Raw genomic sequence first — 57,671 nt, 5'->3', positions numbered from 1 at the left:
TTCAAAGTTGTTTCAGCATGAGATACCGCAATATCATAGAATTTTTTATCTCCAGTCATTTTAGACACCTGTGTCAAAAACTCCAGATTCATCATATTATCGATTATAACCGGATACTGCCATGATCCGTGATCCCAAGAACGGATCGTTTTGGTAATGGGACTATAGCGAGATGCTAAGGAATTCGCACCGGTGCTGAGTACTGGTCCATACTTTTGCGTATCGCCCGTGAGACGAAGTGCATTTCCGAAACTACAGAATAACATAAACCCTAAATCATGTGTGCCCTTGTTGTTCTTTTCTTTTTCTAGATAGGTCAATTTCTCGGTTGCTTTCTTTAATAACCCTTCATCTTTGGTGCCTTCATATAAATACAACAATGTCCCTGGATAAAACCCCGAACACCACCAGCTCGACGAAGAAAATACCTCTTTGCCATTTTCGAAAGTTTTTGGAAACTTTTCTGTCGGAGTTTCGTTCGCCAGGACTTTTATTTGCTTTGCTGCAGCATCTAGCTGCTGCTGAATAAACGCTTTGGATAGATTCGGTTTTGCCGTTTGCGCCTGAACGACAGTCGAAGTACCCAAAATGGCCAATAATAACACGGAAAGTTGTTTTAATTTCATTATTTTCTATTCTTTTATTTTTATTTGGTCAGCGCATTAGCGCTTTAATTCTATACCTAAATAATCCGCTCTTTTTCTTTATTTCAATTGATCGAGGAATATTAAGCAATTGGCTCAAGGAGCTTGAATATTCAGTTTCAACGTAATTTCTTTAACTTACTTTTATCAATGTACATTAATCAAAGCGATTGCTCCCTTATCAAGCTTCAGATCAATTGTTCCATCTCTCCTTATATCAAACGTACCTTTTCCCTGTATCTTTACCTCTGGTATTCCGATATCGGATTTTAAACGTAGACGACCTCCATATTGACTTTTGATCCGGATGTTGGCCGTTTTTCCATTTTTCCGCTCTGCTGATACGAGATTTCCACCATCTGTCAAAAAATTGGTAAAGGAAACATCCTTCCATTTATGAGGAATAGCAGGAAACACGCGTAATACACCATTCCAATACTGCATACACAATTCTTGAATACTGGCCATCGCTGCCAGTGGGGTTTCTATCACCGGACCGCTTTCAGCATATAGTGTATTGGCTTTAATATATTTCTGCAATAGCACATCCAGCGAAGCCAAAGCCGAGTCTCCTCTTCCCATCATGGCATACATAGAGGCAGCCCCCGTAAATGAATAGCCCTGCAACAATTGCTTTTTGCTCTGCCAATGTGCAATAGAGCGCTCAATAAGAGCTTGATTATTTACCTGATCCCAGTTTATATCGTAAAAAGGATAAATCATCATTAGGTGCGAATAGTGACGATGCGACTCGCCATACGGTAGATCTTTTGCGATCATAAAGCCATCGACATCTTGTGGATAATCAATCAAGTTGGCCAATACGTCTGTCCAGACAGCATGAAGTTTATCCTTGCCGCCTCTTTCTTGATCCAGCTCAATAAGCGTCTTGAGCCCCCATTTGAAAATAGAAAGATCATAATTTGTATCATAAGCATACCCTTTTGAATATTCTGGTGAATAGGTTTTCACACCGATATGGTATTTTCCTGCTTGATTCTTTTCCAATAAGTGCAAATGATAATTTATCGCTTCCTTCAGTAGCGGAAATAAGCGATCATATACTTCCTGCGACAGGGTCGCTCGATAATATTGATAATAACTATGCAACAGCCATACGAGATTACCTAGCTCCTTTTCACCATCGGAAGCCGCATCCAATGAAACATTTTTTGCCAGAAGAACAGGACTCCATAAGCTTGGCCCCGAGGAGCGACCTACAGCCAAACTGTTATAGCGATAAGGCTCGGGAACATTTTGTCTTAAATTATCTTTATTCCGATCAATCATCTGGATCAACGAGTTTGCAATACCGAGCTGGTTCGCTTTGAAAACAGGGGAATAAGCAAGTTGCATATTAAGATTAAGCCAGTACGCTGGCCACGGAGTTGGACTTGTCCAGGGCCCCTGTAAATCCATAGCGGGTTTATCTGACCTTGTTGCACTGGCAAGCTTATACAGTTGCATATCATAAAACTGCTGGTAAACCGTATCTGGCAGCTCCAGTGTAGATGCTGCAAAATAGTCTGTCCACCACTTGCGATGGGACGCCAGTCCCTTCGTTAACTTTTGTTCTTTAAAATTCTGAACATAATTGATCGCCTTTTTGACATAAGCGGTTCCCTGCTGGTTATAATCTACGGTAATTAAATAGGTGTCCACTTCTTTGCCGGATCTGCCACAATAAGCCGTCACATACCCTCCCCCGGCTAGAAGTGGCTGATCAAAATATTTTATTTCGCCTTGGGTGCCAAAACTTCCTTTTGGATTTGTCGGATAGTTTTTCGGTTTTTGCGTATAGCTGAATCCCATCCTTGGGCTGATGGCTTCGTCGGGTTTCCATGTAAGATGGTAATTCCCGTTAAAATCTTTTTTAAATACCTCTAGCAAAATAATGTTGTCATTTGATAAGGTGGTCGTCCGAATTCTCACCATCCCTTGGTCTGTGCCGACTTTCGCCTCAGCATAGGCATCTTTTAAATGAATTTCTCCTTGTGCCTGCACAATCGGGCGTTCAAATTCTATTTCAAAATGACCTAACGACATACGCGCCTGATCAAACAATTTATCGGCCGAATTCGCTCGATGATCATAAATATCAGTTCTTCCAATATCCACACGCATCGAATTCTTACCGGCTAAGTAAGTCATCGTTCCCAGGAGACCATTTCCAGTAAACACTCCTTCATAAATCGTATGGCCCAACACTGGAATTCTAAATTGAGCTGATCCTCCAAATGGCTGGCATAGGATGCAAACGAGTAAAAACAGTATTCTTAGATTCATCATTAGGATTTAATGCTATCAGAGCGACCATAAAGATGCTGGATTATTCTCCTGAAATCAAGCCTCTTTTACGAAAACGATTGAGGAAAATCGAGATCAAGTCCTTTTCTGTCTACCACATCGAATAGCTACCTCTCTGAAATGTAACAATTTAGTAGATAAAACAACACAGCATAGGCAATAATGAGGTAGCTATATATGAAAGAAATGAATTCAACAGTATTCTTTTGTTATTTTTTAACAAAACACAAATAAACAATACGTAAAATTTTAGTTATCAGTTTACATTTATCAGTTTTTTATCTATTTTTAAGATTAAATATCCAATGCCGTTATTTTTAACAGCCTAATAGTGGATCAATTATAAAACAACTAATCCAACCAAAATGAAAGAACAGAATTCATCAAGGCGTGATTTCATAAAAAAATCCGTGGTCGGTGCTGCGGCATTTTCTATTGTACCACGCTTTGTACTCGGAGGACAGGGCTATCTTGCTCCGAGCGACCATCTAACCAAAGGTGTAATTGGTGTCGGCAATATGGGCCGTGGACACTTTGGCTACGCCGGAACTAAAACAGTAGCCATTTGTGATGTGGACAAAACCCATCTAGCGGCAGCACAAGCAGACTTAGGCGGTGGTGTGAAGGAATACCATGACTTTAGGGAGTTGATTAAATCTCCGGAAGTAGATATTGTGCATATTGCTACTCCGCCACATTGGCATGGACTAATGTCCATTGAAGCGGCAAAAGCAGGAAAAGATATCTGGTGTGAAAAACCAATGACACGTACTATCGGTGAGGGTAAAAAAGTGAAAGAAGCCATTGCACAACATGGCAATATCTTCCGTTTAAATACCTGGTTTCGTTTCAAGGATGATTTTTATGGAATGAATGTTCCAGTAAGCAAAATCAAAAAATTAGTTGATACTGGCATGTTAGGTTGGCCTTTGAAAGTTACAATAAGCAAACATACCGGATTTGACTGGAAGTTCTATTGGGTAGGAAAGGAAAATTTACCAGAGGAGAAAGTACCGGCTGAACTTGACTACGATTTTTGGTTAGGTCCGGCGCCATATAAGCCTTACAATAAACACCGCGTGCATACCACTTTTAGAGGATATTGGGATTATGATGGTGGCGGTCTAGGAGATATGGGGCAACATTATATGGATCCTGTTCAATACTTCTTAGGTAAAGACAACGAAAGCCCGATTACCGTCGACGTTGATGCTCCGCAGCAACATCCGGATGCCGTGGGCACATGGAGACGAATTACATTTACCTATGCCGATGGTTGTCAGATCATTTTAGACGGTGAAGCGAAAGATGAAAAGGCAGCCTATATTGAAGGTCCAAAAGGTAAATTATATCGAGGATTCCAATCAGATATACCGGATTTGGAAAGAAAACTTGCACAGTACCCTGAACCTGCACCACAGATTACTGACTTCTTGGAATCCGTTCGCACAAGAGAAAAGTTTGCACTGAATGAGATCAATGGACACCGTTCTTGTACCTTGGTCAATATGGGATTAGCAGCATTGCGACTGAACAGATCACTAAAATATGACTCTCAAAATGAGCTATTTATTAATGACGACGCCGCAAATAGATTAATTCACCAACCAATGAGAGGCCCTTGGTCTATTTAAAAAGATATCCCAATGAAAAGAATATTCAATTCGCTGACCGTATTGCTTCTTATATCTAGTGCAACCTACGCTCAGCAACCACAAAATAGAACGACTGCAACTAAAATAGCAGACGTATTGGCACAACAGCCGGCTGAAGAAAAAGAAAAGTTTTTACTTGCCATGCATGAGCTGGAAGGTTTTTCTTCTGATGACGTCGTTACGTTCCTCAAAGGACTTAAAGCACCAGGTAGCAACAATGCTCCGATAGAATTTGCGGCAAACAGCTATTCGTTCTATGTTAATCAGCCTGGTAAAGAACAACAAAAAAGAGTTTTCGTTGAAGGATTGGCAAAATCCATAGCGCAATTGAGTGAACCAACAAATCAGGTCTTTGCCCTACGCCTGTTACGTCAATGCGCCGATAATACAGCTATACCAGCTGTCGCTACTTGTTTGACAAACGATTATCTCGCCGATGCAGCAGCGAGAACCCTAGTTTCTATTCGTACCCCTGAATCGACAGCAGCCTTAGAAAAAGCTTTAGCAGCATCCACAACAGAGAAAACTGCCATTGCCCTGGTTACAGCACTCGGAGATCTAAAAGATAAAAATGCTGAAAGTGCCATTTTAGGATTAACGCAAAAATATAATTCGGATGGCTTCCAACGAACAGCATTGATCGCGCTGAGCAAAATCGGGGGCACAGCTTCTGAATCGCTATTCCAGGAAAAACTAAATGCCGCCGGCTATAGCTATGACAAATTGGATGCAGTAGGACTTGGTATCGACTATGCTCAAGCATTGATCGACAATAAACACGACCAAGATGCGGTTAAGTTCCTAAACAAGTTTTTCCAGGAATCACAAAAAGCAAAATCGATCAACGGCCAAATTGCATCGCTTAAATTATTGACAACCATCGACCCAGCGAAACAACAAAAGAACTTGTTAGCAGCTGTTAAGAGCGATAATGGTGCTTACCGTAACATTGCATTACAATTACTCGGAAAATACGGAAAAGGCGCCGACGCAAAAAGCTTGCTTGCTTTAGCAAGCAAGGGTACTCCTGAAGTGCAAGAAAGTGTATTGAACTACTTAGCCCACAATGGTTCGGCAAGCAGCTTAAAACTAATCCAGGCATTAGTAAATAAAACACAGTCTCCCGTAACTAAATTAGCTGGATTAAGTGCACTAAATACACTATCTCAGGGTAAAGAAACCAATACCTTAATCCAGGCGCTCAACGCTGATCAACAATTTAACAATTCGGTAAAAGCATTGATCCTTTCATCGAAAGATGCAAATGTCGTTACTGATGTCAACAATGCACTTGCCACTGTAGACGACGACAAAAAGATTCAATTGCTGGATATTTTAAGTAAACGTTCCAACAATGCATCATCCAAAGCTGTATTAGCCATAAAGAGTGCAAACCCTGCTGTCGAAGAAGCGATCAACAAAGCACTCCCAAATGTAGCCCAGGAATCGGACTTAGAAGAACTATTCGGTAGGTTAAACAATACAACAGACAATAAATCTGCCGTGCTATTGCAACGTGCCATTGTCAATGTGGTTCAGTCAAGCACAAATTCAAAGGGATTAACAGAACAACTAGCAGCTAATATATCGAAGTCTGCAGCGCCTAATACCGCTAAGTATTTCCCTATTTTTGCTGGGCTTGGTGACGCCCAGTCATTGAAAGCTGTAACTGCATACCTTAACAACAATAATACAGGTCTACGGTCCGCAGCAATTGAGTCTTTGGCTAGCTGGTCTACCTCCAACGCACTGCCAGAATTGGTATCTCTTTCCCGAACAGAAAAAGACGATAATCTTTTCAATACGGTATACAGAGGATTAATTAAATCAATTTCTTCTTCTTCGAATACGCCTGAACAGAAAACTTTGTTATTAAGAGATGCATTCAACGTTGCCAAAACCACAGATCAGAAAAAAGCAGCATTATCTGCGTTACAACCTACAGGAACATACCAGTCTTTAGTTTTTGCCGCTGATTTAATGAGCGACGCGCAACTTGGCGGAACTGCGGCCAATGTAGCGATGAACATTGCAATGGACAACAAGTTCTATGGCAAAAAGGTTAGAGAGGTTCTTGAACAGGTGATCGGTAAATTGTCGGGTAGTGAAAGTGGATACCTTAAGGAAGCTGTTATTCGCTATCTCGCTGAAATGCCGATCAAAGAAGGTTATGTTTCGATGTTCAATGGTAAAGACCTAAGTGGCTGGAAAGGTTTGGTAGCAGATCCGATCAAACGCAGTAAAATGAACGAGAAAACTTTAGCAGCAGAACAAGCTAAAGCCGACGATATCATGCGCAAAGGTTGGACAGCATCCAATGGTGAAATTGCCTTCAGTGGTAAAGGCGATAATCTGGCGACCGTAAAGAAATATGGCGATTTTGAAATGCTGGTAGACTGGAAATTGGAAAACTATGGCGGTATAGAAGGTGATGCCGGTATCTACTTGAGAGGTACTCCCCAAGTACAAATTTGGGATATTGCGAATACAAGAGTCGGCGCCCAAGTTGGCTCTGGCGGATTATATAACAACCAGAAAAATGAAAGCAAACCGTTGAAGGTTGCCGACAATGCTACTGGCGAATGGAATACATTTAAAATCAAAATGGTAGACGATAAAGTCACAGTTTGGTTAAATGGACAGTTAGTAACCGATAATATTCCTCTTGAAAACTATTGGGATAGAAACCAATCAATTTTCCCTACCGAACAAATTGAGTTACAAGCGCATGGTTCAGTTGTTTATTATAGAGATCTTTTTATCAAGGAATTCCCAAGAAAACAAATCTTTAAATTGAGCGATCAAGAGAAAAAAGAAGGTTTTGAAGTACTTTTTGATGGAACAAACCTCGACAAGTGGACAGAAAACCAAGCTTATGTTGTCAACGACGAAGGTTATATCTGGGTGTATCCAAATGCAAAATTTGGTGGAAACCTTTACACAAAAGAAGAATATGCAGACTTCATTTATCGCTTCGACTTCAAATTAACGCCTGGTGCCAACAATGGTGTGGGAATACGCGCTCCTCTGGAGGGAGATGCCGCATATGAGGCCATGGAAATCCAGGTACTTGATGATGGTGCAGATGTTTATAAAGACTTAAAGCAATACCAATATCACGGTTCAATTTATGGAGTTGTTCCTGCCAAAAAAGGTCATTTAAAACCCGTAGGTGAATGGAACTCCGAGGAAATCGTGGTGAAAGGAAATCGCATCAAAGTTACACTGAATGGCGCGGTTATCGTGGATGCGGATATCGCCGAGGCAAGCAAAAATGGAACCCTGGATGGCAAACAACATCCTGGGCTTAAACGAACCTTTGGTCATATCGGGTTTCTAGGACACGGTACCGAAGTATTCTTTAAAGATATTCGAGTAAAAAAACTCAAATAGTCTAAACTTATACGTAGAGAGGGGATAAGGAATCTTATCCCCTTTTTGCTAATTAGCCCACTTGCTTGTCAAGTGAGAAAAATAACCAAATGATTCCAAAACTTTTGCTAAATTAAAGCCCTGAGGATTCTATTTCAAAATTTGACGTTTTATGACTAAAGCCGTAAACTTACTGATTAACAAAAAATTGGAGAGTAAACCTGAAAAGAAAAATCTGTTCAACAAAATCTCCATTATAAAATTAATAGCCGAATTAGGATCTGTATCGGTAAATGACATTGTAAAAAAACTCTATTTAAGCCTGCCTACGGTAAATAGCCTTATTGCAGAATTGCTGGAAGATGATTTTATCCGTCAATTTGACAAAGGAGAATCTATTGGTGGACGTAAACCCAATTTATATAAGCTATGTGATGGATTGTTTCAGGTGCTATCGATTGAACTCCAACGTTTCTCCATCACACTGAGCATAATGGACAACAACCAGAACATTATTGCTGAAACTGTTGAGCTGGATAATGAATTATCTCGAAATGGAGAAAATCTAGCCGCTATCACACAAATCGTTGATCAATATCTTATCGATAAATCAGTTGATACTGAGAACCTAACAGGGATTATTATTGGCATGCCAGGACTAATCAATGCTGAAGAAGGTACTAACGAGACTTTTTTACATGACGACAATCAATCCATAACAAACTATTTTGAGCGCATATATAAAAAACCGGTCTTCATTCTGAATGACGTCAAAGGCGCAGCTTATGCTGAATTGAAATTTGGATTGGCAAAAAACACAAAAAACAGTTTAATTATCCTAATGGATTGGGGGATAGGTTTAGGAATCGTGTCCAATGGCGAAGTCTACCTAGGCCGTGATGGCTACTCCGGCGAAGTAGGACATATGCCCTTTATCGACAACGGTGAACTTTGCTATTGTGGGAAAAGAGGCTGTTTGGAAACCGTAGCTTCCGGAATTGCTTTGGTCAACAATGCTAAACAGGAAATCCAAAAAGGAGAGCTGACTAAATTAAATGAATTACAACCCGATGAATTACAACATTTAACACCGACACATATTATTGAAGCGGCAAACAAGGGTGATCAATTTGCAATAAATCAGATTTCAAAACTAGGAACAAACCTAGGAAAAGCATTTGCATCTTTAATACAGCTACTCAATCCCGAATTGATCGTGTTGGGTGGAAAAATTGCAAAAGCAAATGAATTGATCACGATTCCGATACAACAAGCCATAAATTCCTATACCATGGCCATTTTGAAGGAACATTGTGACATCAAAGTGTCAAGTCTAAATCTCGACAGCAATACCGTGGGTCTGACAAATTATTTTATCACGAAGTACCTATCGGTTGAATTGCTTCATAAATCCAAAATCTAAAACTGCCCTGTACTCAACAAGACAAGAGTACAGGCTCTTTCTGTCTTAATACCGTGCTCCATAGCGAACTGTTCCAATTCTGCATTCTCCGCACCAGGATTAAATATTATTCGTTTTGGCTTCGTCGCTAATATATAATCGTAATATTCTTTCTGATTAGGCTCACTAAGATACATTGTCACAGTATCAATATCTGTATGGATATCACCTTTCTTTTCAATAGGAACTCCGGCGGCTTCCCCTCCACTCAAGCCAATATTAACGATAGCATGCCCATGTTTATGCAACATATTTGCAGCTTTATTCGAATAACGTGAAGGATTGGTACTAGCACCTAAAATCAATGTTTTTTTCATCCCTTTTTATATCTTTTGTGTTTACCTGTTGCATGCATACTCAGGGCATGTAGATTATCTTCTTTGCCTTCTCGTTACAATAGGATAAAGAAGATAATCTAAATTCTCAAAGTAGCATCGCTCAAAAATTACTCATCGATGATAAAATCACCATGGTTGCTATACGCATTTTTACGCAATACTGGCATTCCCATGATTTTATAAAGCTCGTCCAATTTGACCAAGCTTCCATTTGTCATATTAGAAAGTAAAACAATAACTATGTTTCTCTTTAAATCTCTTACATAAATATGTCTAAAACCGTGCCACCAACCTGTATGGTATACGATATGATCATTACTATGCTCAAACGTACGCCAACCATAACCATAGCTAAAAATTCCCTTTTTGGCATCCGGATATCCTCGGTATGCCGAATCCAATGTTGACTGCTTTAACAATCGTCCATCTCTCAAAGCAAGATCAAAACGATAAAGGTCACGCACCGTACTATAAATTCCTTTGTCACCAAGCGGTCCATCCTGAAAATTTTGCACGACCGATCTTCGCCATACCTTGTCATGCCCAATAACGTTAGTCGGAATTTTATCATACACTGCCTTAGAAAGTGCAGCTGTATTTGTCATTCCGGCAACATTAAATACGCTATCTTTCATATACGTAGCGTAATCTTGCTTTGATATCTTTTCAATAATGGCCCCTAAGACCATAAAGTTGGAGTTATTGTAAAAGAAACGCCCTCCTGGCGCACCATAGCGATTGGGTTTAAATTCAGTCAGCATTTTCATCACATCCTGATTCGTCATTCCTTTCTTACGATCAGGCCAATGTTCCTCGGAAAAATAAACATAATTAGGTAATCCCGAACGGTGTGTCAATAACATTTTTATGGTAATACCAGGATAAGGAAAATCCGGATAGAAGTCATTGATCGTTTGATCGAGACGTAACTTTCCTGCCTCTACTAACTTTAAAATTCCGACAGCTGTAAGCGGTTTAGAAACGGAAGCGAGTTCAAATTTGTCATCAATTTTTAGACTATCCCGTTTTAAGTAATTTGCCCAGCCGAATGTATTCTGATATAAGATTTTACCATCTTTCGCAACAAGAACATTCCCATTGAATGCAGCTTTTGAATGAAGATTTTTCATAAAAGCATCGATCTTCTGATCTGCATTATTTGGATTATAGACGAGCCTTGTGCTATCCACTTTTGCCTGCGCTATCGCTGCTTCCTTCTGTTTTTTCTCTTTTGAACTACAAGCCACTGTAGATACAAACAAAAGAGCGACCATTCCCTTTAAAAAAAATAATTTCACTATACTAAGTCTCCCGGATTTTTGTGTTTTCTGTATTGTATATCAATAAATACCCCCTATTTCCTGTGTCCTAAATAATATCAAATTATTGAAGCTCGTAATAGAAGGACCAGCATACTGATAATAATGCTAAAATGAAGATTTTAGTATAAAAAAACGAATTTTTCCCTACAATAATTGTTATTCATCGTATATGTTACCTTTTTTACGCACAGCGTCTCTTTCACTATAGAGTTGAACAACCTGTACTTCCTTCAACCAAACGGATAACGATAGAAATTATCGGTAAAAAAAGCTTTCCTGTGGAATGAGCTTAATCAATTAAGGCCATAAAAAAAGCCACTTTATTACTAAAGTGGCTTTTAATTCCTCTATTAAAGGATTATGCTAATAATCTTACTGGATTTTCAACCAAAGATTTCAATGTTTGCAAAAATGCAGCTCCAGTTGCGCCATCAACCACGCGGTGATCACAACCCAAAGTCACTTTCATTACATTACCAGGAACTACAGCTCCGTTTTTAACTACAGGAACTGCTTGAATAGCACCAACAGAAAGAATAGCTCCATCTGGTGAGTTGATAATGGATGTAAATTCGTCTATTCCAAACATACCTAAGTTGGAAACTGTAAATGTAGATCCTTCCCAATCCGCAGGCTGTAATTTTTTAGCTTTCGCCTTTTGGGCGAAGTCTTTCACCTCTGCAGAGATATGTGACAATGATTTACCATCTGCAAAACGCACAACAGGAACTAATAAACCATCTTCAACAGCCATTGCAACACCAATGTTGGTATGCTCATTGAAACGGATTTTATCGCCTTGCCATGAAGAGTTTACAGCAGGATGTTTTTTCAAAGCAACAGCAACAGCTTTTACAACGATATCATTGAAAGAAACTTTTACTGGAGCAACCTCATTGATCTGCGCACGAGCAGCCATTGCATTGTCCATGTCAATTGATACAGTCAAATAGAAGTGTGGAGCTGTAAACAATGACTCTGCTAGACGACGCGCAATAGTTTTACGCATTTGGTTAACTGGTTTTTCAGTATAGCGCTCTTCACCAACAAATGTAGGCAAAGTGATTGCTTTTGCTTCTGTTGCAGGAGCAGCTACAGCTTTTGTCTCCGCAGGTTGTGCAGCAACAGGAACAAACGATTCAACATCTTTCTTCACAATACGGCCACCATCTGCAGAACCTTTGATATCACTTAAATTGATACCTTTTTCTTGTGCAATTTTACGTGCTAAAGGAGAAGCTTTCACACGAGAATCATCACTTGAAGACGATGCTACCGGTGCAGCAGTTACAGCAGCAGCTGAATCAGCTTTAGGAGCTTCAGCAGTTTCCGCCTTTGCAGGTGCAGATTTTTGATTTAACAAAGGTGTGATATCAGTTCCAGCAGGACCAACAATCGCGATGATGTCGTTTACCTTTGCAGCTTGTCCAGCTTCGAGACCAACATATAACAAGGTGCCATCAGCATAAGCTGTAACCTCCATAGTCGCTTTATCAGTTTCTACATCAGCAATAGCATCGTCAGATTTTATCGTATCACCAACTTTGAAGTTCCATTGCGCAATGACCCCCTCTTTCATGGTATCACTTAACAAAGGCATTGTAATAACAGTACATCCCAATTCTTCAGGAGTTACAGTACTAGCCGAAGATTCTGGACCAGAAACTTCTTCTGCTTTTTTTTCTTCGGTTTTTTCTGGTGCTTTTTCAGCAGCAGGTGCATCACCACTCAACAATGCTTGAAAATCTTCACCCGGTTCTCCTAAAACAGCAATAACAGCATCAATAGCTACTGCTTCGCCTTCTTTGGGACCAATATATAAAAGAGTTCCTTCTTGGTAAGACTCAAAGTCCATCGTAGCTTTATCTGTTTCAATCTCAGCTACTAAATCACCAGAATTTACTTTATCACCAACTTTTTTGTGCCATTTCGCGATGACCCCTTCGGTCATTGTATCGCTCATTTTCGGCATTCTTACTACTTCAGCCATTCTTTATTATATTATCAAGTTAAAGAGTATTAATCTAAAATAAATGGATAGTCTTGTTGTACATATACATCTTTGTACAATTCATCTGCAGTTGGATAAGGAGATTCCTCTGCAAATTTCACCGACTCCTCAACGACCTTTTTCACATCAGCCTCAACTTCTGCAAACCAAGCGTCATCTGCATAGTTGTTTTCTAAAATAGCATGTTTAGTCGACAACAATGGGTCACGGTCTTTATACGCTTCTAGTTCTTCTTTCGTACGATATTTAGCTGGATCAGACATTGAGTGTCCTTTGTAACGGTATGTACGAATTTCTAGGAATGTTGGACCTTCACCTGCACGAGCACGTTGAACAGCTTCGTCCATCGCATTGTGTACAGCAACAACATCCATTCCATCAACCGGAGCAGAAGGCATATCGAAACCTAAGCCCATTTTGTAAATATCCTGCATGTTCGTTGTACGTTGTACAGAAGTACCCATTGCATAACCGTTGTTTTCACACACGAAGATAACAGGGAGTTTCCACAACATCGCCATGTTCAATGTCTCATTGAATGCACCTTGACGCACAGCTCCATCACCCATATAACAGATATTTACATTATCTGTACCAAGATATTTTTCAGCAAATGCGATACCAGCACCTAAAGGAATCTGACCACCAACAATACCATGGCCACCCATGAATTTGTGTTCTTTGGAGAAGAAGTGCATAGAACCTCCCTTACCTTTTGAACAACCCGTGATCTTTCCATATAATTCAGCCATACAAGCATTTGCAGAAACGCCTTTAGCCAAAGCGTGGGCGTGATCACGATAAGCAGTGATTAAAGAATCTTCCGGTTTGATTACTGACATCGTTCCAGCGACTACAGCCTCTTGTCCTATGTACAAGTGACAGAAACCACGAATCTTTTGCTGTCCGTAAAGTTGACCTGCTTTTTCTTCAAACTTACGCATAAGTAACATAGACTTATACCACTCCAAATATGTCTCTTTTGTTATAGGTGTTGAACTCATTTCAAAGTTTTGATTTTCTTACTATTCTAGACTACAAATCTAATAATTTTGGACGAATTTCCTTGCCCAAAAATCAATTTTATTTATACTTTAAGACACTTCTAAGACATTTGATTTAAAGTATATAGCATTTGATTACAAATAAATGAACGGCACAATCAAATAAATCAAAAACTTATGAAAATAAAAAAGCCAAAGGACTTAATAATCATTTGGCTTAATCTATTTTATGCAAACTGTTTGCTATCGAAGTTTTTGTATCAGCTCACTTTCAGTTACCTTTACCTGTTCCCCGCTTTCCATGTCCTTTAATGACAATTGCCCTGAAGTAGCCTCTTCGTCACCCACTAATAATACGTAGGGGATTCCTTTCCCATCCGCATAACCCATTTGTTTCTTCAATTTTACAGGAGAAGCATAGAGTTCCGAAGCGATATTTTCCTTCCGAAGCTTATTGAGTAAATTCAGGGTGTAACTTTCCAGTTGTTTATCAAAATTTATAATCAGGAGTTTGGTAGAATCGGCCTTACCGATAGGAAATAAGTCCAGCTCTTCCAACACATCATAGATACGATCCGCACCAAAGGAAACACCGACTCCGGTCAGCCCCTTCAGACCAAACATACCCGTGAGATCATCGTAGCGACCACCGCCACCGATACTTCCCATGGCAACCTCATTCGTCTTGACCTCAAAAATACAACCTGTATAATAATTGAGGCCTCGAGCCAATGTAATATCCAGATCTATGATTTGATTAAGCAATTTTTCTTCAGCACCTAATTTGCCGACATAGTCAAACACTTCCTCAATCTCAGCGATACCATTTAAACCGACAGCAGAAGTTGCTAAAATCGTTTTTAAGGAAGACAGTTTCTCATCATTCGAGCCTTCCAATAAAATTATAGGTTTCAAAATAGCAAGATCTGCCTCGGTGAAACCCCTTTCCAACAATTCTTTGTTGACACCTTCCAACCCGATTTTATCCAATTTATCGATCGCGACAGTCATATCCACAATCAGTTCCGGTTTTCCGATGATTTCAGCAATACCTGAAAGAATTTTCCGGTTGTTGATTTTAATATTAAAATCTTTCAGTCCAAAACGTTCGAAGGCTTCTTGATAAATCAAAATAAACTCAGCTTCATTCAATAGACTTTCTGACCCGACCACGTCGACATCACATTGATAAAACTCACGGTATCTTCCGCGTTGCGGACGATCTGCACGCCACACAGGTTGCACCTGAAAACGCTTAAATGGTAAGGTAATATCATTTTGGCGCATCACAACATAGCGTGCAAACGGCACCGTAAGATCATATCGTAATGCTTTCTCTGATATATGAGGAATGAGCTTATTGGAATTTTTATCATGAAGTAGGTTATCTGGCGCTTTCGCCAAGTAATCACCCGAATTAAGAATCTTAAAGATCAATTTATCACCCTCGTCACCGTATTTACCGGTAAGGGTTGTCAAATTTTCAAATGAAGGGGTCTGTATTTCATTATAGCCATATTTTCTGAATACCGTTTTCAGTGTATCGAAAATATAGTTACGTTTGATCATTTCGGAAGGTGAAAAATCACGCGTTCCTTTTGCCAAAGAAGGTTTTACTGCTGCCATATTTGGCAAAGTTAATAAAATCCTTTATTCTACTTCTAGAATTTTAAGGAATTCACAGGCTTTTTCGGCTGCAGATTTCTCTGCAGATTTCTTATTAAAATCACGGCCAAGTCCACAAACAATGCCATCAACGACCGCTTCAATACTAAACATTTTAGAAGACTCTCCTTCCGGATTGTCTGTTTGCCGAAATACGATCTCTTTGCCCGTATGTTGACACCACTCAATCAACCGACTCTTAAAGTTTGTTTCCGTCTGTTCCAATAGATGAATATCGACGTGCGGTTTAATAATTCGATTCAACAAAAAGCTCTTTGTAAAAACATAGCCCCTGTCCAGATAGACTGCCCCTACCAATGCCTCAAAAGCATCACCCAATAAGGATCCCTGTTTATTCGGAAAACTGATCATTCGCGCATCAAACTGGATAAGCTCATTAAAACCCAACTTTCTAGAAAGTTGATTTAGGTTTGCTCTACTGACAATTTTTGAACGCATTTCAGTCAGGAACCCTTCATCTTTATAAGGATACTTCTTAAATAACAGCTCAGCCACAACCGAACCCAAAACAGCATCACCCAAGAATTCTAAACGTTCGTTGCTATTCTTTGCGCCCTCTTTAATTGTAACGGCAACAGACTTGTGTCTAAAAGCCATCTTGTACAGATGTACATTTCCGGGGACAAATCCAAGCAGGTTTTTTAGTTTTCTAACGTATTCCCGATCTGGCGAAAAATATAATTTATATATCCTTGCAAAAGGCATCTCTTCTAAAAATAAGGCGACAAGTCCTAGTTAAAGAACCTGTCGCTAGCTCATATTATCAAACCATGTTTGAAGGATCAAACATTAAGCTTTATATTTTTTCACAATAACAGTAGCATTGTGGCCACCGAAACCGAATGTGTTGCTCAACGCCGCATTAACTATACGTTTTTGCGCTTTGTTGAATGTAAAATTCAAGTTATTATCAATTTCCGGATCGTCTGTAAAGTGATTGATTGTCGGAGGGACAATATCATTTTGAACAGCCAATATAGAAGCGATAGTTTCTATAGCTCCTGCAGCACCCAAAAGGTGCCCTGTCATTGATTTAGTTGAACTGATATTCAATTTATAGGCGTGTTCACCAAACAGGTCAACAATAGCCTTCGTTTCACTAATATCACCTACCGGTGTAGAAGTCCCATGAACATTGATATAATCAATATCTGAAAAATCCATCTCTGCATCATTTACAGCCATTGTCATAGCCAGTTTTGCGCCCAATCCTTCAGGATGCGATGCTGTGATATGATGTGCATCAGCACTCATTCCACCCCCTGCAATCTCTGCATAGATTTTTGCTCCACGTGCTAAGGCATGCTCCAAACTTTCTAAGATCAAGGCACCTGAACCCTCTCCCGAAACAAAACCATCTCTATCTTTATCAAAAGGACGTGAGGCTGTTTTAGGGTCGTCATTTCTGGTTGACAAAGCATGCATAGCATTGAACCCACCAATTCCGGCCTCATTGACTGTAGCTTCTGATCCACCCGTAACAATCACATCAGCTTTGCCCATACGGATATAGTTAAAAGCATCTATCATTGCATTGGTAGCCGAGGCACAAGCCGATACGGCAGAAAAGTTAGGCCCACGAAGACCATGACGCATTGAAATATGTCCTGGAGCAATATCAACGAGCATCTTAGGAATGAAGAAAGGATTGAAACGAGGTGTTCCATCTCCCTTTGCAAAGTTTGCAACTTCTTCAGTGAAAGTTGTTAACCCCCCTATTCCTGAGCCCCAAATTACTCCGATACGATTTGTATCTAATTTTTCAAAATCTAAGCCAGCATCTTTAATTGCCTCATCTGTTGACGCAATTGCATACTGGACAAAAGGATCGACTTTACGAGCTTCCTTACGATCCATAAATTCATGCGGATCAAACCCCTTTACCTCACATGCAAACTGAGTCTTGAATTTTGACGCATCAAAATGCGTAATAGGAGCAGCTCCGCTTACACCATTTATTAACGCCTCCCAGTAAGCTGAGACGGTATTTCCAATTGGTGTAAGGGCGCCTAATCCTGTTACTACTACTCTTTTAAGCTCCATTTATTACGATTAGCCTAATTAAATTAGTTAGTTAACGTTTTTTTCTAAATAAGCGATTGCTTGACCAACAGTACCAATAGTCTCTGCTTGATCATCAGGAATAGCAACGTTGAATTCTTTTTCAAACTCCATGATCAACTCAACAGTGTCAAGTGAATCAGCACCTAAATCATTAGTGAATGAAGCTTCTGGTGTTACTTCGTTTTCGTCAACACCTAATTTTTCAACGATAATTGCTTTTACTCTTGAAGCGATATCTGACATGATTTTATAGTTTAATTGTTTAATAAATCTGTGCAAAGAAAAATAAATTTCATCAAAATTCAAACCTAAATTGATATTTAGATGAAAGTCACCACGTTAGGCGACCGAACTTATTCGCGTCTTATACTAGCTAACCCACTCTATATTAACTTAGTTCAAGTATAACAAAAAATATTTTGTATTCCAAACGCTCAGCTAATTAACTCAAATTTTACACAAAAAGTATATTCCAACCTTAAATTTATTAGTACCTTCGTTAGCAGAGGAGCATATATTTAAGCATTAAAGTGGTCAATAAGTTAGTAGCAAGATTAGATATGGATATGGACGAAGAGTTGGATTTTACCCTACTCGCCATTACCTGTTCTCTGAAAGATTACCGACTCTGCCATTTTATCAACAAGGAGACTAATCTGAATTTTTCCAGAGGAAAAGAAAGTAAATACGACCATGATGGTCGACAAAAAAACAAACCCGAAGAAGAACTTGAATATCATATTATCTTTGACACAAAGAAAAAAATAAGCTACCACTTCACTGCTTTTCATTACCTTATCCCCGATGCTGATACGGAATATTTTCTTATCAACAATAAGAGCATCGAAGGAACTTATTTAATTCCCGAAAACCCCCACTTTGATTTTTTTATCATTATCAAAAACTACATCTGTGAGGATGACGTGGAACATATTATCAAAAGGATCAGCAAATTACCCGAAGTCGTCATTGCAAAAGAAATATCGCCAAAAATATTGAAATCTAAAGAAAATCTCATATTTTAGCAAACTGTAGGTTAGTGTAGCAAATACACCCCAGTTTAGATCTAAATTAATTCGATTTAGTTTTGACAAAACACAACAATATAGTGAGCTATTTGTTGTGATTAATGAAGAACATTTAAAATACAAAATAACAGATGGAAAAAGTTCAAAAAAGGACTAAAATTGTCGCAACATTAGGCCCTGCCTCGGCAGACAAACAAGTTTTGACCAACATGATTGCCAAAGGGGTTGATGTGTGCCGGTTGAATTTCTCTCATGGCAGCCAGGAAGATCACCTTAAGGTAATCGAAACTATAAATGCAATAAATAATGAAACAGGATTCAATGTTGCCATCTTAGCCGATTTACAAGGTCCAAAAATTAGGATCGGAAAAATGAAAGAAGGTGGCGCTGTTCTCGTGAATGGTTCAAAAGTTGAAATCACAACACACGAACTTATCGGAGACGAAAACAGAATCTACATTACATACGAAAACTTTCCAAACGATGTTGAAGCCAACGAAATCATTTTACTTGATGACGGAAAACTTCAACTTCGTGTTTTAGAGACCAATCATAAAGACACTGTTACCTGTGAAGTTGTACACGGAGGTGTCCTTACTTCACGTAAAGGCGTTAACTTACCAAACACCAAAGTATCGATCCCTTCGTTGACCGAAGAAGATTTAGACAACTTGAATTTTGCCTTGGATCATGGTGCAGACTGGATCGCTATGTCTTTCGTCCGTTCGGCAGAAGATATTTTTCAATGTAAAAAAATCATTGAAGCAAAAGGAAGCCATGCACGTGTAATCGCAAAAGTTGAAAAACCAGAAGCGATTGAAAATATTGATGCAATTATCGAAGCTACAGATGCTGTTATGGTTGCTCGTGGAGATTTGGGTGTTGAGCTTCCAATGGAAGAGGTACCAGGACTTCAAAAGATCATCGTACAGAAATGTAGAGATCTTTCAAAACCAGTGATCATTGCGACACAGATGTTGGAAAGTATGATCACTACACCACGTCCTACACGTGCTGAAGTAAATGACGTAGCCAACTCCGTATTGGATGGAGCGGATGCTGTGATGTTAAGTGGCGAGACTTCAGTCGGTGAATTCCCTGAAATCGTTATCGAAACAATGAGCAAAATCATTATCCACGTGGAACAAACTTCTTATCCTTATTATAATGAGAAAGTTAGTGAAATCCACGACGGAACACTTATTCCGGATGCGATTTGCGCTTCTTCGGTTTACCTTGCTCAAAAAACAAATGCATCTGCAATTGCGGTATTGACATCATCTGGTGCAACAGCGTTTGAAATTACAAGTTATAGACCAAATGTAGATATCTTAGTTTTCACAGGAACACAAAAATTGCTGAAACAACTCAGCCTACTTTGGGGAGTAAAAACATTTATCTACGACAAGTTCGAAAGCACGGATGGATCTATCCATGATGTTAACAAATTTATTATAAAAAATAACTACGTTAAACCTGGATCTATCATTATCAATACAGCTTCAACACCGTTAATCGAAAAAGGCAAAACAAATACAATCCGTGTTTCCCAGCTATAATGGACAATAAGGATTAAAGCAAAAAAAATAGCGTTCTAGATAGAACGCTATTTTTTTTGCTTGTTTGGATACAAGGAGTCGATTTTTAATTTAAAGTCCTTCACCTTTAGCGAATCATTCAAGCGCCTAAACGGGAGATTGTTTTCTTTCTCATCACCTTTGGGCATTTTTTCCGTTCCTGGCATCGGAGCTAGACCGTCCACACGATTTGGCTTCTTAATGGGCATATGATACTTTTCATCTGAAGAATCCAATTTTAGGACGGGCATCTTTGCTTCCTTTTCTTCCATCAAAGGAATCTGCGGCTTTACCTTCACCTGCCCCAAAACAATGGTCCCTATGGAAGATAATACCAATAATAATACATAACTTTTCATTTTTATATAGTTGTTAAAGAGTATCTGCACTCATTTTCACCAATGAACACGTTATACTCGGCTTATTCACTTCTACAGCAGCAGACTCAACCGTGTAGATTTAATTTATCAATAGCCAATTCAGCATATAATTTATTTCTATTCACTAATTTACAAACAACAGCACCTATATTTAAACAGATTGCTGTTAAACATTGTTAAAACAGCGTCAAAACACATTAGCATCTTTATATTTGTAACAATTTAAGAAAATATGAGCTACCGGACCTTAAATGGCCACTCACATGGTATAAGGGATGGGTACGCAAAAGGTAAATAAACTGAGTGCTATAAACTTTGTGATATATTCAAAATACATTTATTTAACACCCAACCCTAATGAAGAAAAATAGCATTGTATTAATCATTGGACTGATGTCTCTAGCTCTAATTGGGGTATTGGCGATGCAATTCTATTTTCTGAGAGATTCATATCGTCAAAAATCCCAATTATTTGATGAGTCCGTCAATGCTGCGATTACAGCTGTTGCCGGAAAACTTGAACGACGGGAGGTGGTCGACTTTGCTAAAGTTCAACAGGAACGTAACATTGAAAAATCCAAGCAGGAACAGGCCAAACAACGTCTGTTGGCCGAGCAACTTGAAATCCAATATAGAATTGAAGAATTAAAAAACAAACAACATGTTGTTTTCTCAAACTTCAAAGAGCAAGAAGACCAATTACGTGCTTTGTATCCAAATGTAATTGAAATCAAAAATTCCTTTTACGAAACATACATCAAAAGACCGGAGTACCAGAAATTTATCAAATTTTCTGTTTCAAATGAGCTTACCGACGATAATCTGGTGCAAGCTTTTATCATGTTAAATGCATCGAAGGTAGATGATCAGATTAGTGGAAAAGACGATAGCACACGGTTTGTTATCCCCCTAATGGACCCATTGGTCAATCAACAGACAAAATTCAGAGTAGCCACCTTACCACCAAGAGAGAATGCAAAACTTGCAAAAACCATCTCTGATTTGGAAAAAAGGCTCGATGTGCTAAACAGAAAGAATTCTTGGTCCGGTTTCAACGTTTACGACTCCGTTGCTATGCTCGGTGGTAAAAAGGCAGATTACATCGAAGATGTTGCTATTGGAATGGAGCTAGCAAAGCGTCCGTTAAAGGATCGGTTGAATGTTATCATCGTCCAAGAACTTATCAAAGATGAGTTGGCTCAACGCGATATTAAAGCTCCTTTTAATATTGAAATATGGAGTACAAACAATATATTACTAAATAATATTTTAAACGAAGCCGCTCTAAATAACCCGACAAATACAACAAAATACTCGACCGCACTTTTTAAAGGTGATATCGGTGCTGCGCCAGGGAAATTAACAATCTATTTCCCCAATAAAAAGGCGATAATCGCAGATAATATGGGCTATCTGTTACTACCTATGCTGGCACTACTTTTCTTGTTGGTGGGTTGTTTTGCTTATACACTGATTATCATCTTCAGACAAAAGAAAGTTTCGGAAATGAAAACAGATTTCATCAACAACATGACGCATGAGTTTAAAACACCTGTTGCAACAATTATGATTGCCAGCGAGTCACTTAAAGATCCAGACATCAATGCCGACCATAAGCGCGTTCAAAAATTGGCTAATATCATCTACGACGAAAATGTTAGACTCGGAAATCATATTGAACGTGTGCTCGATTTGGCAAGACTAGAAAAAGAAACGCTAAAACTCGACCAGGTAGAAGTAAGCATCAATGATCTTGTTTCTGCAGTAACGGACAGCATGCAGCTACGCATGCAGAATATTGGTGGGAAATTCAGTATAGATCTCGCAGCGACCAAGGATATTGTCGTCGGTGATGAGTTACATTTTTCGAATGTATTTTACAATTTATTGGATAATGCCATCAAGTACAGCAAAGGAGATTTACATGTCAACATCAATTCAAAAAATGTTGGTGATACCATTGTTATCACCATTGCCGACAACGGTATTGGGATGAGTCGGGATCACCTGCAAAAGATTTTCGACCAGTTCTACCGTATTCCAACTGGAAATGTTCATAATGTCAAAGGATTTGGTCTTGGCTTAAGTTATGTACAGGACATCCTGAGAAGGCTGAACGGAAAAATTACAGTTAAAAGTGAAAAAGATAAGGGCACGACCTTTGAAGTAATTTTGCCTATTAAAAAATAAAACGTTCCTTTTTTGTATATTTCCTCTTTAAAAAATTTCAAAGGTTGAGGAAAGCTGATTTATCAGCATCAAGGGACATTGGTGAAAATTAATATAATCATTATGCAAAAGATATTATTAGCAGAAGATGATCCTAATTTGGGGGATCTTTTAAAAGACTATCTCGAATTAAAGGGAAAATTTGACGTCACATTATGCACAGATGGAGATGAAGCGATTTCTCAATTCAAAAAAAATAACTACGACCTCTGTATTTTCGATGTCATGATGCCAAAAAAGGACGGATTTACAGTTGGACGTGAAATCAGAAAAACAAACAATACTGTTCCTATTATCTTTGCCACAGCAAAGGGGATGATGGAAGATAAAACCGAAGCCTTTGAATTAGGGGGAGATGATTATATTACAAAGCCTTTTCGAGTGGAGGAATTATTGCTCCGCATCAATGCTTTGCTGAAACGCAGTGTTCGAGACAAAGAAGAGGAAGTGGTTGCTGATAAATTTGAAATTGGTGATTATTTCTTTGATTATACAAGTCAGCAAATTTCTTACAAAGGACAGATGCAAAAACTATCCACCAAAGAAGCGGAACTACTACGCTTGCTTTGTTTAAAGAAAAATGATGTGCTGACCCGGGAAGAAGCTTTATTAAAAATATGGCATGATGACAACTACTTTACAGGTAGAAGTATGGATGTATTTCTCAGTAAACTTCGTAAATATCTAAAAGAAGATAGTAAAGTTGAAATTGTCAATGTGCACGGAAAAGGTTACAAACTTTTGGTGAGCTAAAAGAATGGGGAATGAGAAACAGTCATTCCCCATTTTTTATGCTACACGGCGTATTGAAACATGGCATACACTAAATCATGGATGAAAAGAAAAGAACAAAACAATTTTATCCATAGTAGAATATAAAAAATTGACGCACTTTTATAAAAAATTTGCATTTCAAAAAGAAATGTTCTAACTTAGCGTCGCTTATAGAGAAAGGCAGAGGGAATAGACCCGATGAAGCCTTAGCAACCTGTCCCTTGACAAGGTGCTAAATTCTACCCTACTTGATATGGGAATGATAAGCCGAAGTCACCAAATTCTAGTGTGTCCTTCTCTCTCTAGCAAGAAATATAGTTGAAAAAGAAATATTAAAAACATTCATTATGTTATTGACTAACAATTTAGGTTACCCTCGTGTGGGCGCGTTCCGCGAATTGAAAAAAGCCAATGAGGCCTATTGGGCTAAAAAATCTTCTGTTGAGGAATTATTGGACACAGCAAAAAAAATTCGTGAAGGCAATTGGAAAACACAAAAAGATGCTGGAATAGATTTGATCCCTTCCAATGATTTCTCTTTTTACGATCAAGTATTGGATTTAACCCTTACTGTTGGTGCAATTCCTGCTCGTTACCATTCTTTGTTGAATAAAGTAGACAACAACTACAGCTTAGACTTATATTTTGCCATGGCGCGCGGATTCCAACAAGAAGGAATCGATGTGACTGCAATGGAGATGACCAAGTGGTTGGATACCAACTACCACTATATGGTTCCTGAATTCACAAAAGATCAAGAGTTTAAATTGACTTCTGAGAAATTCTTAAATGAATACAACGAGGCAAAATCATTGGGTATTGAGACAAAACCTGTTTTATTAGGCCCAATCACTTACCTTTTGATCGGTAAAGAAAAAGAAGCTGGTTTCGACCGTATCGACCTATTAGACAAATTAATTCCTGTATATGAGCAAATCTTGTCTAAATTGGCAGAAGCTGGAGCACAATATGTTCAGATCGACGAGCCTTTCTTGGCATTGGATTTAGATGCAAAAGTAAAAGCATTATACCAACCTACGTTTGAGAAATTGGCTGCTGCTGCCAAAAACATCAAATTAATCGCGACGACTTACTTCGAAGCTTTAAAAGACAACGAAGATATCGCAGTTAACCTACCTATCCATGCTTTACATTTGGATTTGGTACGCGGTGAAAACCAGTTGGATACGGTACTAGCTAAAGTTCCTGCTTCATTAACATTATCTTTGGGTATTGTTGAAGGCCGTAACATCTGGAAAAATGATTACGAAAAATCATTGGTTAAAATCAAACAAGCTGTTGATGCATTAGGAAAAGACCGTGTATGGGTAGCTCCTTCTTCATCATTGTTGCACGTTCCTTTTGACTTAGACAATGAACACAATGAGCAATCGCTACCAGCTGAAGTAAAAAACTGGTTAGCTTTCGCTAAACAAAAATTAGCTGAGGTAAAAGACTTGGCCGTATTAGCAGAAGGTGAAGTTGATACTGAAACAGCAAAACGCTTCGAAGCGAACAAAGCTGCAGCTGAAAGCCGTCGTACTTCTCCACTGATCCACAAACCAGAGGTTAAAACACGTACAAGCAATATCACTGATGACGATGCGAAACGTACTTCAGCATTTGCTGACCGTAAAGCAGCGCAACAAGCGAAGTTCAACTTGCCGGCATTCCCTACCACAACTATTGGTTCATTCCCACAAACGAAAGATGTTCGTAAATGGAGAGCAGACCTGAAAAAAGGTGCTATCACGCAGGCAGAGTACGATAAAGCAATCGCAGAAGAAACTGAAAACACAATCCGTCTTCAAGAGCAATTGGATATCGACGTATTAGTACACGGCGAATTCGAACGTAACGACATGGTTGAATACTTCGGTGAACAATTGGCTGGTTACGCTTTCACACAAAACGGCTGGGTACAATCTTACGGTTCACGTTGTGTAAAACCTCCTATTATCTATGGTGATGTATACCGTCCTGAAGATATGACTGTCCGTTGGTCTTCATACGCTCAATCATTGACTAACCGTCCGGTTAAAGGTATGTTGACTGGTCCGGTTACCATCTTACAATGGTCTTTCGTACGTAATGACCAACCGCGTTCAACAACGACTTACCAAATTGCATTGGCGATCTTAGACGAAGTACAAGCGTTGGAAAAAGCAGGTATCAAAATCATACAAATCGATGAACCAGCAATCCGTGAAGGATTACCGCTACGTAAAGCTGATCAAAAAGATTACCTGAACTGGGCAGTACGTGCTTTCCGTGTTTCTTCATCAAATGTAGAAGACGATACACAGATTCACACACACATGTGTTACTCTGAGTTCAATAATGTAATCGAAGATATCGCTGCAATGGATGCTGACGTCATCACAATTGAGACTTCACGTTCTCAAATGAAATTGTTGAATGCTTTCGCTGGTGATTTCAAATATCCAAACGATATTGGTCCAGGTGTTTATGACATTCACTCACCACGTGTTCCAAGCAAAGATGAGATGGTAGATCTATTGCGTAAAGCAAAAGCAGTAGTTCCAGCAGAACAACTTTGGGTTAACCCTGACTGTGGTTTGAAAACTCGTGCTTGGCCAGAAACCAAAGCGGCTTTAGAGTCGATGGTTGAGGCTGCGAAAATCTTAAGAGCAGAATAATTCTTAAACTATATTGATAAAGCCCTAGATGAAATTTCATCTAGGGCTTCTTTATTGGACCTTGGTTCAAAACAAAAACCGTCATTCGGATAATGTGAGACTATTTTCGAGTGTTCTTCCTTTCTTTCTTGTTTTCCTTTTCTTTCCCGTTCTTAATTTCCTGTTTCCCCTTAATCCGATCTTCAATCGACTTCAGGCTTGACGAAAAATCAAGATCAACATTCTCAAGTTGTGCCATTTTTAACGCCTTCAATGCCTTTTTGTATTTTCTCAATTTTTCAAATAAAAGTGCTTTCTTGATCCATATCCCTGTCAAGGGCATCGCCGGAAGTGTCAAAGCAAATTTAATCGTCTTTTTTGCAGCTTCATACTCCCCCATATCAATCAGTGTCTGAATGAAATAAGGATATACCTCCAGTGCCTGCACATTATGCACCAAAGCTTCCTGGAAATACCTTTTTGCCTGCTCATAGTCCAATAGCTGTTCGGCATGAACTCTTCCCATCAAACACAGCGCCATTGTATTGGACTCATCATAAGACAGCGCATAGGATAAGGATTCCATGGTCTCCTCCAAATACATTGGATAGTTATCCAGTGCCTGAAGGACATATTTATTTACTGAATTCATAAAATTTTCTAAAACATAACATTCATATCCAGCTTTCACAATCATCTTGAAAGTAACTGGATTTCTAAAACTCTATAATAAGCTAAGCATATTGGAACAGTGGGCCACCATTTAGAGAGCCAATTTTTAGCCAATATCAACGTAGGTTACTTAACGTATTAAAAAAGAAGATTAGGAAAGGGCCGTATTCCGAAGAATATTCCCGAGAATCTTCTCTGTGGACGAAGCGGGATTTTCTAATATTGCAAACATATTCTTCCGTTTTTATTAATTACTCTGTTAAATTGCAAAGATTCAAAATATTTACCACATTCCCAAAAACTTTTGATTATTAATCTGTTATATCTCACAGCACGATATTGGCATATTATTGTCGCATCAATTTTGCTGAAATTCAATGACTATTTCCCCATCTTTGGACTATGGAAAGTCAATCAGCTAATCAATTAATCAAACTATCAAGAAAACGTAAGGGACTAACGCAGCAGGAACTCGCCGATCAGGCGGGTGTATCGCTAAGAACAGTGCAACGCATCGAAAAAGGCACTGAAGAAATCAGTGGATTTAGTCTCAAACAGATCAGTCAAATCTTAGAAATACCTTTAGAACAACTCATTATGCCAAATGTAAATCAAATCAGTATCGACAACAATCAAACAGGAAGTATTAAAGCGCTATATTTAGCATCGCTCACCTTTCTGGTCAATCCATTATTAGGATTATTGGTCCCAGCGATTATGGGCTATACGAAGCAAAATAAAGACGCCTTTTACAGTAAGCACCTAAAAAAAATAATTGTAATACATGCTGTTGGACTATTTTTTCTCGGAAGTTTCATAGGCTATATTATTATTGCAGATTTTTTTAAGATTTCACTACCGTCTTTTTTAAGCGATATATTCAATAGCGCCTATTTTTTACTCATCCCAGTATGCTACTACATATTGATTCTAACCTTCACTATTTTTAATTATATCACAATAAGGAAGGCCAAGCTCAGTGCTGCAAACTAAACCAATACAAATGAATTTGTTGCGTTCAAAATCATAGCGGTTTCTTTTGAACGATCAATACCCAATCATTCTCCAGCAACAGATAGCCTGTTTCATAAATAAAGTTATAGGTCTGTCCCTTGTTATTGGAAAAAGTATGTGTATGGAACTTAAAATCAAATCCCAATCGCTTTAACTTTTCCCGTTGTATCTTGATCATACCCTCCCCACTCAACGCTTCCAATAAAATACGACGGTTTTTTCGTAGGATATTATTCACATTGCGCACCATATTGGTCTGGTCGCTATTTAATTTATTGTTATAGGCGTTCCGGCAAGCATCATCACAAAATCGCTTGTCAGAACGGCCATATATATCCTTGCCACATTCAAGGCAAACTTTCTCGACAGAACTCATAACGGAAGATTAAACGACAACAAACGGTTACAATCGACTATAGTCGAATACAAATGGTAAATAGACGACTATAGTCTTTTCTCCGCCCCACCTTTGCTTAAGATCATCTGGCATCAATAGCCAATGACCGTCAACTAAAATAAGAATTATTAAAAACATTTAAAAATTAGACGCATGAGCACATTACGCAACAAAGTACAATTGGTTGGTCATTTAGGAAACGACCCATTAATCAAAACAACTTCCACCGGCACCAATTATTCCGTATTACGTCTCGCCACCAATGATCTCTTCAAGAACAAAGCCGGCGAGTGGGTTGAAGAAGTTCAATGGCATACACTCGTGGTTTGGGGTAATCAAAACAATACCATTGAAAAGAAATGCCAACGTGGGACCAAACTCATGGTTGAGGGCAAACTCACCTATCGTAATTATGAGAATGCAGATGGGGTAAAACAATATGTCACAGAAATTAAAGTAGATAATTTCTTGGTTTTATCAGAGTCAAACGGTGCCAAAGAAGACAGCCCAACACTTCCGGATGAAAATGAAGATGACCTCCCCTTCTAGTAGGGTCGGCGAGGTAGATTTTTCAAGCCTCTACCTCGTCGATTGTTCACAACTTATTTTGTTAGGCTTGCTGTCAACGCTCTTCCTAGGTTCTCAGCATAAGCCTTCCATAATTTGGCATCTTCCGGTGTAAACTTAGAAACAGCTTCAGTTTCTTTGGTCGCCCATTCCTGTCGTTTGGACGCAAGCTCCTTAAGCTTAACAACATCGCCACTTTTAGCAACAGTGATAAATTCCTTAATATATTTTGTGTAATCCTCCGCTAATTTTTGTGTCTCAACAGAACTAAATTTAGGTATTGGCACTTCGCCGCCTCTATTTCCCAACAGCGTTTTAGCCGTATCTTTTTTAATGTCAATAGCGGCAGTCGTATCTTTTACTTCGACGTTTTTAGTCGTGGAATTATTACAGGAAATAACAAAAAATCCAGCAATTAATGCTAATAAGGTTACTTTCTTCATCTATTTAAATTTAGTTTTTTATCCATGGTAATTTAGCCGTTTATGCATGTTGTACTGAAACTAAATAAATCACACTACTTTTAGCGGATCGACAAGTTCATCATTATCTATCTTACTTATAACATTACCGATTTATAACATTACCGTCCTTGAGATTTATTCTTACCAATAAAAACTAACTCTCTGTTGATGATACATTATCGTACTATCCAGGTACTGACTCCTTATCTTGGATCGGATCCTGCACAAATTTCCATTTTTATTGTGAGATAACAGTTTAGAATAAGCTATCATGAACCAAAGACGTGAATCAACAGCGCAAAAGTTTTACTTTATTGTCGAACTAATTTAATTACAATGCCCGACTTCACAAAATTTTTTGTGGGCATTCACATCTTCAGACCTGATTTAGTAGTCTTCTTTTCTTGCAGGAAAGTCAGCATCAGATCAACTTCAAAGCCGCTTTTAGCAGGTGTATTACAAGGGGTTAACAGGGGTATAGCAGGGGTGAATCCCTGTAAACCCCTTGTTACCCCCCTGTAAGTACAGTATAGTAACACCATTAACCTAGAATATGGTAACAATATGTAAATACGCTCGATACCGGCAATACCAAATCAATAGCAGGGAAAAGTTCCACGCAATTAGATTCGCTCAAACTTGGCATACAATTTCCAGAAATATGCTTTCTCTCCCAAAGTGAAATCAACCTTCTTCCAGACATTTAAGGCTAAACTAATCTCTTTTTCCTGCAAACTGTATTTTCCAATAAAGAACTCTTCCTCGGAAAAATACAAACCAAAGGCCTTATCCAAAGTATGTAAGCTCTGAACATCAACTTCTTCAAAAAACAAAATGGATTGAGGGCTAGCCAAAAAATCGCTCGGTACCGGAATAGCGTCAGCATATTCGATTGCGATGAGACGGTTCCTACTTTGCAAAGGAAATTCAATTATTGGAAGCTCATCTAATTTCGAAAAATGAGTACTCGCTTCAAAAATAGCATCCCGTTCCAGCAGCGGGATTTGTAACAATCTTTTACGTCCAATAATTGAAACATTTGGCTCAAAATAATCATTGAAATTAAGAATTTCATTGACAGATAGATTTTTTTCAATAAGATGCTGCACAGGAATGCCAAAATAATTTGCAATCTTAAGAACAATCTCAATTTTTGGTTCCGCACGCATTTCTTCGTAAGACGAAATATTACCTCTAGTAAGATTAAAAACATCCCCAAATGCCTGTTGGCTCATTCCTTTCACTTTTCTTAATTTCTTAATATTGTTCCCTACGTTACTCATTTTAAAAAAAATTGAATTTTTATTGCAAAATATTTTTGCATTTTTATTACCTTTATGCAAAGAATATGTGCAATATATAAAAAACTTGATTATGTACTTCTCAAAAATTGAAAATTATATCGCCAACATCGGTTACAACATTACCCATAAGGATACAAAAGAAGGAATCTTTGTCATCGAAAATGAAGACGACGGAATTCGTAACCTCATTGTAGGCATTGCCCAACCCATCCTGATTTTTGAGCAATACCTTTTTACAATCAGCAATGACAGCATGGATATGTTCAAATCACTATTGATAAAAAATAGAGATATTATCCACGGCGGATTTGCGTTAACGGAAGATGGTACCAAAGTTATATTTCGGTATACGTTACAAATACATAATCTCGACCAGAACGAATTCGATGCAGCCATCAATTCGCTGAGTCTGTTGATGAGTGAATATTATAATCAGTTAATAAGTTTTTCAAAATTATAGAATAATGAATATTTTTAAGAGAATTTTCAGAATCGGTCAAGCAGAGATCCACGCAGTCGTGGACAAAATGGAAGACCCCATCAAAATGACGGAACAGGGTATCCGTGAGATGAAAGAGGACCTGGAACAATCGTTGGAAGCCTATGCTAAAGTGAAGGCCTTAGCCATACGGACCCAAAACAATTGTGAAAAGAAAAAAGAAGAAGCCAATGAATTTGAGAACAAAGCTATTCTATTACTCCAAAAGGCACAAAAGGGAGAGCTAACGGCAGAAAAGGCCGAAGGTCTGGCAAAGGAAGCGCTGTTGCTGAAAAAACAGTTATTAATCGAAGCTAGTGAATTGGAGAAACAAGCTGTGATTCATCAAAGTTCAGCCGATGAGCTACACAAAAATGTAGACATTCTCAAATTCAATATATCGAAATGGGAAGGTGAACTCTCCACATTAAAGGCACGTGTAAAGGTCTCTAACGCAGCTAAAATGGTCAATCGGCAGCTCGCTAATATCGATTCCAATAGTACGATTTCCATGTTAGAACGTATGAAAGAGAAAGTCGAGGAAGACGAGGCACTAGCGAAGGCCTATGGCGAGATTGCACTAGGTAATAAAAGTAAAGTTGATGAGATTAACGAGACCATCGGCGGGTCTGAAGCCGTCAACAACGAATTAGAAGAACTAAAAAGAAAATTAAATAGTGATGAAAAGATTTGAGTATAAAACGCTAAAAATTGAACCTAAGGGTTTCTGGGGAACAAAGTTGGATCCCGAAAAAATTGATGAAATCTTAAATGATCTTGGAAATCAAGGCTGGGAACTGGTAACCATGCAGGACCTTGAGGTCAATGGCAGTTCCTGGTCGTTCCATTACACATTCAAAAGGGAGAAAATTTAAACAATAACACGATGACAGAACTAATCAATATCTTATTCAATCCATTATCCAATGGAATTATGACAGTCTTAACTGGCATGTCTGTAGTGTATTGGTTATTTATGTTTCTGATGGGTGATGGAGTACATCTCTTTGATGCCGATGCAGATATAGACCTCCATCCTACACCTGATGTCACGGACGTTGATGGATCACATGATATCGCAACTGAGGGGGGCGACCATGTTCATCATCATACGGATACGGGCGCTAATACAGAACCTGGTTTCTTTGCAAAAGCAATGGATTACATCAATGTTGGCAAAGTACCCATCATGCTTATTGTAACACTATTCAAATTTATAGGCTGGATAATTACCATTGTTTCTTCGCTCTTTATCGATGTTGCTTCATGGGGAATAAAGTCTGTATTTATCCTAATCCCCGTTTTCATTGTTACATTTATATTAATGCATTTTCTGACCAAACCCTTAGCTAAAATGTTTAAAACTATAGGTTACAATGGCGAAGAAAGTCACGATTTTCTTGGTCGCATGGGTAAAATGAGAGCCAGTATTGAAGGCAAGAAAATAGGTTCTGCCGAATTTATCATCCAACAGGACCCTATTCGCCTCAATGTTGTCAGCCACAATGGGGAGAAAATAGGCTACGGAGACGATGTCATTATTGTTGACGAATCCAAGGACAAGAAATATTATTATGTGACCAAAGAAATTACGATAGACAATATTTAATGAAAAAAGAAGAAAAGAATCGACACCTAAACAACTGTCCTAAAAGAACGGATATTTATTCTTTTAAATCCTAATCGTAAACCCAACTATTAAAATCTAAATAAATACAAATCATATGCTATATCAACCTCTTTTATTTTTAAGTGGCTTAAACGGAATTATACTTTTAATTGTCGGATTGGCTGTCTTTTTAATTTTTGCATTCTTTGTTGTATTGAGTGCATTCTATAAGAAAATTCCACAAGGGAAAGCAATTGTCCGTACTGGTGTTGGTGGTACAAAGGTAGCATTCAACAAAGGAATGTATGTTGTACCTGTATTTCACAAGATGGAGATCATGGACATCTCTATCAAAAAAATTGAGATCGCCCGTATGCAAGGTGAGGGTTTGATCTGCAAGGACAATATTCGTGCAGATATCAAAGTTGCTTTCTTTGTTCGCGTCAATAAAAGTGTAGATGATGTGATCAATGTTGCCCAAAATTTAGGTTGCGACCGTGCAAGTGAGCCGGAAACATTAAAAAGCATTTTTGAATCTAAATTCTCCGAGGCCTTAAAAACAGTCGGTAAGAAATTTGATTTCATCGAATTGTATGAAGCGCGTCGGGAGTTTCGCGACGAAATTTTGGATATCATCGGAACAGACCTGAACGGTTATATTCTAGATGACTGTGCAATCGACTATCTTGAGCAGACCGATATTGAGCATCTCAATCCAAACAATATCTTAGACAGTGAAGGCATTAAAAAGATAACGGAGCTAACGGCCAAGCAAAATATCAATGCCAATTTTATCCGTCGTGACGAAGAGAAGTTGATCAGAAAGCAAAACGTGGAAGCTCGTGAAGCGATTTTGGAACTTGATCGTCAACTTGCTGAAAAAGAAGAAAAACAAAAACGGGAAATTGATAACATCAGAGCACGCGAAGAAGCAGAAATAGCAAAGGTCCGTGAAGAAGAACGTCTCAAGTACGAAAGTGTCAGGATTTCTACCGAAGAGCAACTGGCAGTACAGGAAGAAAATAAGCTGCGTCAGATTATCATTGCTGAGAAAAACAAACAGCGCACAGATGCTGTAGAAGCAGAGCGCGTAGAGAAAGACCGTGCTTTGGAACAAACAGAACGTGAGCGCATTGTTACCTTGGCTCAGATCGACAAAGAACGCTCTATCGAGACGGAGAAGAAAAGTATCCAAGGGGTTATCAAGGAACGCGTACAATTGGAGAAAGGGGTTATTGAAGAGCAACAAGGCGTCCGAGACATCGAAGTGTTCCGTGAAGTAGAACGAAAGAAACAAGCGGGTGTTATTGCGGCATCACAAGAAGCAGAAGAAAAATTAATATCCACTGTTAAGGCGGCCGAAGCTGCAAAAATTGCTGCAGAGCAGGAAGCGGAGAAAAAAGTAATCGATGCAGAGGCGGCTCGTAAAATTGCCGAAAAACGTGCTCAGGAATTATTGATCGATGCTGAAGCGAAAAAAGAAGCATCGCTGAAGGAAGCCGAAAGTCGTAAGATTATTGCTGAAGCACAAGCCAAAGAAGAAGCCGCACTTGGCTTATCCGAAGCAGAAGTAATGGTTGCAAAAGCCGAAGCCGAAGAAAAACAAGGTACCGTTGAAGCTAATGTGATCGAGAAGAAAGCGGAAGCAATGCGTAAAGAGGGCTTAGCACAAGCGGAAGTTGTTCGTGAGAAAGCGCTTGCCGAAGCAAAAGGTATCGAAGAGAAAGCTGAGGCGATGAAGAAATTGGATGGTGTGGGCAGAGATCACGAAGAGTTCAAATTGCAATTGCAAAAAGAACGTGATATTAAACTCGCACACATCAATATCCAAAAAGACATTGCTCAAGCACAAGCTGGCGTATTGTCAGAAGCACTTAAAACGGCAAAAATAGATATCGTTGGTGGCGAAACCATGTTCTTTGAGAATATCGTCCGTCAAGTTTCCAATTCCAAAGGTTTTGATCACTTGATTGACAACTCTAAACATGCCACAGCTATTAAGAATTCACTGATAGGTCCAGATGGACAAGGAGACCTTGCAGAGAAGGTGCGTGGATTAGCCGATAAATATGGAATTTCCACAAACGATATAAAGAACCTCACAGTTTCAGCAGCATTGATTAAACTCCAACAAGCGGCGACTGACGCTGAAAATGGCGAAGACAAAAGCTTTATCAATTCTTTGTTCGGATTGGCGAAAAACTTGGGCATATCCAATAAAAAGTTGTCGTAATTAATACCCATTATTACCTGCAGATAATGTTCATAATCACTGCAGGTAATAAATAATGATTCTACCACATATACAAAGTCGATAAAGCTCAGTTTTATGCCAGAAGAAAACGTAATAAATCAGAACGACTCCCTTGATCAAGGTGCATACGAGATTATTCGGAAGCGGCTTCTTACACAAAAAGAAGAGCTATCTATCAAACTCCAGCAACTAAATAATGCCCGCAAGGAAGTCTTTAATGCGACAAGTTTTATACTCAAGGCCAACCAACGGATCACCACAGAAAATAATTGTGTTGCTCGCGGTATTTTAGCCCTGGACAATCTATGTATATTCGGTTATAACGTCCATTTTGGGTTACGCACCGAAATTAAACTCGAAGATGTTTTCAGTGTATATACGTTCGAAAACAATCAATTTATCCCACAATCACTCGATCTGATCAATGATCCTAATTTCATTGGCGATTACCAAAATTTATATAAATACTATCGCGACTCGATCTTTTCCAAGTTTCGACGTACGGAAAACTATCTTTATATGATCTTTCAGACCAGCAAAAATCCTGCTGACCTGAAGGCATTCAAGTGGTTGATTAAAGACGGAACGCTCCAATATCAGGACGACCGCAGCATTCATGAGGTTAAATTGCCTAATCAGTTTGAGTTTGACTGGACAAAAACAACCTTGGAAGACCGTCGCCTCGGAAAACACCCGCACATTTCCATTAAGGACAAGATCTTTATAGAAGCAATCAATGGCGATATTACTTTCAAAATTGAAAACAACACCGATACGGGGAAAGGAATCTACTCCGAAAAAGTGTCAAACGCCGACCAACAACTGGATGATGCGGATTACTACTATGCAGACCTTGGCAATTTGATTGCAGTTCGCATTAAACCGTATCAAGAAGATATCCGAGCATTTGTCTTTAACCAACGGACAAAAGAAGTTGTGAACCTTAAATCACTTAATGAATCGGCCATTCTACTACCCGATAGTCAAGGAATCATTTTTTCTAACGGATACTACCTGCAGAATGGCACCCATAAAATCTTTGACGTCCAGTTTGACCAGGTTAGTTTCCTTAGACGCATAGCATCACCAAACGGCGAAGACTTTCTCTATATCTTTTGTCAGGAGGAAACGAATACCTACATCTTACTGTCTTATAACATCATTCAGCAGCATGTCGAAACTCCGATCATCTGCAATGGCTTCACACTTTTCAAAGACGGTAGTTTAATTTACTTTCACACAGAGGCCGAAGCAACAAGGCATCATCAGGTTCAGATCTGGGAAACCCCTTACATGGCCGTACTCAAAGAAAATGAGCTAAAAAAAGACGATCCGCTTTATAAGGTCGGCAATAAACAGATCGTACAAGCCATGGCCGAAGCACAAGAAGTCATACAGCTCATCAACAAAGAAGACAGTTATGAAGGTCTTTACGAGGATATACTCAAAAAATCGACTGTCCTACTTGACTCCTATTTTTGGATAAAGGATGAAGCCTTGTCAAATCTTGGGCAGCCACTGGCACAGATCAAGGAGGTCGCCAATACAGCAATTGACGAATTTGTTAAGGTCCAAGCCCAACGTAAATACGCCACAGAGCTCAATAGCAGTGCCGAGAAGAAAATGGAGGAGCTTACCTTTTCCATCAATAGTACAGTAGTCGAGAAGCTTGATCAACTTGTTCATCAACTGGCAGATTCACGTCGTTTACAAGGCGAAATCATTGACCTCAAAAATGTCAAATATATTGATGTAGTCCGCATCGATGCTTTACTCGATAAACTACAGTCAATCACCACCGAGCTCGCCGAAAAGACAATTGCCTTCTTGCTTCGCGACGAGGCTTTACACCCCTATGAGCAGAAAGTGGAGCAACAGAAAAACAATGTTGCAGCAATTATCAAGGTCTATGACGCCAAGGCGATCGAGGAAGCCAATTCGGCTATATCGAGTGAGCTGGAGCTGTTGATCGATATTCTAAACAGTTTAAAAATCGACGACTCCACTCAAACCACCAAAATTATCGAAAAGATAGCTGTTATTTTCTCTTCCTTGAATGAAGTCCGGTCGCAGCTTACACGCAAACTCAATTCATTAAAAAGTACGGAAGCCATTGCAGAATTTTCTGCCCAACTTACATTACTGGAGCAGTCTGTCACCAACTACCTTGAACTCTCTACGACAACAGAAAAAGTAGACGAGTATTATACCAAGGTCATTGTTCAACTGGAAGAACTTGAAAGTAAGTTCTCAGAATTTGAGGACTTCGCCCTGAAGATAGCAGATAAGCGCGATGAAATCATCAAAGCATTTAATTCCCGCAGAGAGCAAATCGTTGAACAGATCAACAAACGAAGCTCTTCACTCGAACAAATTGGCCTTCGTGTATTAAAGAATATCGAAAACAAGTCAAAGACATTTGCAACGCGTGAGGAAATCCTAAGTTTCTTTGCTTCAGATTTGATGATTGACAAAATCAGACAACTTGTACAAGAACTGCAAACGCTCAGTGATGTTTCAAAAGCTGAAAATCTTGAAAACCTACTCAAAAAATCTCAAGAGGATGCATTGCGCATTTTACGTGACAAGAATGATCTATTTGTAGATGGAGAGAACATTATTGCGCTTGGCAAGCATAAATTTGCCGTCAATAGTCAGTCACTCAGTTTAACGCTCGTACGCAAAAATGACGAAATATACTTCCATCTTACCGGAACGAGCTTCTATCAAAAAGTCAAGGGATCCGAGATTGAAAACTTTAGAGATATTTGGGATCAGGAACTGATTTCCGAAAACAAAGACGTATACCGGGCTGAATATCTCGCCTATAAAACATTTCTTGCTTCTAAAGGACAGCAAGATTTTGATGCCAACCTGTTTATCAATCAGACTGTCGAGCAAAGTTATTCGGAAGGTTATGTCAAAGGAGTGCATAATTTTGATGCCCTGGTAATCTATGATACCATAAAACAGCTTGACAGCAAGCTTGATCTTTTACGTTACGATGCTCATTTGCGTGCTATGGCGCAGTTGTTTTGGCATTCACTGGCCCAAGACCAACAGGAAAAACAAAAGGCGTTGATCCAATCTACACACTCGGTATTAAAAGCATTTCCAAATTCCACACGCTATCAATCTGTCGTTGACGAACTCACAACATTATTCAACAATTGGGACACTCATTTGGATCGCTCGACAATTGATGGAGAGGAGATCGCGAGCTATCTTTTCCAGACTTTCACAAGCTACAGCAAGTTTGTCGTCAGTGAGCAATCGGATGAACTGAAGAAGGCTTTCATCAGGTTATTGGAAAACAAAAAGAGTTTCAAACTCTTTGAAGCAGATATTCAGCATACACAATTTAGTCTCGTAGACCGTTTCTATTTGACTTTAAATTGGCTAAATTCTTTTATCGACGAGAACAGTAATTACCAGGCTTTCCACAAGTACATTGAGGAAACTGCAGTCACACTTCTTTATCCAAAAGATGAATACCAATTGATCATCGCCAAAGACAATGCGCTCATCCAGGGATTAAAGGGAAATCATCCTATCTTGAACAATGGAGAAGAACAGATTCAATACCATCAATTTCTGAGTAGGTTGAAGACATTTGCCGAATTGAATGCCCCTCGTTTTCAAGAATTCGCTTCTTTGAAGGAGCAGCTTGGAAAAACATATGCCAAGGAGCTGAAAATCGGAGAATTTGAACCAAAAGTCTTAACATCTTTTGTCCGAAATAAGTTGATCAACGAAGTTTACTTTCCATTGATCGGAAATAACCTGGCCAAACAACTTGGAGCAGCTGGCGACAATAAACGTACCGCCAGAATGGGTATGCTTCTCCTCATTTCTCCTCCAGGTTACGGAAAGACAACATTAATGGAATATCTCGCGAAAACCATGGGTTTACATTTTGTAAAAATCAACGGACCTACAATTGGGCATTCCATTACTTCAATTGATCCTGTGGAGGCGAAAACTTCTGGTGAACGTGAGGAACTTAAGAAGATTAATCTTGCCTTCGAAATGGCCGACAATGTGATGCTCTACCTCGATGATATCCAACATTTGAATCCGGAATTCCTACAGAAATTTATTTCATTGGCAGACGGACAACGTAAGATCGACGGTATTTTTGAAGGCGAGAGTAAAACATATGATTTGCGTGGGAAAAGATTCTGCATCGTAATGGCTGGAAACCCCTATACAGAAAGCGGGTCTAAATTTCAGATTCCAGATATGCTTGCCAACCGTGCCGACGTCTACAATCTGGGGGATGTGATCGGTGATACCGAAGCACTATTCAATCTAAGCTTGATCGAAAATGCGGCAATTGAAAACAGCTACCTTGAAAAAATAGCAAGCAAATCCTTCAACGATTTTTATGCTTTAGTGAACTACGCGCAATCAGTGGTAGACCAACTTCCCGATTTAGAAGGCAATTACCTGAAGCAAGATATCGATGATTTTATAACGGTATTAAAACATGTATTAAAGATCAGAAATGTTGTCATCAAGGTCAATCAAAATTATATTCAAAGTGCGGCCATGCAAGACAATTATCGAACAGAACCGCCGTTCAAAATGCAAGGATCTTACCGGAATATGAGCAAGCTCATTGCGCAGATCGTGCCCATGATGAACGATGAGGAGATTGATCAGGTTCTCCTCGCACATTATGAAAGCGAGTCACAAACCCTTACTGCCGATACAGAAAGTAATCTTCTAAAATTGAAAGAACTCGCCGGATTGATAAACAATGTGGAACAAGAACGCTGGGAACACATCAAACAAATCTTCCGCAAGAACAATAAACATGGTGGTTTGGCCAAAGATGATAAGGTGTTTGCACAAATGCAGGACTTTAACGAAAACCTAGAGGGTATCATACAGGCCATTCGTGCTTATAAGAACTAATATTTAACATTGCTATTCCAGTGGACTTTACCTGTCTATTCAGCTGGAATAGCAGTATTTCTGATACGACTACTGTCAAATATTTTTTAAGCATTAGCTATTTTTAGGTTAATTAATGATTACCTTTAATAGTATCAAATGATAGTATCATCATAATGAAACCACCATATATTATTACAAGTGAAACTTTAAAATTAATTAGTTCTATTTCAGAGAGAATAGGAGAAATTAATGCTGCTCATTTATATAAACCCACCACGGAGCTACGAAAAAAGAACCGTATAAAAACGATTCAATCGTCTTTAGAAATCGAAGGTAACACGTTAACTGAGGAACAAATTACCGCATTATTAGAAAATAAAAGAATTATCGCACCCAAAAAGGATATTTTAGAGGTACAAAATGCTATAAAAGTTTATGACAAATTAAATGATTTTAATCCTTATGAATTAAAAAATTTAGAAAAGGCTCATTCTCTCCTGATGAATGGGTTGATCGATAATGCAGGAAAATTAAGAACTACGAATGTGGGTATTGTAAAAGGTTCAAAGGTAAAACATATTGCCCCAAGTGGGACAATGGTTAAAGGTTTGATGAAAGATCTTTTTGCTTATCTAAAAAAAGACGCAGATTTAATTCTCATCAAAAGTTGTGTATTCCATTATGAATTTGAATTTATACATCCGTTTATCGACGGCAACGGCAGAATGGGGAGATTATGGCAGACATTGATTTTAATGCAGCGATATCCTGTTTTTGAGTTTTTACCCATTGAGAGCCTAATCAAACAAAAGCAAGATGCGTATTACGCAAAGCTCTCAGAGTCGGACAAAGAGGGTAGCTCAACACCATTTATTGAGTTCATGCTTGGGATTATTCTGACCGCTTTAGAAGAACTTTTACAAGCTCAAAATAAAACACTTCGTTTAGAAGACAGAATAAGTCTGTTTAAAGAGAAAATCGGTCAAAATAAATTTCATCGAAAAGACTATCTACAAACTTTTAAGAATATTTCCGCTCCCACTGCAAGCAGGGATCTAAAATGGGCTGTTGAACAAAATATTTTAAAGAAGTTTGGAGAGCAACGATTGACAGAATATCAATTCAAGTAATTTACTATATAATGAAAACAACAAATCTATATTTAACATTCGGCTATACATTTAGTTCTTCTTGCTGACATTCGATGATATAATCACCCTCCTCAGGATATTTAGTATGATATTTCGTTTCCATAATTGTTTTGCACTCTATAATACTATTTCATTAAAACCAAATAATACGACCATCTTCTGCGCGAAGGCTATCTTAGCAATGTCCAATAAACGTTCAAGTTCCACCATATCTGGAATGTGACGTTTCATACGCAATGTATCTTCATCTAAATCTTCAAAATCGGCTACACGCCAATTTATATAAGCATCATGGACTTCAATGGAAATTTGGAACATATTGTTCAGGAGATCAGAGAATATAAGAACCGGATATCCATTTTACTTACCTCCATTTAAAAAAACCTGAGATAAGCAAAATCAAAGCTATTTCAATAAAAAGTTCCCAAAATGGGAACTTTTTATTGAGTTTGTTATAAGATTAAAAAATATTGAGAGTAAGATTAAAGAAAATACTACTAGGCTATGAGCTTTTCCATCTTTTACAATTATCCGCCCTTCACAGCCCCCGAAGAAACTGTAAATATGCCAAAGTCGTCGATCAGCATACGTTCCTTAACGACTCCATTGTAGGCCATCAGACGGTCTAATTCTTTCTGCGAACGACGGCGCATCACCCAGTCTTTTTTCTGATGACTGTTTAACACGTAAGCAATCATCTTTAACTGTGGATGCCATGGCTGTCCAGTATAAACCAAATGACTGCTTTCTTCACAAATCGAAGTTGCACCTTTTACAGCTCTACTTGCCATTTCGTTATCACCAAAAAGTTCAAAGATACCTGAGATAATAACAATGTTAGGCTTGAATTCCAGTTTGGAATAGGTAGCTGGATCAAAACAATCGTAGTTGGTAAATCGTATTCCCTGCAATCCGTTTCTACGGATAATCTTCTCTCCTACCGCAATATTTGACAACAGGAATTCATTAATCACGATTTCGGCCTCGGGATATTTTTCTTTAATATCAAATAAGTAATTTCCGGTCCCACCCGCAATGTCCAATATCTTAACGGTTTTCCCAGCAGCTTTAACTTTTGTTATATGCTCTTCCAGCAACTGTAACAAGTGTTGTTTTCGAATGCGAATTCCTTTCCAGCCGATGGCCTCCAGATAACCACGGTCGAGGATGCGGCCAAAGCGGTTTTTACCCTGCGATTCATTGCGATAGACGTAATCCAGCGATATCCCAGAATCAAATCCAAACTGCAGGCCTAAATTCATTCCTTTACTTAAGGAACCTATTTTACCCAATGCCCATTTCTGGACCGCATAATTCAATTTTTCACCCGCAGGAAGTAACTTATGGTATAATTGTTCATACTCTTTCACCGAAAACTCATCGGGTTCAAGCGTCAGCTCAGGACTTTGTCGGGCATAGGCCTTGTCGATAAAGTTTCGCAGATACTGGTACACCTTCTGCCGGTTTGTTTCAAATAGAATCCCATGGTAGAAATTACGTAATGTAATAAAGGTCTTCAACTTTGAAGCAATTGTCACAAAGAATTTTTTCTGCACCGAATTTTTGACCACATAATCTTTTTCAGCAGAAAGGACAATCACAGGAATATCAATCGCCGCAGCGTCTTCAACGATACGCTCACCAGCTTTTAATAGATCAACCAACAGAGCGCCATTGATAGATTTGGAAATCAAAGGATCGGCATCGTAAGCCTTCTGCTGGTCTATATCGTGAGTCAACACTTTAGATTTGACATAACTCTGGATAATCAGATCTTTTTTTAGCTTTGTTCCCAAAGCAATCATCTGATTTGCCAAGGGCACATATAATTTAATTTCAAATGCAGGTGCCAACAATGCAATACCTGCGACTTTAGGAGCAAAATCATGTACCCAGGCACTGACAACAACTCCTGCAATACTATTGGCGATAACGAAAATGTCTTTCGAATCAACCAAATATTCACGGCCTATATAATGAACGAAACTATCCAGATCCCGTACATAATCCATAAAGATCGGTGAAACTGGTTCTTTCGTATAACCATGTCCGCGCAAATCAAATGCAAAGATTGAATGATCGGCAAACTGTGGATCCGTAGCCATCTCCTGCAGACGTTCCGAATGCTCATGCCCACGGTGCAGCACAATCAATACCCGCTGTCCAGCCTGATAATTCCAAACGCGATATAATAACTCCCCTTGATCAAAACTCTTGAAGTAACCTGATTTCATGTATAATTTTACTGACTAATATCAAATAGTATATTTAACAACAAAGATCATGCAAATGACCGTCTAGCTATTTCTCTCAACTAGCACCTCCATCAACTTAAGTGCATGTTTATGCAATACAAGATGCTTATTATGAGATTTAACCAAATCTATAGCATCCATTAAATCTAAAGATAATATTTTTTGTGACAATAGAACAGCAAAAATCATACTCCTGCTGTAGCCCATTGTACAATGTATAATCATATTTTCACCTCGCTTCAATTGCTGATAACGGATGACGAGCGCAGCCAATATCCTTTCGGCATCAGCCAGCGTAATTGCCGCTATATCCAACAATGGAAATGAATGATAGTTTTCCTGTACATGTAGGATCGCTATTTCTTCCAATTCGGCAGCCAGGTCAAAAACAACCAGATGCTTCAGACCAAGCACATGGAGATCTCCTGCTGTCGTCCTCGGGCCTACATAACAACCTGGTAAAATCTCAAGCAATGGCAGATTATTACGACGTCTTGCGAATCGCCACAACAACCAATAAATCCATTGGTATGGGCTATAAAACAATTTCTTAAAGCCGGATATCCAACCTTTTTCATTTTTCAGAAACCTTGGATTATTGATAACATAATTCCTTCCTACCGCAATACAGACTAAGGATGGCCAACACAAAAGATATAATCCAAATGCATGAGTTCCGCCCCACAATGCCAGTAACAGTAAACACCAGCCGATGGCGTAGTAAACGTTGCCAATTCCCTGGTTTCTACGACAAACCTCGGCCTCCAAGTCTAATTTCGCCTTTTCGTCTAATTTCATCTTTTCGGTACCGGCCAAAAAGGGCAAATGCCCCGCCTTTAGCCTCAATAAAGCGCTGTCATGAAGCAATCCCGATGGTGATGGGAATAGGACAAATCCAACATGAACCAGAATCAACGCGGTCAACACATCCACCAGATGGTGCTGATAAACGGTGAGTGTAGCAATCCCCATGAATAGCAGCCAAATCCCCACTACCCAGCGTGTCCAACCTTTTAGCGCCCTACCGAGCACAGACCAAAACAGACATGCATACGCCACATGCAACGAAGGTGCTTGATTAAATGGAGAGTCATGCTTACTTAAAAAGGCGAAGAAGAATTTAAAAACAGGATGCTCAACGCTAGGCCTATCAAAAGAAAATCGCAAGGGAAAAATAGAAAAACAACAAATAGAGACGATGGTAATGAAACTGAAACGCTTCGTATAGACCCAAAGCTCTTCTCGACTTCGACAACAGAAAGGAACCAAAGCGAAGAACAAACCGCTACTCATGTAGGGGATAATCATCCAAGAAACGAACGGCATAAAGTGTTCAAAAGGAAACACAAACGAAGATACAGTAGCCTGATTTGCAGCATGGACCGCAGCAGCAGAATAAGTCAACTGGAAAAATAGCGCACAATAAAGGAAAACAGCAAATTGCAGCCCCCTATTTTTCAATCGTTTTTCATCCATTTGGCCTTCCTTGACATAATTTTATTCAACACGATATTTGGAAGTAGTCCCAGAGATGCCATCAACCACTTCATACGCTTCGGAAAAACGACTTGCTTCTTCTTCTGTTCGATAGCTGTCATTATACGCTGTGCTGCATCGTCTACAGGGATTAAGAATGGCTTTTTAGACAAATCTTGCTTATTGAGCGCTCTCAATTTTTCCGTATCAACATAGCCCGGAGCAATAACAGTAACCGCAATTCCATACGGATAGAGTGCCCTACGATACGCATCAGCCACTTGGATTGCAGCACGCTTTGTCTTACTATATAGGCTTGAATTGGGAAAATGGAGCGTTCCCGAAACTGATGCAACGATTGCAATTTGTCCTCCCGACTGACCTTGCATAGCAGTTCTTGCCGCTTCAAAACAATTTAAAGTGCCCATGATATTGATCTGGAGCATAGCCACCGCTTCCTGATAGCTTATTTGTTGAGCAACGTCATCCGCGTAACTCCCTGTACAATTGATAAAGAGATCTAAAGGCATATGTGCACAAAATGAACTGACCGCATTTTGCAGGCTGCCCAATTGACATACATCGACTTCAAAACTTCTGATGCTATGTCCCCAGGAATATGCTGACATTTTCGTCAAATCACGCCCACATACCGCTACCTCGGCTCCTCGCTCAAGATAACGCTTGGCCAAAGCAAGGCCTATTCCACTTGTACCACCGGCAATAAATACTTTCATTTCAATGAATTTAATGTCGCCTCATAACCATAGTTCCATTGCGCTTCCATCGCTTCCGCAAATTCTTGTTGATCAATCGGGAAAGACAGCGTAACTTCAAATTTAGACCAATCAATTCCTTTTTTACAGTATTTCCCAGCTAATTGTTCCGCGGCATCCTGTGTATCAATCCAATGTGCATACGGAAACTGCTGTTCCAAATCTGTTAATCGTTTATTTCCGCTAAAGCCTAATACTGCCCGAACCAACGCTTCTTCTTGCGGTTTATAAGGTTGTTTTCGCTCACATATGATGTTTTGAGCAAGCGACTTTGCTAGCTCCATTGGTACAAGATCAATTGCTCCACCCGTATAATAGGTTTTATTGGAGCATACAGGTTCAATATAAAACATATCGGACATCGAAATACGGGCCGCCTGTAGCATAGAAAACTCAGCACTCAAATGAACCGCTTTAGCCACTGCACTATGCTCGTAATTACTAGCCGAAATTCCTATTGCCTCAACGGGCACGTTTGCCAATACATCCTGAGTTCCCATCAATATCTTTTGATAGAGTTTCCGGTCCCCACGCCGCTGCCCAACTTCAGACGGACTGAACAGCACTTTAGCGCCGACCACAAGTGCTGGAATTGCTGCTGAGAATGGTCTATCCAATGTAGGCAATAGTAAGGAAAGATCCTGTTCCATATGGACGAGATAGCGATTAAAAACATCCTCAATAAAGGGTGCCCGTTTTTTATTAAACTGTTTTTTCAAAACATACACGCCCAGCCTCCCCAAACGACGCTGTTCTGTAAGCCGATGATGCAGGAAAAACTGATAAAACTCGTCTGATTGCAGATAGGACTTGCGAGCTTCATGTGTAGCAAAGGCCTGTATAACAGCCACTGCCATTGAACCACCGCAGCTCGCGATAAGCAGATCTGGCTTTAAGCCCAGCTCATCCAGCGCAGCGTACATACCAAGATATATACTGAACCGAGTTCCACCCCCCGAAAATAAAACAGCACGTTGATAAGCCATCAGATTGAAATTTTAGTTAGCCTTCTCACTACCACATTCATCAAATTCTATTAATTCCCCAAAAACAGGATAATCAAAGCATAAAACAGGGGCGCATTGAAGATCAGACTATCGATACGATCCAATAAACCACCATGCCCAGGAATCAATGTTCCAGTATCTTTTACTCCTGTCTTTCTTTTCAGATAGGAAAAAAGGACATCTCCCCAGAATCCCAAAATACCGAAAAACAAACCGAACAACGAAAAGTATAGAAAATTCTGAAATGGCAGTAAAAAATAGCCCAATAAATTACTCAATATAATTGTTAAGCTGATACCGCCCACACATCCCGCAATTGTCTTATTTGGACTAATACGCGGAACGATTTTACGTTTGCCAAAAAACTTACCCATCAGGTATTGAAAGACGTCATTCAATTCCGTTAACACAACAATATATCCGATTAATTTTAGTCCTAGGAATGGGTTGCCATCCACTTTAATGGATCGGATAAAAGCTAAATGGCTAAATGCAAGCAAACAAGCTACCGCGCCCAAAAACAGCCCAAACACAGCTCCCTTCTTAACCTTTAAACCATATTTGAAAAACAAAGCAGTCCCCAAACACAAGAAGCTAGCCAACAATAGATATGCTCGATAGGAACAAAAGTATAGGAGCAACGCTTGCAACAATGCCATGCAAAGAAACACCAATGGTTGCGTCTTACATTCAGGGATAAACATACGAGCAAACTCGCGCATCCCTTGAAAGGTTATCCAGGCCACAAACAAGGGTGATATTGTTGGTGGAACGAAGGCAACCGCCAACACCAAGACAATATAACCCCAGCTTCTAACACGAACAGGAACATCTGCGAACTTGCTATTGGCATCAGCCATGCGCCAAAGCCTTTCTCAATCGAGTTACCGAACTCAAAAGTAAGAGTAAGCATAAAACACCAAAAATATAATCTGAAACAGTAACCATTGAAATATGCAATAATGCTAAAATTCCATATACCCCCAACAGCAAAGCACGATCACTTTTACCCATCGGTCCATCGTAACGACGATCATTGGCAATCACCTTCCCGATCAATCCACAAAACTCATTCACAACACTTAATACGATAAAAGCGACGATCAGATATATGCTTTCCGGATGAAACTTCAGCAAAGGAAAAAATAGCACGACATCCGAAACAATATCTCCGACTTCGTTCAATACTTCGCCCGTCTTGCTAGTCTGATTAAAAAGTCGTGCCATCATGCCATCTAAGGCATTCAAGGCCATTCGTAATAACAATCCGATTGGCAGGGCCAAAAAGAAAATCGGGAAACGATCAGCATACCAAAACAGTAAAGCAATGATCAAAGACAATACAATAGATCCGATCGTGATCTGGTTTGCCGTTACCTTTTTTCTATGTAAAAAGTTCAAGATCGGCATCAGCAACTGCTGAAATTTTGGTTTTAATTTATAAACAGAAATCATCTCGCGCTAGCTGTAATTTATTTTTTCATTTTTTTAAAAAAAAATTTGCATAGTGTAATATATACACTATATTTGTGTCATCATAATTTAGGTTTATAATTGGTTATTTAAGGTTTTCATTCTCCCCGTTTGGAAACCTTTTTTTTGCCCTAAATTACCGACTACCATCTTCCACCGGCGCCACCCCCACCAGAAGATCCGCCACCAAAGCTTCCACCGCCACCACTACTACTAGATCCTCCGCCAGAGCTACTCGATGTTGAGCGCACTTTAACTGGAGTCGAGTGTTCACCATGAGATACCCGATGTCCACAATTCTTACATAAGTCAAAGCGTTCCTCTAATCCCTGCGAACTATAAGTTGCTGCACGTATCGTCTTGGTACGTCCAGTCTCAAAAGTTCTATAATGACATGCAGGACATTCACTGAACCCAACATTCTCGTCCCAGGGAACCAGCTTTGTTTCATTGGTCGCCTGATCTATCCAGATTTCATACGAACGGCTACCGATTTTTTCCTCCAAAAGCTGCCCCTTATCCAGGTACGCACTTTCACGGGTAGATACATCATCCTTATTCATGCGCAACCAACGACCAGATTGATCTGGCGGCATCAATCGAAGTTGATTCTTCCGAATGCGCTTGTTTAATCCAATGAGATCAAATAGCGCCAATGGACTCAGTAATAGCGGAACCAAACCCCAGACACGAAATTTACGTAGAGCCTTTTGAATATTTTCCTCATCCTGATAGGAATTAACAATTTGCGTGCGGCTTGCATTGTATTTCATGGCCAGGGTAATACTACCAAAAACAACTATAAAATAAGGTAGATTTTTCCACTGATAGACCTCCTCAAAATTATTGAGGGCAAATGCACAGATAAACACCGAGATAAACATTAATATCCCCATACAGCCGCATCCACTGACTAAAGGCGGAAAATATTTACTTTTTTTGGTCAACTTTCCTTTGATCGCTCGCGTCACCTCGCCCAACCAGATATAACAGATCGCAAATAAACCTAAAACCAACAGTGAATTTCGCAGGATAGGGCTTTTAAAGCTCCAGACCGGCGTTGCCTCTGGCATCAAGCGTTCGAGCTCGGCCTTACTATCCGGTGAGGTAAGTATTGTCTTAATAAATTCTGCGGCCTCCGTAACACCGCGGTCGTAATCTTCATTCCTAAAATTGGGTACGAGATATTTTTCGCCAATACGTTTTAAATAGGCATCGGGCAAAATACTTTCCATACCATACCCTGTAATAAAACGGTATTCATGCCGGTCTTTAGCAATAAACAACAAAAGCCCATTGTTACTTTCCTTCTTACCAATACCCCAGGTATTGAATAATTTTAAGGCAAATTCGAAATCACTGTCGCCAACATAATCATTCACAACAACGATCGCAAATTCACCTTTTGTAGCAGCCTCAATCTGCGTCGATAAGCGATCTAATTCAGCCACTGTACCCGAGGATAGAATCCCATCAGGATTGGAGACAAAATAATCCTGTCCCTGTAATTTGGGGCTTGGCAGATTGTCGACGGTATAGGCGATAAATTGCCCGAAAGCTGACAGCCCGGGGAGGCAGCTTCCTACCCAAATCAATAAAAAAATATAAAAACGATGTAATCTCTGCATAGTTTTAGAACAACAAAATTTGGCTCATTGTCACGATATTAAGAAAAAAAAATCAAACAAAGGTTTTCATCAAAAAAAAGCCCATAATCAACCGATTATGGGCCTATATAATTCAATATTCGTTTAAGACGCTTTGTCCTATTAATGTATCCTAGCAATATGAAACTTTCTCATTCGCTGTCAATGGCCAAGCCAGTGTAAAATCAAGACACCGATCAATCCAATAACAGAAACGAGCGTTTCCATCACCGTCCATGAGCGAAACGTATCCTTCATGCTCACTCCAAAATAAGATTTAAACATCCAAAACCCCGGATCGTTGACGTGTGAGAACATGAGACTACCCGCTCCCGTCGCTAGCACCATTAATTCAGGAGTAACCTCTCCTGCCTGTACAATGGGAAGCATAATGCCCGCTGCCGTGAGCCCAGCAACACTAGCCGAACCGATAACTAGGCGAATGATACCGGCTATTAACCATGCTAGCACAAGAGGCGACAGGCTCAGGTCTGCTGTTAGGTCAGCGATGTAGTTCGCTACACCACTATCTACCAAAATTTGCTTGAAAGCGCCTGATGCTGCAATGATAAAAAGGATCATCATTATCCCGCGGATTGCTTCTTCCACACTTGCTGACTGCTCCCGCAAACTTTTGCCTTGGCGGATACCCATTGTGTACATCGCCATTAGCGAGGCAATCATTAAAGCCACCACCGGATCACCCAAGAAACGTAGTGCCTTCAGCCAAGAGGAGCCTTCTGGAAATATTAGATGGGAAAATGAACCAAAAGCAATTAAAATTATTGGAAAAAGCCCCGTAAATATACTAATTGCAAATCCGGGAAGCTCTTTTCGATCTGCTTGATTGTGTTCAGGAAAAAACTCAGTGGGTGGGTTGGTCGGAATGCGCTTAAGCATCCTGCCAAAGAGCGGTCCACCGATAATTATGGCAGGAATTGCCAAAATAATGCCATACACCATTGTTAAGCCTATATCCGCTTTGTAGGTAAGCGCTATGGCGGTAGCTCCCGGATGTGGAGGCAAATAACCGTGTGTCACGGACAGCGCTGCCAGCAACGGAATGGCTACGTAAAGCAAGGGCATTTTATTGGAAGCACATACCATGAAAACGAATGGTACTAAGACGATAAAACCGACATTGTAGAATAAGGGAATTCCTACTAAAAAGCCCGTGAGAACCATTGCCCAAGGTAAGTTCTTTTTGCCAAATACAGCCGTTAGTACCGTTGTAATCTTTTCTGCAGCACCACCCTCCGCCATCAATTTCCCCAGTAGAGAGCCGAAAGCCAACAATAGTGCCAACTGGCCCATAGTGGTACTCACTCCAGTTTCAACAGATTTAAGGATATCGACGGCACTCATATTCATCGCAAAACCGACCGCAACGGAGGTTATCAGTAATGAAAAGATCGTGTTTAACCTGACGACAGTGACTAAAAGAAGTAGTAAAGCTACTCCTAAAATAACGATGATTAGAGGCATAATAATTTATATCTAGTTAAAATTCACCTTCCAATATATGGTACAGGTGTTCAAATTTCTGGAAGTTTTTAATATATACAGCGTGATTCTCCGCACTCGGTTTATAACAGTGCTCGGTATCTTGCTTTTCTTCCGTTTGTTTGTTTTTTATAGTAGGCTCACCTCCCTGTATACCCAATGCTTCCAAGCCTATCAATGCTGCTCCCCAAGCAGAGCTTTCTACTGTATTTTTGGTAAATACAGGTTTATTGAAAATGTCTGCAAGCATCTGCACCAACAACGATGAACGTGCTAAGCCGCCGCTTGCAAAAATCGTATGAATGGGACCGGTGTTCTCCTCTAATGCGAGTCCTACACTGTAAATTGCAAACAACATCCCTTCCATCATGGCACGTGCAAAGTGCGCCCTGCCATGATGCAACTGTATTCCAAAATAAACACCTTTTGCATTGGAATTCCAATGTGGTGCCCGTTCACCAGTTAGATAGGGCAAGAATATCAAGCCCTCCGCCCCGGGAACGACGGAGTCGACCAAAGCATTTAACGACGCAGAAGAATCCCCATCTACTTCCATTTGGGTAAATTCGCACAAAAAGTTGTCTCGAAACCAGTTGCGTAATACACCGCCATTGTTAACCGCACCACCAATTATATATTCATTTGGTCTAAGTAGATATGTAAATAGTCTTTGTTTTTTTTCTTGATTTGCCCGCGAACTTGCTACGCGAATAGCCCCACTGGTACCGACTGTTACCGAAGCCACTCCAGGACTTATAGCCCCTACCCCGAGATTAGCCAAACAACCATCGCTACCACCTATAACAAAAGGGGTATCTTCAGGGATGTGCATCAAGGCCGCAATTTCTCGGCTAGGCATATTTAAAATATAATCGACCGGAACTGGAGATGCTAGTTGCTCTTCCGATATACCCGCCAAGCTTAACGCCTGATCAGACCATGTTAGGTGATGTATGTCGAAAAGCCCTGTTGCAGATGCGATGGAATGATCGACCACGTAAACTCCAAAGAGCCGGTAAAAAAGAAATTCTTTGATACCGATAAACTTGTGCGACTGCGCAAATAATTTTTGATCGTTGGACTTTATCCACATTAATTTGCAAAGCAAAGACATGGGATGTATTGGTGTACCCGTCTGCTGATAAAGCAGCCTTCCCACCTCACTTGCCTCCAAGGCAACCGCAATATTCTCGCTTCTGCGATCTGCCCATATTATGCAATTGCTAAGTGGCTGTCCCGCCGAGTCAACAGCGATCAGTCCGTGCATAGCACTGCTCACCGAAATACATACGGGTTTCGGTATCTCTGCACGAGATTGCCTTAAGTTAATCATTACATACCGAATAGACTCAATACATGCAGCATAAACAATCTCCGGATCTTGCTCGTACCAGCCTTCCGATGGGTTTAATATAGGATAAGGTACACTATACTGGGATAAGATGTTCCCTTCGTAGTCAAATGCAACAGCTTTCACAGATGATGTCCCAATGTCTAATCCAATGATCATAAATAAAATTGATGTTTAGGAGAGCTCAATATACGGATTATCTGTTGGTTTACAACAAAAGGCTCAATACCAGCAAACTAATTGAAGCGAGAGAAGTGCCACATACCGATCTGCTGATAATTGTCTTTCATAGTATAAACAAAAATGGTAAATTTCATCTTAGAAAAACAGCATTAAACGATGAGTATAGATAAAAATAATAACTACGATTTTGGAATAGTTGGGCTCGGCGTAATGGGACGTAATTTATTGCTGAACATCGCCGACAACGGTTTCGCAGTAGCAGGACTAGACCTAGACCCACAGAAAGCGGAGTCATTGGAAGCTGAAGCAAGCGAAGGACATCGCATCAAAGTGACGACCCAAGTAGAAGAGTTTATCGGGGCTTTGCAACAACCCAGAGCAATTATGCTATTGGTGCCGGCCGGAAAGCCGGTTGATATGGCAATTGCCAGCCTTGTTCCGCTTTTGAATAAAGGAGATATCATCATCGACGGCGGAAACACGTACTTCGCGGATACAGACAGAAGGTTTAATGAGCTTTCCGCTATGGGTATACATTTCTTCGGAATGGGCATATCGGGAGGAGAAAGTGGCGCTCGTCGCGGGCCAAGCTTGATGCCTGGTGGCGACAGAAAGGCATACGAAAGACTAAGGCCAATATTTGAGGCAGTTTCGGCCAAGGTAATCGGCGAACCCTGTGTAGAATTTTTAGGCAACGGGTCGGCCGGAAATTATGTAAAGATGGTGCATAACGGTATCGAATATGGTATCATGCAGTTAATTGCAGAGACCTATGACCTGATGAAAAGATTATATGGTTTTGACACCCAAACCATACAGCAGACCTTCGAAGAATGGAACAAGGGCGAACTAAACTCATTCTTGCTTGAGATTACCGCTCAGATTCTAAAGAAAAAAGAAGGTGACCAGTATTTGGTAGACCTGATTTCAGATTGGGCAAGATCAAAAGGAACGGGTAAATGGACTTCGCAAAATGCAATGGATCTACAGGTGCCAGTTCCGGTGATTGATGCAGCGGTCAATATGCGCGATATGTCCAAATACAAACCTGAACGTTTGGAGGCGGCAAAATTACTTCAATGGGATGGACAAGCGGTTGATCTCCCCGCAGCAACACTCATTTCTCGCTTAAAAAATGCATTGTACTTTGTGATCATCACGACCTATGCGCAAGGTTTGGCACAGCTTACTGTTGCATCGGAAAGCTATAGCTATGAGTTAGATTTACAGGTGGTAACCAAAGTCTGGCGAGGCGGCTGCATTATTCGCGCGGCTTTGCTCGAGGATTTTAGAAAAGCCTATGCGGCTAATCCTGACTTGCGTAATATCCTACTCGATAACACCATTGCACAAAAGTTGCTGAGCACGCAGGCCAGCCTTCGCGAGGTATTGAAAGATGCTATCGCAAACGGGATACCCGTATCCGGATACGTAAACGCACTCTCTTATTTTGATGCCTATCGATCGGAAAAATTACCTACAAATATTATACAAGCACAACGAGACTATTTTGGTGCACATACCTATGAACGTATTGATCGGGAAGGTATCTTTCACACGCTTTGGGATTAAGAAAAAAAAGCTTGAAGATTCGATTAATCTTAATTTAAAACGCAAAAAAGCGGCTTTTATATAAAAAAGCCGCTTTTAATAACTGAATCCCCTATTGGGTTTTATACTACGTTTATTTAGATGCTAACGTTCAATATCCTTCAAGCTACTCATCTTCTTGTATTCCAAGAAACCTTTAATATCTTCAAAATGCTCCCGTACGCGTTTATTTCCGAATTCAAAGACTTTCTCTGCCAAACCATCCAAAAAGTCACGGTCGTGTGAAACAAGGATCAGCGTACCATCGAAATCTTTCAAAGCATCTTTGATAATGTCCTTTGTTTTCATGTCCAAATGGTTTGTCGGCTCATCGAGAATCAATACATTTACCGGTTCCAACAACAATTTTATCATCGCCAGACGTGTTCTTTCTCCTCCGGACAGCACTTTCACCTTTTTAGTTGTATCATCGCCACTAAACATAAAGGCTCCTAAAAGATCTTTCATTTTAACACGCACTTCACCTACAGCGATTTGATCAATGGTATCAAAAACGGTCATCTCTCCATCAAGTAATGCGGCCTGATTTTGTGCAAAGTACCCAATTTTTGCATTGTGCCCTACTTTCAGCGTACCTTCGAAATCGATTTCCCCCATAATTGCTTTGATCATGGTCGATTTACCCTCACCGTTCTTCCCGACAAAAGCGACCTTTTCACCACGTTCGATGACCATATTTGCTTTTTGAAATACGACGTGTTCATCATAAATCTTGGTTAGATCCTCAACGATAACAGGATATTGACCCGAGCGCGGGGATGGTGGGAATTTAAGACGCAGTGCGGAAGTATCTACCTCGTCGATTTCAATGATTTCCAATTTCTCCAACATCTTTACCCGTGATTGCACCTGCAATGTTTTAGAATAGGTACCTCTGAAACGATCGATAAACTCCTGATTGTCCGCAATAAAGCGTTGCTGCTCTTCATACGCTTTTAGCTGATGCTGGCGACGCTCCTGACGTAATTCCAAGTAATGACTATACTTGGCACGATAATCATAAATCCTTCCCATCGTCACCTCGATGGTCCGATTGGTGATATTGTCGACAAATGCCCTGTCGTGCGAAATAACGATAACTGCTTTAGCCGAATTGACCAAGAAATCTTCCAGCCATTGGATACTCTCGATATCCATGTGGTTGGTTGGCTCATCCAATAAAATCAAATCGGGCTTTTTCAATAATATTTTAGCTAATTCGATACGCATCCGCCAACCACCGGAAAACTCAGAAGTCTGTCTTGTAAAATCCGAACGCTCAAAACCGAGCCCCTTCAGGACCTTTTCAACTTCTGCATCATAGTTAACTTCCTCAATCGAATAGAACTTTTCACTTAATTCGGATACACGTTCGATCAATTGCATATAATCGTCAGACTCATAGTCTGTACGGATATTTAATTGCTCATTCAGGTTTTCCAACTCATCACGCATACCATAGACTTCTTCGAAAGCCTTTGATGTTTCTTCAAAAACAGTCACGTTATCCTCGGTTAACAAATGTTGCGGTAAATAGGCTATAATGGCATCTTTCGGACCAGCAACATTACCTGTAGTAGGTTTACCCACTCCAGCGATAATTTTCAGTAAGGTGGATTTACCGGCACCATTTTTACCCATCAATGCGATCTTATCATTCTCATTGATGGAGAAAGATACATCTGAAAAAAGAGTTGTTCCCCCAAAGGAAACAGAAATATTATTTACGTCAATCACTGTATATACACTTAATTTTGGCACAAAGATAAGCGAATCAATCTTATAAATAGACAATGGTGCATTTTTGTGTATCTTTGCCCCATGCGTTTTGATATTATTACGGTCTTACCTGACCTCTTGGAAAGTCCATTTGCACACTCTATTTTGCAACGAGCAAAGAACAAAGGCTTGGCTGAAATATATGTCCACAATTTAAGAGACTATTCAACAAATAAACACAAAAGTGTCGATGATTATCCGTACGGTGGCGGATCGGGCATGGTCCTTCAAATAGAACCCTTTGCCAAGTGTATAGAGCAATTGCAAGCTGAACGGGAATACGATGAGATCATTTACATGACTCCCGACGGTGAAACATTCAATCAGGATATTGCGAATGGATTATCTACAAAAGGAAATATGATGATTCTCTGTGGGCATTACAAGGGAATAGATCAACGTATCCGTGATATTTATGTAACAAAAGAGATCTCAGTCGGTGATTATGTACTGTCCGGAGGTGAGCTTCCAGCGGCGATTGTTACAGATGCTGTTATCCGTCTGATTCCAGGAGTTTTGTCGGATGAGACATCCGCGCTTTCAGATTCTTTTCAGGATGGATTACTAGATGCGCCTATCTATACACGCCCTGCAGACTGGAAAGGCCACAAAGTACCTGATATTCTCCTTAGTGGTCATGAGGCAAAAATCGCTGCATGGAAAGATGAACAACAGTTAAAAAGAACGCAAGAAAGACGTCCTGATTTATTAAATGATTAAGAAATAAGGTGAATTTTTGTTTTTTTGTCACAAAAAGTTTGCTTATTTATTTTTTTTTATAAATTTGTGTAATAATGACACGAAGATATACAAATACAAATTGGTGGTGGCCTGAAGCAATAAGCATCGGGAACTAATTGGTATTGTCATAATATTTCATAATCAACCAAAACCATTTATGGAAATTCCAACCCCGATGCTGACCAGTATCGGGGTTTTTTTATGCATAGTTTACAACAAGAAGATAAGACACAAAAAATGAAGTATACATTCAAAACAAAAACCAGAAAGTTGCTCGCGGATACAACTACACCAGTGAGCATCTATCTTCGCCTAAGAGATATCTTTCCAAACTCATTGTTACTGGAAAGCTCCGACTACCATAGTCGCGACAACAACATCAGTTACATCTGTTGTCAACCAATTGCCGGAATCCAGCTCGATGAGAAAGAGCTGACGCTCACTTATCCGGGTAGAGAACGTATCGTAAAAAATGCGCACGAAATCGAATTACGTCAAGAAGTTTCCGATTTTAGGAATTCCTTCGAAGATCATACAATTGCTGAACTTAACTTGATTTCCAATGGCCTATTTGGTTACTTCACCTT

General features: G+C 39.6%; 46 protein-coding genes and 1 riboswitch (2 of these 47 running past the window's edge). Of the genes, 21 read left to right on the top strand and 25 right to left on the bottom strand.

The window, feature by feature from the left end; translation table 11 throughout:
• Positions 1-626, bottom strand: the 5' portion of a protein-coding gene (locus CBM24_RS02225; protein ID WP_088160082.1) for a glycoside hydrolase family 88 protein. The gene continues 622 nt to the left of window position 1, outside the view; only the first 626 of its 1,248 coding nucleotides appear in the window; its start codon is at positions 624-626; its stop codon lies beyond the left edge, outside the window.
• 165 nt (positions 627-791) lie between these two features.
• A complete protein-coding gene (locus CBM24_RS02220; protein ID WP_157698356.1) occupies positions 792-2,933 on the bottom strand; it encodes a glycosyl hydrolase family 95 catalytic domain-containing protein in 2,142 nt (713 codons plus the stop codon).
• Between the two features lie 383 nt (positions 2,934-3,316).
• Between CBM24_RS02220 and CBM24_RS02215 the strand changes: the two genes are divergently transcribed.
• The 3 genes from CBM24_RS02215 to CBM24_RS02205 all read left to right on the top strand — a co-directional run bounded on the left by CBM24_RS02215 (position 3,317) and on the right by CBM24_RS02205 (position 9,401).
• Entirely contained in the window at positions 3,317-4,585 is a 1,269-nt protein-coding gene (locus CBM24_RS02215; protein ID WP_088160080.1) for a Gfo/Idh/MocA family oxidoreductase, read from the top strand.
• Between the two features lie 12 nt (positions 4,586-4,597).
• Positions 4,598-7,999: a DUF1080 domain-containing protein gene (locus CBM24_RS02210; RefSeq protein WP_088160079.1), complete on the top strand. Its 3,402-nt coding sequence runs from the start codon at positions 4,598-4,600 to the stop codon at positions 7,997-7,999.
• 151 nt (positions 8,000-8,150) lie between these two features.
• Entirely contained in the window at positions 8,151-9,401 is a 1,251-nt protein-coding gene (locus tag CBM24_RS02205; protein WP_088160078.1) for an ROK family transcriptional regulator, read from the top strand.
• Here the strand turns inward: CBM24_RS02205 and CBM24_RS02200 are convergent.
• The 8 genes from CBM24_RS02200 to CBM24_RS02165 all read right to left on the bottom strand — a co-directional run bounded on the left by CBM24_RS02200 (position 9,398) and on the right by CBM24_RS02165 (position 18,108).
• Complete coding sequence (locus tag CBM24_RS02200) at positions 9,398-9,757, bottom strand: CoA-binding protein (protein ID WP_088160077.1); 360 nt, start codon at positions 9,755-9,757, stop codon at positions 9,398-9,400. The two genes, CBM24_RS02205 and CBM24_RS02200, sit on opposite strands and share 4 nt — an antisense overlap.
• A 128-nt stretch (positions 9,758-9,885) precedes the next feature.
• A complete protein-coding gene (locus CBM24_RS02195) occupies positions 9,886-11,076 on the bottom strand; it encodes a serine hydrolase domain-containing protein (protein ID WP_088160076.1) in 1,191 nt (396 codons plus the stop codon).
• Between the two features lie 382 nt (positions 11,077-11,458).
• On the bottom strand, positions 11,459-13,090 hold the full coding sequence (locus CBM24_RS02190; protein ID WP_088160075.1) for a pyruvate dehydrogenase complex dihydrolipoamide acetyltransferase: 1,632 nt from the start codon (positions 13,088-13,090) through the stop codon (positions 11,459-11,461).
• Between the two features lie 29 nt (positions 13,091-13,119).
• Positions 13,120-14,115, bottom strand: coding sequence for a pyruvate dehydrogenase (acetyl-transferring) E1 component subunit alpha (gene pdhA, locus CBM24_RS02185; RefSeq protein ID WP_046674850.1), 996 nt, complete (start codon positions 14,113-14,115; stop codon positions 13,120-13,122).
• Positions 14,116-14,358: 243 nt separating this feature from the next.
• Positions 14,359-15,741, bottom strand: a complete 1,383-nt coding sequence (gene hisS, locus CBM24_RS02180) for a histidine--tRNA ligase (RefSeq protein ID WP_088160074.1) — start codon at positions 15,739-15,741, stop codon at positions 14,359-14,361.
• Between the two features lie 24 nt (positions 15,742-15,765).
• Positions 15,766-16,506 carry a ribonuclease III gene (rnc, locus tag CBM24_RS02175; protein WP_088160073.1) on the bottom strand — a complete coding sequence of 247 codons (741 nt, stop codon included), beginning with the start codon at positions 16,504-16,506 and terminating at the stop codon, positions 15,766-15,768.
• A gap of 84 nt (positions 16,507-16,590) precedes the next feature.
• Complete coding sequence (gene fabF / locus CBM24_RS02170; RefSeq protein WP_046674847.1) at positions 16,591-17,844, bottom strand: beta-ketoacyl-ACP synthase II; 1,254 nt, start codon at positions 17,842-17,844, stop codon at positions 16,591-16,593.
• Positions 17,845-17,871: 27 nt separating this feature from the next.
• Complete coding sequence (locus CBM24_RS02165) at positions 17,872-18,108, bottom strand: acyl carrier protein (protein ID WP_028070665.1); 237 nt, start codon at positions 18,106-18,108, stop codon at positions 17,872-17,874.
• A gap of 287 nt (positions 18,109-18,395) precedes the next feature.
• Between CBM24_RS02165 and CBM24_RS02160 the strand changes: the two genes are divergently transcribed.
• Positions 18,396-18,890: an IPExxxVDY family protein gene (locus CBM24_RS02160; protein ID WP_232475665.1), complete on the top strand. Its 495-nt coding sequence runs from the start codon at positions 18,396-18,398 to the stop codon at positions 18,888-18,890.
• A gap of 134 nt (positions 18,891-19,024) precedes the next feature.
• Positions 19,025-20,452 carry a pyruvate kinase gene (gene pyk, locus CBM24_RS02155; RefSeq protein WP_088160071.1) on the top strand — a complete coding sequence of 476 codons (1,428 nt, stop codon included), beginning with the start codon at positions 19,025-19,027 and terminating at the stop codon, positions 20,450-20,452.
• Positions 20,453-20,499: 47 nt separating this feature from the next.
• Here the strand turns inward: pyk and CBM24_RS02150 are convergent, their stop codons facing one another.
• A complete protein-coding gene (locus CBM24_RS02150) occupies positions 20,500-20,829 on the bottom strand; it encodes a hypothetical protein (RefSeq protein ID WP_088160070.1) in 330 nt (109 codons plus the stop codon).
• 378 nt (positions 20,830-21,207) lie between these two features.
• Between CBM24_RS02150 and CBM24_RS02145 the strand changes: the two genes are divergently transcribed.
• From CBM24_RS02145 to metE, 3 genes are all read left to right on the top strand, one after another.
• Complete coding sequence (locus CBM24_RS02145) at positions 21,208-23,040, top strand: sensor histidine kinase (protein ID WP_088160069.1); 1,833 nt, start codon at positions 21,208-21,210, stop codon at positions 23,038-23,040.
• A 102-nt stretch (positions 23,041-23,142) separates the two neighbouring features.
• Entirely contained in the window at positions 23,143-23,832 is a 690-nt protein-coding gene (locus tag CBM24_RS02140; RefSeq protein ID WP_172840643.1) for a response regulator transcription factor, read from the top strand.
• Between the two features lie 186 nt (positions 23,833-24,018).
• A riboswitch (SAM riboswitch) is annotated at positions 24,019-24,122 on the top strand.
• A 78-nt stretch (positions 24,123-24,200) separates the two neighbouring features.
• A complete protein-coding gene (gene metE, locus CBM24_RS02135) occupies positions 24,201-26,513 on the top strand; it encodes a 5-methyltetrahydropteroyltriglutamate--homocysteine S-methyltransferase (RefSeq protein WP_088160068.1) in 2,313 nt (770 codons plus the stop codon).
• Between the two features lie 100 nt (positions 26,514-26,613).
• On the opposite strand, the gene CBM24_RS02130 is transcribed toward metE, so the two are convergent.
• On the bottom strand, positions 26,614-27,144 hold the full coding sequence (locus tag CBM24_RS02130; protein ID WP_075994615.1) for a hypothetical protein: 531 nt from the start codon (positions 27,142-27,144) through the stop codon (positions 26,614-26,616).
• Between the two features lie 422 nt (positions 27,145-27,566).
• Here CBM24_RS02130 and CBM24_RS02125 point away from each other — a divergent pair, with 422 nt between their 5' ends.
• Positions 27,567-28,157 (top strand): helix-turn-helix domain-containing protein, encoded by a 591-nt coding sequence (locus tag CBM24_RS02125; protein ID WP_088160067.1) that lies wholly within the window; start codon positions 27,567-27,569, stop codon positions 28,155-28,157.
• 31 nt (positions 28,158-28,188) lie between these two features.
• On the opposite strand, the gene CBM24_RS02120 is transcribed toward CBM24_RS02125, so the two are convergent.
• Positions 28,189-28,554, bottom strand: a complete 366-nt coding sequence (locus CBM24_RS02120; protein WP_088160066.1) for a hypothetical protein — start codon at positions 28,552-28,554, stop codon at positions 28,189-28,191.
• A 174-nt stretch (positions 28,555-28,728) separates the two neighbouring features.
• Between CBM24_RS02120 and CBM24_RS02115 the strand changes: the two genes are divergently transcribed.
• Complete coding sequence (locus tag CBM24_RS02115; protein ID WP_075990849.1) at positions 28,729-29,124, top strand: single-stranded DNA-binding protein; 396 nt, start codon at positions 28,729-28,731, stop codon at positions 29,122-29,124.
• Positions 29,125-29,177: 53 nt separating this feature from the next.
• On the opposite strand, the gene CBM24_RS02110 is transcribed toward CBM24_RS02115, so the two are convergent.
• Entirely contained in the window at positions 29,178-29,585 is a 408-nt protein-coding gene (locus tag CBM24_RS02110; protein ID WP_088160065.1) for a hypothetical protein, read from the bottom strand.
• Positions 29,586-30,229: 644 nt separating this feature from the next.
• Complete coding sequence (locus CBM24_RS02105) at positions 30,230-30,949, bottom strand: helix-turn-helix domain-containing protein (RefSeq protein WP_232475664.1); 720 nt, start codon at positions 30,947-30,949, stop codon at positions 30,230-30,232.
• A 31-nt stretch (positions 30,950-30,980) separates the two neighbouring features.
• Between CBM24_RS02105 and CBM24_RS02100 the strand changes: the two genes are divergently transcribed.
• The 7 genes from CBM24_RS02100 to CBM24_RS02070 all read left to right on the top strand — a co-directional run bounded on the left by CBM24_RS02100 (position 30,981) and on the right by CBM24_RS02070 (position 41,283).
• Positions 30,981-31,370 (top strand): YbjN domain-containing protein, encoded by a 390-nt coding sequence (locus CBM24_RS02100; protein ID WP_088163431.1) that lies wholly within the window; start codon positions 30,981-30,983, stop codon positions 31,368-31,370.
• 4 nt (positions 31,371-31,374) lie between these two features.
• The gene (locus tag CBM24_RS02095; protein WP_088160063.1) at positions 31,375-32,082 is read left to right on the top strand and encodes a PspA/IM30 family protein; all 708 of its coding nucleotides are present in this window, start codon (positions 31,375-31,377) and stop codon (positions 32,080-32,082) included.
• Positions 32,069-32,263, top strand: coding sequence for a DUF4177 domain-containing protein (locus tag CBM24_RS02090; RefSeq protein WP_088160062.1), 195 nt, complete (start codon positions 32,069-32,071; stop codon positions 32,261-32,263). Before CBM24_RS02095 ends, CBM24_RS02090 begins: the two co-directional genes overlap by 14 nt.
• An 11-nt stretch (positions 32,264-32,274) precedes the next feature.
• A complete protein-coding gene (locus CBM24_RS02085; protein ID WP_088160061.1) occupies positions 32,275-32,997 on the top strand; it encodes an OB-fold-containig protein in 723 nt (240 codons plus the stop codon).
• Positions 32,998-33,112: 115 nt separating this feature from the next.
• Entirely contained in the window at positions 33,113-35,230 is a 2,118-nt protein-coding gene (locus CBM24_RS02080; RefSeq protein ID WP_088160060.1) for a flotillin, read from the top strand.
• Between the two features lie 96 nt (positions 35,231-35,326).
• Positions 35,327-40,171: a DNA repair ATPase gene (locus tag CBM24_RS02075; protein WP_088160059.1), complete on the top strand. Its 4,845-nt coding sequence runs from the start codon at positions 35,327-35,329 to the stop codon at positions 40,169-40,171.
• 155 nt (positions 40,172-40,326) lie between these two features.
• Positions 40,327-41,283, top strand: a complete 957-nt coding sequence (locus CBM24_RS02070) for a Fic family protein (RefSeq protein ID WP_088160058.1) — start codon at positions 40,327-40,329, stop codon at positions 41,281-41,283.
• A 548-nt stretch (positions 41,284-41,831) separates the two neighbouring features.
• Here CBM24_RS02070 and CBM24_RS02060 read toward each other — a convergent pair.
• From CBM24_RS02060 to CBM24_RS02020, 9 genes are all read right to left on the bottom strand, one after another.
• Positions 41,832-43,538: a bifunctional alpha/beta hydrolase/class I SAM-dependent methyltransferase gene (locus tag CBM24_RS02060; protein WP_088160056.1), complete on the bottom strand. Its 1,707-nt coding sequence runs from the start codon at positions 43,536-43,538 to the stop codon at positions 41,832-41,834.
• A gap of 63 nt (positions 43,539-43,601) precedes the next feature.
• Positions 43,602-45,035, bottom strand: coding sequence for a phosphatase PAP2 family protein (locus CBM24_RS02055; protein WP_088160055.1), 1,434 nt, complete (start codon positions 45,033-45,035; stop codon positions 43,602-43,604).
• Positions 45,017-45,772 carry an SDR family NAD(P)-dependent oxidoreductase gene (locus tag CBM24_RS02050; RefSeq protein ID WP_088160054.1) on the bottom strand — a complete coding sequence of 252 codons (756 nt, stop codon included), beginning with the start codon at positions 45,770-45,772 and terminating at the stop codon, positions 45,017-45,019. The genes CBM24_RS02055 and CBM24_RS02050 overlap by 19 nt, the downstream gene beginning before the upstream one ends.
• A complete protein-coding gene (locus CBM24_RS02045) occupies positions 45,769-46,797 on the bottom strand; it encodes a patatin-like phospholipase family protein (protein ID WP_088160053.1) in 1,029 nt (342 codons plus the stop codon). The genes CBM24_RS02050 and CBM24_RS02045 overlap by 4 nt, the downstream gene beginning before the upstream one ends.
• A gap of 50 nt (positions 46,798-46,847) precedes the next feature.
• On the bottom strand, positions 46,848-47,678 hold the full coding sequence (locus CBM24_RS02040; protein WP_088160052.1) for a phosphatidate cytidylyltransferase: 831 nt from the start codon (positions 47,676-47,678) through the stop codon (positions 46,848-46,850).
• Positions 47,671-48,273, bottom strand: a complete 603-nt coding sequence (locus CBM24_RS02035) for a CDP-alcohol phosphatidyltransferase family protein (protein ID WP_088160051.1) — start codon at positions 48,271-48,273, stop codon at positions 47,671-47,673. Before CBM24_RS02035 ends, CBM24_RS02040 begins: the two co-directional genes overlap by 8 nt.
• A 161-nt stretch (positions 48,274-48,434) precedes the next feature.
• Complete coding sequence (locus tag CBM24_RS27465) at positions 48,435-49,919, bottom strand: TPM domain-containing protein (protein WP_088160050.1); 1,485 nt, start codon at positions 49,917-49,919, stop codon at positions 48,435-48,437.
• Between the two features lie 180 nt (positions 49,920-50,099).
• On the bottom strand, positions 50,100-51,422 hold the full coding sequence (locus CBM24_RS02025) for a gluconate:H+ symporter (RefSeq protein ID WP_088160049.1): 1,323 nt from the start codon (positions 51,420-51,422) through the stop codon (positions 50,100-50,102).
• Between the two features lie 16 nt (positions 51,423-51,438).
• The gene (locus tag CBM24_RS02020; RefSeq protein ID WP_088160048.1) at positions 51,439-52,950 is read right to left on the bottom strand and encodes a gluconokinase; all 1,512 of its coding nucleotides are present in this window, start codon (positions 52,948-52,950) and stop codon (positions 51,439-51,441) included.
• A gap of 11 nt (positions 52,951-52,961) precedes the next feature.
• On the opposite strand from CBM24_RS02020, the gene CBM24_RS27460 reads away from it, so the two are divergent.
• Entirely contained in the window at positions 52,962-53,144 is a 183-nt protein-coding gene (locus CBM24_RS27460) for a hypothetical protein (RefSeq protein WP_198386027.1), read from the top strand.
• Positions 53,131-54,546: an NADP-dependent phosphogluconate dehydrogenase gene (gndA, locus tag CBM24_RS02015; RefSeq protein WP_088160047.1), complete on the top strand. Its 1,416-nt coding sequence runs from the start codon at positions 53,131-53,133 to the stop codon at positions 54,544-54,546. The genes CBM24_RS27460 and gndA overlap by 14 nt, the downstream gene beginning before the upstream one ends.
• Before the next feature lie 123 nt (positions 54,547-54,669).
• Here the strand turns inward: gndA and CBM24_RS02010 are convergent, their stop codons facing one another.
• Positions 54,670-56,301, bottom strand: coding sequence for an ABC-F family ATP-binding cassette domain-containing protein (locus CBM24_RS02010; protein WP_088163430.1), 1,632 nt, complete (start codon positions 56,299-56,301; stop codon positions 54,670-54,672).
• A gap of 84 nt (positions 56,302-56,385) precedes the next feature.
• Between CBM24_RS02010 and trmD the strand changes: the two genes are divergently transcribed.
• Positions 56,386-57,063: a tRNA (guanosine(37)-N1)-methyltransferase TrmD gene (gene trmD, locus CBM24_RS02005; protein ID WP_088160046.1), complete on the top strand. Its 678-nt coding sequence runs from the start codon at positions 56,386-56,388 to the stop codon at positions 57,061-57,063.
• Between the two features lie 258 nt (positions 57,064-57,321).
• Positions 57,322-57,671 carry the start of an anthranilate synthase component I family protein gene (locus CBM24_RS02000; RefSeq protein WP_088163429.1) on the top strand. Its footprint extends 1,054 nt past the window's final position, so only the first 350 of its 1,404 coding nucleotides appear in the window; its start codon is at positions 57,322-57,324; the stop codon falls past the right edge of the window.

Source organism: Sphingobacterium sp. G1-14 (genome assembly GCF_002196555.1).
Classification (GTDB): domain Bacteria; phylum Bacteroidota; class Bacteroidia; order Sphingobacteriales; family Sphingobacteriaceae; genus Sphingobacterium; species Sphingobacterium siyangense.
This window is presented reverse-complemented; position numbering and strand designations above follow the sequence as displayed.

Coding starts and splice junctions, on each gene's coding strand:
- CBM24_RS02205 (WP_088160078.1), top strand. CDS start 8,151: ATGACTAAAGCCGTAAACTTACTGATTAACAAAAAATTGGAGAGTAAA.
- trmD (WP_088160046.1), top strand. CDS start 56,386: ATGCGTTTTGATATTATTACGGTCTTACCTGACCTCTTGGAAAGTCCA.
- CBM24_RS02120 (WP_088160066.1), bottom strand. CDS start 28,554: ATGAGTTCTGTCGAGAAAGTTTGCCTTGAATGTGGCAAGGATATATAT.
- CBM24_RS02090 (WP_088160062.1), top strand. CDS start 32,069: ATGAAAAGATTTGAGTATAAAACGCTAAAAATTGAACCTAAGGGTTTC.
- CBM24_RS02200 (WP_088160077.1), bottom strand. CDS start 9,757: ATGAAAAAAACATTGATTTTAGGTGCTAGTACCAATCCTTCACGTTAT.
- metE (WP_088160068.1), top strand. CDS start 24,201: ATGTTATTGACTAACAATTTAGGTTACCCTCGTGTGGGCGCGTTCCGC.
- CBM24_RS02125 (WP_088160067.1), top strand. CDS start 27,567: ATGGAAAGTCAATCAGCTAATCAATTAATCAAACTATCAAGAAAACGT.
- CBM24_RS02100 (WP_088163431.1), top strand. CDS start 30,981: ATGTACTTCTCAAAAATTGAAAATTATATCGCCAACATCGGTTACAAC.
- CBM24_RS02130 (WP_075994615.1), bottom strand. CDS start 27,144: ATGAATTCAGTAAATAAATATGTCCTTCAGGCACTGGATAACTATCCA.
- CBM24_RS02060 (WP_088160056.1), bottom strand. CDS start 43,538: ATGAAATCAGGTTACTTCAAGAGTTTTGATCAAGGGGAGTTATTATAT.
- CBM24_RS02095 (WP_088160063.1), top strand. CDS start 31,375: ATGAATATTTTTAAGAGAATTTTCAGAATCGGTCAAGCAGAGATCCAC.
- CBM24_RS02085 (WP_088160061.1), top strand. CDS start 32,275: ATGACAGAACTAATCAATATCTTATTCAATCCATTATCCAATGGAATT.
- CBM24_RS02035 (WP_088160051.1), bottom strand. CDS start 48,273: ATGATTTCTGTTTATAAATTAAAACCAAAATTTCAGCAGTTGCTGATG.
- pdhA (WP_046674850.1), bottom strand. CDS start 14,115: ATGAGTTCAACACCTATAACAAAAGAGACATATTTGGAGTGGTATAAG.
- pyk (WP_088160071.1), top strand. CDS start 19,025: ATGGAAAAAGTTCAAAAAAGGACTAAAATTGTCGCAACATTAGGCCCT.
- CBM24_RS02070 (WP_088160058.1), top strand. CDS start 40,327: ATGAAACCACCATATATTATTACAAGTGAAACTTTAAAATTAATTAGT.
- CBM24_RS02055 (WP_088160055.1), bottom strand. CDS start 45,035: ATGGATGAAAAACGATTGAAAAATAGGGGGCTGCAATTTGCTGTTTTC.
- CBM24_RS02210 (WP_088160079.1), top strand. CDS start 4,598: ATGAAAAGAATATTCAATTCGCTGACCGTATTGCTTCTTATATCTAGT.
- CBM24_RS02215 (WP_088160080.1), top strand. CDS start 3,317: ATGAAAGAACAGAATTCATCAAGGCGTGATTTCATAAAAAAATCCGTG.
- CBM24_RS27460 (WP_198386027.1), top strand. CDS start 52,962: ATGTTTAGGAGAGCTCAATATACGGATTATCTGTTGGTTTACAACAAA.
- CBM24_RS02145 (WP_088160069.1), top strand. CDS start 21,208: ATGAAGAAAAATAGCATTGTATTAATCATTGGACTGATGTCTCTAGCT.
- fabF (WP_046674847.1), bottom strand. CDS start 17,844: ATGGAGCTTAAAAGAGTAGTAGTAACAGGATTAGGCGCCCTTACACCA.
- CBM24_RS27465 (WP_088160050.1), bottom strand. CDS start 49,919: ATGCAGAGATTACATCGTTTTTATATTTTTTTATTGATTTGGGTAGGA.
- CBM24_RS02050 (WP_088160054.1), bottom strand. CDS start 45,772: ATGAAAGTATTTATTGCCGGTGGTACAAGTGGAATAGGCCTTGCTTTG.
- CBM24_RS02040 (WP_088160052.1), bottom strand. CDS start 47,678: ATGGCTGATGCCAATAGCAAGTTCGCAGATGTTCCTGTTCGTGTTAGA.
- CBM24_RS02190 (WP_088160075.1), bottom strand. CDS start 13,090: ATGGCTGAAGTAGTAAGAATGCCGAAAATGAGCGATACAATGACCGAA.
- CBM24_RS02115 (WP_075990849.1), top strand. CDS start 28,729: ATGAGCACATTACGCAACAAAGTACAATTGGTTGGTCATTTAGGAAAC.
- CBM24_RS02080 (WP_088160060.1), top strand. CDS start 33,113: ATGCTATATCAACCTCTTTTATTTTTAAGTGGCTTAAACGGAATTATA.
- CBM24_RS02220 (WP_157698356.1), bottom strand. CDS start 2,933: ATGATGAATCTAAGAATACTGTTTTTACTCGTTTGCATCCTATGCCAG.
- rnc (WP_088160073.1), bottom strand. CDS start 16,506: ATGCCTTTTGCAAGGATATATAAATTATATTTTTCGCCAGATCGGGAA.
- CBM24_RS02140 (WP_172840643.1), top strand. CDS start 23,143: ATGCAAAAGATATTATTAGCAGAAGATGATCCTAATTTGGGGGATCTT.
- CBM24_RS02075 (WP_088160059.1), top strand. CDS start 35,327: ATGCCAGAAGAAAACGTAATAAATCAGAACGACTCCCTTGATCAAGGT.
- gndA (WP_088160047.1), top strand. CDS start 53,131: ATGAGTATAGATAAAAATAATAACTACGATTTTGGAATAGTTGGGCTC.
- CBM24_RS02165 (WP_028070665.1), bottom strand. CDS start 18,108: ATGTCAGATATCGCTTCAAGAGTAAAAGCAATTATCGTTGAAAAATTA.
- CBM24_RS02150 (WP_088160070.1), bottom strand. CDS start 20,829: ATGAAAAGTTATGTATTATTATTGGTATTATCTTCCATAGGGACCATT.
- CBM24_RS02045 (WP_088160053.1), bottom strand. CDS start 46,797: ATGGCTTATCAACGTGCTGTTTTATTTTCGGGGGGTGGAACTCGGTTC.
- hisS (WP_088160074.1), bottom strand. CDS start 15,741: ATGGCAGCAGTAAAACCTTCTTTGGCAAAAGGAACGCGTGATTTTTCA.
- CBM24_RS02020 (WP_088160048.1), bottom strand. CDS start 52,950: ATGATCATTGGATTAGACATTGGGACATCATCTGTGAAAGCTGTTGCA.
- CBM24_RS02110 (WP_088160065.1), bottom strand. CDS start 29,585: ATGAAGAAAGTAACCTTATTAGCATTAATTGCTGGATTTTTTGTTATT.
- CBM24_RS02025 (WP_088160049.1), bottom strand. CDS start 51,422: ATGCCTCTAATCATCGTTATTTTAGGAGTAGCTTTACTACTTCTTTTA.